This window comes from Modestobacter marinus (assembly GCF_011758655.1).
Classification (GTDB): Bacteria; Actinomycetota; Actinomycetes; order Mycobacteriales; family Geodermatophilaceae; genus Modestobacter; species Modestobacter marinus.
This window is the reverse complement of sequence record NZ_JAAMPA010000001.1, coordinates 2,903,320-2,960,990: the sequence shown is the minus strand read 5'-3', so window position 1 is coordinate 2,960,990 and position 57,671 is coordinate 2,903,320. Positions and strand designations below refer to the sequence as shown.

The window sequence follows — 57,671 nt, the reverse complement described above, 5'->3', positions numbered from 1 at the left end:
GCTGCACGCGGAGAACCCGGCGGGCCTGTCGCTGTACTCAGCCCGCACCGCCGAGCTGGGCGCCGCCCCCGACGTCGACCCGCTCCCGGTGACCGCCCGCTTCGCCGCCCGCGCCACCGCCGAGGTGGTGACCGAGGTGCACCACGCGCTGGCGCTGCTGCCCGACATCGCCGGCCTGGCGCACCCCTCGGCCGGGCACGCGTGGGCCTTCATCGACACCATCGACCTCGACATCACCGAGGTGCAGCAGGCCGCGGTCGCCGTCGACGCCGCGATCCGGGAGCTGCCGGGCGAGGGAGGTCTGGCCGCCGTCCTGCGCGCCGCCGGCACCCCGGAGGACCTGGACGCCCTCGTGCACCTGCTCGGCGGGCCCCGGATCGGGCTGGCCGTGCTGGACGAGGTGCGCACGGCGCGCTGGCAGGCCGCCACCGACGACCTGCTCGGTGAGATCGCCGAGCTCACCGCCGCGCCGCACCCCGGCCTGGACATACTCACCCCGGCGGCGCTCGACCTGCCGCTGGCCGACCTGTTCGTGCAGGCGCAGGAGGCCGCGGCGGCGAGCTGGGTGGCGCGGCGCGGCAAGCTGGCCACCGTCCGGGACCAGCTGGCCCCGGCGCTGCGCCCGGGCGCCTCGATCCGGCCCGGCGACGTCCCCGAGCTGACCGCCGACCTCCGGCGGGTGCAGACCGCCGTCCGGGCCCTGGCCTCGCGGGCGGCCGGCATCCCGGGGCTGCAGGTGCCGCCCGGGTGGAACCCCTTCACCGAACCGGGCCGGTCGGTGTTCGACGCCGAGGTGCGCTGGCTGCGCCGTGCCGCTGCCACGGTCGACGGCAGCGCCGGCTTCGCCACCGCCGTCCGCCGGTTCCTCGCCGCCGGCCCGGTGACCGACGTGTCCGGGGCGCGCACCGTCGCCCGGCTGCGCGACGCGCTCCGCCAGCTGCTGACGGTCTGCTCCAGCAGCTCGGCGCAGCTGGGCGCGTGGAGCGGCGAGGACGGGCTGGTGCTGCGCTGGACGCTGACCCGGCCGGAGCGCGGCGTGGAGTACGTGCACCCGATGTCGCTGCGCCGCTGGGTCAGCCTGCTGGACACCCTGGAACCGCTGCGGCTGGCCGGGCTGACCGAGGCCCGGCTCCTGCTGCTGCACGGCAGGGTGCCCGCCGACGACGCGGTGCGCGCCTTCGACCGGGGGCTCGCGGAGGCCTCGGTCGCCGAGCGGCAGCAGGCCACCGGGCTGGACGCCTTCGACGCCGGGCGGCAGGAGCGGGCCCTCGCCCGCTTCGCCGCGGCGTCCCGCGCCGTGCGCTCGCACCTGGTCGACGCCGTCCCCGCCGGGGTGCTGGCGGCCCGGCCGTTCGACGCGTCCACGGCCGAGGGCCCGGTCGGCGCCCTGCGGCGGGAGCTGGCCGAGCAGCGCGAGGGGCACTCCGAGCCCGGGCTGGGCGTGCGCGGGCTGCTGGCGGCCCACGGCGAGCTGATCACCGCCGTCCTGCCGTGCGTGCTGGCCACCCCCGAGTCGGTGGCGCGGTTCCTCCCCGCGGTCGCCGGCCAGTTCGACCTGGTCGTGTTCGACGAGGCCTCGCAGCTCCGGGTCGCCGACGCCGTCGGCGCACTGGGCCGGGCCCGGGCCGCGGTGGTGGTCGGGGACAGCGCGCAGCTGCCGCCGCTCCCTCCCGGCCTCGACGACGTGGACCCGGCCGCCGATGCCGCCCCGACCGCGCCGAGCCTCCTCGCCGAGTGCGTGCAGGCCGGGGTGCCGCAGCAGCGGTTGTCCTGGCACTACCGCAGCCAGGACGAGTCGCTGATCGCCTTCAGCAACGCCCGGTACTACGACGGCCGGCTCTCCTCCTTCCCGGCACCGCTGCACGGGGGCGCCTCCCCCGCCCCGGCCGGCCACGGGGTGTCCCTGGTGCGCGTCGAGGGCACCTTCGTGCGCTCGGGCCCCGGCATGCGCACGAACCCGGTGGAGGCCCACGCGGTCGTCGGCGAGGTGCTGCGCCGGTTCTCCTCCGCCGCCCCCGCGGTCCCGTCGATCGCGGTGATCGCCTCGACCGCGCCGCAGCGGGCACTGATCGAGGAGCTGCTGCGCGACTCCGGGGACGAGCGCGTGGTCGACGCGCTGGACCGCTCCGACGGCGAGGGGCTGCTCGTCAAGGACCTGGACACCGTCCAGGGAGACGAGCGGGACGCCGTGTTCCTCTCCCTCGGCTTCAGCGCCGACGCGCGCGGCCGGCTGTCCCTGGACCTCGGGCCGCTGAGCCGGGTCGGCGGGGAACGGCGGCTGAACGTGGCCGTCACCCGCGCTCGCCGGCAGGTCGTCGTCTTCAGCTCCTTCGCCCCCGAGCAGCTGCACGCCGAGCAGACCACGTCGGTGGGGGTCCGGGACCTGCGCGCCTACCTCGACCGGGCCGCCTCCGGCACCGTCGCCCCCACCCACCCCGGGACGTCGCCCGACCGGCACCGCGACGAGGTGGCCGACGAGCTCCGCGCCCGGGGACTGGTGGTGCGCACGGACGTCGGCCTGTCGGACTTCCGCCTCGACCTCACCGTCGCCCCCGCGTCGGCACCGGACACCCCGGTGCTGGCCGTGCTGCTCGACGGCCCGGCCTGGGCGCGGCGTCGCACCGTCGGGGACCGCGACGGCCTGCCGGCCGAGGTGCTCGGCGAGCTGCTGCGCTGGCCGGCCGTCGAGCGGGTGTGGCTGCCGAGCTGGCTGGCCGACCGCGAGGCCGTGCTGACCACGCTGGAGGCGGCCGTCGCAGCAGCGACCCCCACTCCGGCCCCGGCCGCGGTCGAGCCCGAACCGGAGCCCGAGGTCGAGGAGCCCTACGACGGCCCGCTGGCCGACGTCATCCCGCTCCGCCCGCTGGCGACCCGGGTGGCTCCGGCCCGCGAGCCCGAGCCCGTGGTCGTGCCCGAGCCCCTGGTCGTGCCCGAGCCCGTGGTCGAGCCTGAGCCCCTCCTGACCGAGCCCGTGGTGAGCGAGCCCGTCGCGGTCGAGCCCGTCGCGGTCGAGCCCGTCGCGGTCGAGCCCGTGGCCGTCGCCGAGCCGGCCGCTGTCGCCGAGCCGGCTGCCCCGCGACCGCCGGCGGCACCGAAGCGCACCGCCGGGACGTCGCCGAAGGCGCCGGCCAGGGCCGCCCGCGCTCAGGCGCCGCTGGACGAGGAGCAGCCGTTCATCGCCTGGACGCCGAAGCCCGCGGGCGACAAGAGGCAGCTGGACCAGCTGAGCGACCCCGCCGTCGCGCGGCAGGTCCGCCGGGTGCTCACCGCCGGCCTCAAGGCGGAGGGGCCGGTGCACCGCGACCGGCTGACCCGGCTCACCGCCGGGGCGTTCGGGCTGTCCCGGGTGACCGAGGCGCGGCGGGACGCCCTGGTGGCACTGCTGCCGGCCGGCGCCGTCGACGGCGAGTTCCTGTGGCCGGCCTCGATCGACCGGGCGACGTGGCGCTGGTTCCGCCGTCAGGCCAGCAGCACCGCGCGGCCGCTGGAGCACGTGGCGCCGCAGGAGATCGCGAACGCGATGGTGGCACTGTGCCGGGCCGGCAGCGGCCTGACCCGCGACGAGCTGCAGGTCCGGACGCTCGAGGTCTTCGGCCACCGCCGGCGCACCGCGGCCCTGCTGCCGCTGCTGGACGCGCCCCTGGCCGCCGCCCTGGCCGCCGGCCGGCTCACCGCGCAGCCGTCCGGCCGGCTCACCGTCTGACCCCGTCCAGCGGGTTGGCCCGCACGCGATCGGCGAAGCCCTCGGCGACGAACTGCCCGGCCAGGGACGTGGGCTTGCGGCGCGCCTGCTCGGTGAAGCAGCCGAGGAACTCCTCGGCCAGCCCGAGCCGCGGGAAGGCGTCGAGCACCTCGGCCCGGAAGCCGGCCGGCCAGTCGTCGGGACGGCGACCGGAGACGTCCAGCCCGGTGGCCAGTTCGAGCAGGTGGCCCTCCGGGTCGACGTCCACGTCCACCTCCGGGGCCATGTGGGCGACGATGACCTCGGCGGTTCGCCGGCGGCGATCGGCGTCCCATCCGGCGCCCGCGCCGAACACCCAGGCCACCGCCCCGCCGGCCTCCTCGAACGGCACGGTGGCGCTGTCGAACACCGGCACCAGCCCGATGTCGTGCAGCATCGCCGCGACGTAGAGCAGCTCGGCGTCGAAGGCGATCCCGCGCTCCCGGCCGTACGCAGCGGCCCAGAGGTGGGCCCGCCGGCAGTGGTTGAGCAGCGCCGGCGAGTGGAAGGCCCGGGCCACCTCGAGCGCGGAGGCGGGGGTGTCGGGGACGAGGTCGTCGAGGGGCACGGACGGCAGTCTGGCGGCCCTCCGTGCCCCACGGACGGCATTCGACCCGACTCGGCAGGAACCCCGCGAACGGCGGCCGGATCGCCCCCGTCGGCTCAGCCGGCCGGCGTCCAGCCGGTGCTCCGCAGCCACCCGGGCAGGTCGTGCAGGTCGGGCACCAGCGTCCGGCTGGTGGCGAGGTGACCCTGGTAGGCGGGGAGCTCGGCGAACCAGCGGAACATCCTCGTCATGTCCTCATCCCCGCCGAGCACCGACAGCGGCAGCGCCTCGTAGCGGCCGGGCAACCCCGCCGCAGCTCCGAACGCCTCGGCGATCTGCGCACCGGTCCGCTCGTCGCCGACGAGCTCCACCGCACCGCCGGGCACCCGGCCGGGCTCCCGCAGCAGCGCCGCGGCGGCGACGCCGATGTCCTGGACGGCGACCATCTGCAGCGGGACGTCGGCCGGCAGGGGCAACCGCACGACGACCACGCCGTCCTCCACCGCCGGGCCCTGGGCGGTCAGGTTCTCCAGGAAGAAGACCGGCCGCAGGAAGGTGGCCGGCAGCCCCAGCGCCGTGATGTGCTCCTCGACCCGCCGCTTGCTCTCGAAGTGCGGGACGCGGGTCTCTCGTTCCGCGCCACCGACCGAGCTGTACACCAGGTGCTCGACGCCCACGTCGGCCGCGGCATCGGCGAGGGCCCGGCCGTCCACCACCTCACCGTCGACGCCGCGTCCGTCGGCGAAGGTGGTCATCGCGAACACCTGGTCGGCCCCGCGGAACGCGGTGCGCAGCGACTCCGGGTCGCGGAGATCGGCCCGGACCAGGTCCGCGCCCCGTGCGGCCAGCGCCTGGGCGGCGGCCTTCCCCGGGTCACGGACCAGGGCGCGGACCCGCACGCCGGCGTCGAGCAGTGCCCGCGCGGCCGCCCCACCCTGCTGACCGGTCGCGCCGACGACGGCGACGACCGGGCTGACGCTGCTGCTGTCCATGCTGTACTCCCTCGGACCAGGGACCACCTCGTGCGGTTCCTGTAGTCGGCTAACCGATAGCCGGCTCTCGTTCATCCCGGAGGTGGGCACGCTGGAGCAGGACCAACCGCTCGACGCGCCGTCGGTCGCGGCGGCCGGGCCGGTGAGCGCGCTAATCCCGGTGGTCGCCCGGGCACATCGCACGCTGGCGGGGAGCCTGCTGCGGGAGGTCGGCCTCTACCCGGGCCAGGAGCTCCTGCTGATGCAGCTGTGGGAGCACGAGCCCCGCTCCCCCGGCGAACTCGCCCGGGCCCTGCAGGTCGAGCCGCCGACGGCGGTCAAGGCGGTCTCCCGACTGGAGGAGGCGGGCTTCGTGCAGCGGGAACGGTCCACCGATGACCGCCGGGTGGTGCTGGTGTCGCTGACCGCGAGCGGCCGGGAGCTGCGGGCGCGGGTCGAGCAGATCTGGGCCGAGCTCGAGCGGCGCACGGTCGGGGACCTGAACCAGGCCGACCGCGCGCGGCTGATCGAGCTGTTGAGCTCGATCAGCCGCAACGTCGGTGACGTCGGCCCGGACCCGTACGGGCCCTGACCGCGCCCCGGCGGGTCAGCCGCGGCGGCGGGTGGTGCCGGTGGTGCCGCCGCTCTTCTTGCCGCGCATCGAGGAGATCGCGCTCTTGATCTTGCGCTGGTTCTCCGGCTTCTGCGCGGCCGAGATGGCCTTCTTCGCCGCCGCGCCCTTGGCCAGCTTGCTGAACATGCCCATGGTCTTCTCCTTCGTCTCGTCGACCGGTCCTGCTCCTGTCGGTGCCCGCCCAGCCCGGACTCAACCGGCACGGGCGGGTCTCGTTCAGCCGGCGGCCGGCCGGTCCTGCTCGGCGTCCTCGTCCTCGTCCTCGTCGTCGGCCTGGGCCTCGTCCTCGTCCGGCGCGTCCCCCAGGCCGCTGTCCCGGGCCAGCAGGTAGGTCGCCCCGCCCAGCAGCGCCCCGGCGATCACCGAGAGCACCACGACCACCGGTGGGCTGACCGACCCCAGCGCCCAGGTGAGCAGCGACCGGGAGCGGGAGGTCGGGTCCGCCAGGACCACCCCCACGAAGACGGCGGCGAGCACCCCGGCGCCGGCCGCGAAGACGGCGGAGGCCCGGCCGGTCCACCCGAGGCGGTCGGCGAGCTCCCGGGCGGCGCGCACGATCCGGCCGGCCCGCAGCACCCGGAGCGCGCCGACCGCCCGCACCAGCCGCAGCAGCTGCACCGGACCGACCGCCAGCACGATGGCCACCAGCACGGCGACGCTGAGCAGCAGCAGTCCGGCGTGCCCCTTGATCCAGGCGCGTTTGTCCTGCGCCACGACCAGCAGCACGACCGCCTCGCCGACGAGGACGACGCCGCTGGCGATGTCCACCCAGCGCCCGGCCGTGCCCAGGGGGCCGCCGGCGAAGGTGAGGAACATCGCCGGGACCGAGGCGAGGGCGGCGACCAGCACCGGGAGCGCCAGCCGACGCTCCCACCGCTCCTCCCGGCTCACCCCGGCCTCGGCACGGCGCTCGGACGGGCTCAGGACGACGGGGTCAGGGCACGCACCCGCTCGATGAGCTCGCTCTTGCAGACCTGGAGGAAGCCGTCGGGGTCCGGGCCGGCGTTCTGGAAGACGAGGTGGTCGAAGCCGGCGTCCACGTAGGGCTGCGCCTGCTGCACGTGCCGGTCGAGGTCGGGGCCGCAGGAGAACTGGCCCTTGACGTCCTCGGCGGTCACCGTGCTGCTGGCGGCGTCGAAGTTGACCGGGTTGGGCAGCTCGCTCATCACCTTCCAACCGGACAGTGCCCAGCGGCTGGTCTTCAGCGCCTCCTGGGCGGCGGCGTCCTCGTCGGTCGCCCAGGCCATCGGCACCTCGGCGTACTTCGGCCCGCTGCCCCCGTGCTCGGCGTAGGCCTGCACCAGCTCGGGCTTGGGCTCGGTGGCGAACAGCCCGCTGCCGTACTGGGCCGCGAGCTTGGAGGCACCCGGCCCGCCGCTGGCGACGGCGATCACCGGCAGCTGGTCGGGCAGGTCGAAGACCCGGGCGTCCTCCAGCGTGAGGTACTTCCCCTCGTAGGACTGGTAGCCGCCCTGCCAGAGCAGGTTGATGATCTCCAGGGCCTCGCGGAGCATGTGGTGCCGGATCCGGACGGCCGGCCAGCCCCCGCCGACCACGTGCTCGTTGAGCCGCTCGCCGGCGCCGATGCCGAGGGTGAACCGGTTGCCGGAGAGGATCTGCACGGTCGCCGCGGCCTGGGCGATGATCGCCGGGTGGTACCGCACCGTCGGGCAGGTGACCCCGGTGGCCAGGCCGATCCGTTCGGTCCGCGCCGCCATGCTGCCCAGCATCGACCAGGTGAACCCGCTGTGGCCCTGCTCCTCCAGCCACGGGTGGTAGTGGTCGCTGAGCTCGACGAAGTCGAAGCCGGCCTCCTCGGCGGCCACCGTCTGCTCGACGATCTCCGTCGGGCTGAATGCCTCCGTGGCGAGCTTGTAGCCGACCTGCATGGGGTGTCCCTCCGTCGTGCGCTGCGGTGTCCTCCTGCCGGTGCCCGGGCTGCCGGGCGAGGAAACGGGCCGCTGCGCACAGCGGCCGGGGCTGGCTAGGGTCCGCGCATGACGACGAGGTCACTGACCACCCTGTTCACCGGCGGCGCGTTCTTCGAAGGCCCGCGCTGGCACGACGGCACCTGGTGGGTGTCGGACTTCTACCGCAGGACGATCAGCCGGATCGGCGCCGACGGCGCCGAGCAGGTGGTGGCCGAGGTGGCCGGGCAGCCCTCGGGGCTGGGCTGGCTGCCCGACGGCACGCTGATCGCGGTCTCGATGACCGACCACCGGCTGCTCCGGGTCAGCGACGGGCGGACGACCGAGCTGGCCGACCTCAGCGAGCACTGCGGCGGTCACCTCAACGACCTGGTGGTCGACGAGGCCGGCCGCGTGTACGTCGGTGACTTCGGCTTCGACCTGATGGGTGGCGGGGCGGCGCGCACCGCGTCGCTGAAGCGGGTCGACCCGAACGGCACGGTCACCGTGGTCGCCGAGGGGCTGCAGTTCCCGAACGGCATGGTGATCACGCCCGACGGCGGCACGCTCCTGGTCGACGAGACGCTGGGCAACCGGGTCACCGCCTTCGACCTCGCCCCGGACGGCTCGCTGACCGACCGGCGGGTGTTCGCCCAGCTCGGCCCGGAGGTCACCGGCACCACCACCGAGGAGGTGCTCGGCCAGCTGGTGGTCGCCCCCGACGGCTGCACGCTGGACGCCGAGGGCCACCTCTGGATCGCCGATGCGGTCGGCGGCCGGGCGGCCCGGCTCGCCCCCGGCGGCGAGGTGGTCGACGAGGTGCGGGCCCCGGAGGGGCTGGGTGTGTTCGCCTGCGCCCTCGGCGGGGACGACGGCCGGACCCTGCTGCTGTGCAGCGCGCCGGACTTCTACGCGCACAACCGCGCGCCGGTCCGCGAGGCGGTCCTGCTGACCACCACGGTCGACGTCCCGCACGCCGGCCGCCCCTGACCCGCCGGAGGTCGCCCCGGCCCCGCGCGGGGGCCGGGGCGGGCCTCAGGACGGCGCGATCCGGGCCAGCAGCCGGTCCAGGAACGGCACCTGCCCGCGCACCAGCGCGACCCGGGCCTGCTCGATCGTGAGCCAGGCCGCCCGGTCGATCTCCGGGAACTGCTGCACCCGGCCCGACCGGGGCGGCCACTCGAGGTCGAAGGTGTTGCTGACGCACGCCGTGGCGTCCAGGTCGCCCCGCGCGGCGAACACGGTCAGCAGCTTGCCGCTGGTCACCCGCAGCTCGCCGAGGTCGAGGAGCTCCTGGGCAGGCACCGGCGAGCCGAGCTCCTCGGCGAACTCCCGGCGGGCCACCTCCAGCGGCTCCTCCCCCGGCCCGTGCTCCCCCTTGGGGACCGACCATGCGCCCTGGTCCTTGCGCGCCCAGAACGGGCCGCCCATGTGGCCGAGCAGCACCTCGACACCACCCTCGGCGGTCACCCGGTAGAGCAGCACCCCGGCGCTGCGAACAGCTGGCACCCCGGGAGCTTCGCACGGGGTCGGCCGGGGAATGCGGGTGCGCGTCGACCCGGCGTCGCGTTGACTGCCCCGGCCGGGAGGCACCGGCCCCCTCTGCGGAGGACGGGCCGACGAGACAGGGAGGGACCATGGAGACGATCACCGGGCGCCTGCTCAGCTGGGCGTCCGTGCTCGAGCCCAGCACCCGGGAGCAGGCCGAGCGCACCGCCGCCCTGCCGTTCATCCACCCGCACCTGGCGCTGATGCCCGACGCCCACCTGGGCAAGGGCGCGACCGTCGGCTCGGTCATCCCCACCGAGGGCGCGATCATCCCGGCGGCGGTCGGCGTCGACATCGGCTGCGGCATGACCGCGGTGCGCACCCAGTTCGACGCAGCCGCGCTCACCGGCCGGGACCTGTCCGTGCTGCACGGGCAGATCTCCCGCGCGGTGCCGCTGTCCGCCGGGCGGTACAACAAGGCCGTGCGGCCCACCGCCGAGCCGCGGGTCGCCGAGCTCCGCGCGCTGCCCGGCATCGCCCAGGCCGACGGCGCCGCCGGCAGCTGGCCGCTGCAGCTGGGCTCGCTCGGCTCGGGCAACCACTTCATCGAGGTGTCGCTGGACGAGCAGGACCGGGTGTGGCTGTTCCTGCACTCCGGCTCCCGCGGGGTCGGCAACAAGCTGGCGTCGGTGCACATCCGCCGGGCGCAGGAGTGGTGCCGGGCGCAGGGCGTCGAGCTGGCCGACCGCGACCTGGCGTACCTGCAGGAGGGGACGCCGGAGTTCGACGCCTACCTGGAGGCGCTGCGCTGGGCGCAGCGGTTCGCCCTCCTCAACCGCGAGGAGATGATGGACCGGGTCGTCGAGCAGCTGGGCCGCTTCCTCCGCGCCGACGTCCAGCGGCTGGAGACGATCGACTGCCACCACAACTACACCGAACGCGAGCGGCACGACGGGCGCGAGGTGTGGTTGTCCCGCAAGGGGGCGATCTCCGCCCGCCGGGGGCAGGCCGGGCTGATCCCCGGCTCCATGGGGACGGCGTCCTACGTCGTCTCCGGGCTGGGCAACGCCACCGCGCTGATGTCGGCGCCGCACGGAGCCGGCCGCAGCCACTCGCGGAACGCCGCCCGCCGGCTGTTCAGCCGGGCCGACCTCGAGCGGCGGATGACCGGCATCGCCTGGGGGCACTCCGACGCGTTCCTGGACGAGCACCCGGACGCCTACAAGGACATCGACCAGGTGATGGCCGACGCGGCCGACCTGGTGACGATCCGGCACACGCTGCGCCAGGTCGTCAACGTCAAGGGCGACTGACGAGAGCCCAGTCGTCGGCGGCGATCTCGGCGGCCTCGTCGCTGCCCAGCACGCCCTCGTCGACCAGCCGGCCCAGCACGTGCCCCTGCCGCTGGGCGGCGAGCGCCGGGTGCACCAGGGGGTCGTAGGCGGTGGGTGCGGCGAAGAGGCCGGCGAGCAGGGTCGCCTGCGCCCAGCTCAGCTGGTCCGGCGGCACCCCGAAGTAGCCCTCGGTGGCCTCGGTCAGCCCGACGAAGCCGTGGCCGTAGTACCCGTTGTCCAGGTACATCCGCAGCAGGTCGTCCTTGCTGTAGGCGGCGTCCAGCTTGAGCGCGAGGACGACGGCCTCGGCCTTCTGCACCGGGCCGTTCTCCCCGTCCAGGTACACGTTCTTGGCCAGCTGCTGCACGAGCGTCGACCCGCCCTGGTCGGTGCCCGACGCCAGCCCCCAGAACGCCCGGACCGCCCCGGTCGCGCTCACCCCGAGGTGGTCGGCGAAGCCGGTGTCCTCGGTCGCGAGCAGGGCCTGCACGAGCGCCGGCGCCGGCTCCACCTGCAGCGGGGGCGCGCCGTTCTCGGCCAGCTGGGCCGCGACCCGGGCCGCGGCGTCCTCGACCGACGGCGTCCGTGCCCAGCCGACGCCGACCACGACCACCCCCAGGAACGCCGGCAGCAGGGCCAGCGCGCCGAGGCGGCGCAGCAGCCGGCGGGGCCGCGACCGCCGGGTCGGTGCGGGTCCACCGGTCGCCCGGGCCCGCTGCAGGGTGCCTGCGGACACCGATCGACCACCTCCCGTCCGGCCGCACCGGGACCGGGACGGCACCGGTCATGATCGGTGCCGTCCGGGCCGGCGGGGAGCCCGGAGGACGGCCGGAGTGGCCCAGGGCGCTGGACTCCACCCTTCCGGGGGACGAGCGGGGCGGCTCCCGCTCAGCGGCCGGTCACTCCGGCAGCGGCCAGGGGCGCTGCTCACCGATGCCGAGCTGCGTGCCGCAGACCCGGTCGGGCGCGATGTCCTGGGGCCGGAAGTAGACCGTCGAGGCGGTGACGTCGTCGCCGAAGTCCTGCGGCGAGTCCGCCGTGGGCGGGGGGACCAGCGCGGGCTGCGTCGACTCGATCGAGAAGCGGATGACCCGGGTGAACTGGCAGTCGGTGGCGACGGACACGATGCTGAACTCGATCGGCGGCCGGCCCGTGCCGCGCGCGATGTTGTCCAGCCCGCCGGCCCCGGTCGATCCCTCGACGAGGTCGATCGCGCCGTCCTCGTCCTGGATCTCGGAGCTGTCGTTCTGGGCGTGGACGTGGCCGGAGATCGTCTGCCGGATCCGCCCGGGCAGCACCTCGCGCAGCTCCTCGGCGGCCACCGGCTCGTGGACGGCGAAGACGTCGATCGTCTCCAGGTCCTCCGCGGGGTCCTCCGCCGCGGCCTCGACGCCGTCCAGCGCCGACCCGTCCTCGCCGGCGACCGGGCCGTCCCCCACGGCAGCGCCCTCCCCGGCTGCGGACGCGTCGTCGGCGGGGTCGGACTCGCGACCCCAGAGGAGCGGCCCGTCGTCGGTGCCCGCCCCGTCCGCGGCGATCTCCTCGTCCTCCTCGATCTCCTCGTCCTCCAGCACGCCGAGGGCCTCGCGGACCGCCTCGCGCTGCAGCGGTTCCACCACGTCGGGCGCGTCGGCGCCGTACCGGCCCGGCCCGCCGTAGACCCGGGGGTCGGACAGGCCGGCCACGGTGAGCCCGTAGGCGTCCACGACGCCGGCGGACACGTCGTAGCCGCCCTCGGTGGCGACCTTGTCGCCCAGGACGGTGACGCCGGGGACGGTGCGCATGACCTCCACCGTGGCCGGCGAGTCGTGGTTGCCCGCCACCCAGAGCATCGGGGCGATGTCGGTGAGGGCCGCGATCGCCTCCAGGTAGGCCGGGGTCAGCTCTTGGCGGGTGCCGAACGCGCTCTCGTCGCCGGTGTTGACGATCAGGTCGACGTCGTAGTTGTCCGCGTACCGCGCCGCGAGCGGGTAGTTCGCCGACAGGTGCATGTCGGAGATGGTCATGACCTGCAGCGCGGTCTCCGGCGTCTGGGCGTCCTCGATCTGGGCCTGCAGCGCCGCCTGGATGCCGACCACGGAGCCGAGCACGTCCAGCGCCTTGTTCGACTGGTCGTAGTAGGCGCTCAGCTCGCTGGGGAACAGCTGCGCCGCGGCCAGCGTGCCGGTCAGCTGCGAGTCCCGGACCCAGTTCGGGTTGTAGCTGAGCACCCCGTACCCGGCGACGGCCACCGTGACGGCGGCGGCGCCCGCGGCCTGCAGCGACCGGTGCCGCAGCTCGTCCGGGCGGCGCGGCCGGCCCCGCAGGTAGCGGATCGACATGTTGATCGCGGCGGCGATGAGCAGGCCGGCGACGAGGCCCAGCACGAGCTCGGCGACCAGCCAGGTGGCGATCCGGGGCAGCTGGGCGGTGAAGTCGGCCTGCATCCGCTCCACGAAGCCGGGCAGGTCCCCGCCGGCCAGCTTCGTCAGCTGCAGGACGTCGACGTCGACCGGGCTGATGTGCACCCCGAACGGAACCCCGCTGACCTCCGGGAACTCCCAGCTGCCCAGCGTCGTGTCGGCGCTGAGCCCCGGCCGGGTGAACAGCGTGCCGCGCACCTCGAACGGCACGCCCTGCACGGTCGCCTCGTAGGGGAACGCGCGCAGCGCCGCAGCGGCGCAGGCCAACGGCAGGACGAGCCGCAGCGCCCACCGCAGCAGCACCTGGACGACGCGGGCGACGACCGACCCGGCGCGCCGGGCGATGAGCTGGGCCTCCTGGCGGCGGGTGAACGGGAGCGGGAGAGGGAGCTGGTCGCCACCCCGGGTGCTGGACATCGTGACTCATCTTCCCGCGTCGTGCGACGCGCCGCCGCGCTGCCCTGCCTCCCGGCGCGTCCGGCGGCCCGTGGAAGGGGCCGGAGGTGACACGCCGTCGGCCCGGCGTGGGACGCTGGGGCCTGACCGACGACGACGCTCTCGCTGACTCGCCGCCGACGAACGGGGCTCCCTTGGCACTGATCACCTGCCCCACCTGCGCTTCCGAGGAGATCTCGGGCAAGCCACAGCCGGACGGCCGGCTGCTGATCCACTGCGACGACTGCGGCGCCGAGTGGCTGCGCGGGGAGACCCGCCGCGACCCGGCCCGGCCCGCCGTCCAGTCCTTCGACTCCCTGCAGGCGTCCTTCCCCACCCCGGCCGACGTCCGTCCCGACGTGCGGGAGCGGGTGATGCTGCTGCAGTCGGAGTTCGCCATGGACCGGCCCGAACCGGACCCGGACGTCGAGCCCTACCGCGCGCGGTACGCCGCGCTGTTCAGCCGCGAGAACCTGCCGTCGGCGACGCCGGACCAGCTGCTGTACTTCGCCAACTCCACGACCGTCGCCGACCCGGGCAACGTGTCCGGCTTCAACCGGGCGTGGAAGACCGCCGGCCCGGACAAGGCGGCCGGTCAGGTGCGCGCGACGATCGAGCACCTGCTGTACGGGCCGGAGAGCATGCGGCTCGAGGACCGGATGACCCAGCTGATCGAGGGCAGCAAGAAGGGCCTGGGCTTCCCGTCGTTCAAGGAGGCGCTGCTGACCAAGGTCCTCTGCGTCGTGGAGCCCGAGCGCTTCCTGCCCGTGGTGCGGTACACCGCCGCGAACGGCGGGAAGAAGGAGCTGGCCCGGACGGTCTTCGAGCTGGACCTCCCGCCGGTGGAGAAGACGGCGTGGACCAGCGGCCGGCTGGCGGTCTGGAGCAACGACCTGCTCCGCTCGCTGGTCGGCAACGACCTCCCCGACCTGCAGCAGGCCGCGCGCTTCCTGCAGTGGGCCAAGGACCGCCCGGTGCTGTCCCGCGGCTGATCCCCCTGCGACGCCCGAACGCCCCGCCCCGGTTCACCCGGGCGCGGGGCGTTCGTCGTCCGGGGTTCAGCTGACGGCGACCGCGCCACCGGAGTTGGGCACCAGCTCGACCCAGGTGTTCCCCGGGGCCAGCCGGACCGGGTTGCCGTCGGCCCCGCGCAGGACCACGCGCTCCCCGACGCCGGTCTTGACCCAGGTGGCGGCCACCGTCTGCCCACCGGTGGCGACGAGGGCCTCGCCCTCGCCGACCAGCACGGTCTCCGGCACCGCGTTGCCGGCCGGGTCGCGGGCGGCGGTCGCCCGGACGTCCACCCGCAGGACGACGACGTTGGTGGCACCCAGCCGCGCGCCGTCGGCCCCGACGGCGGGGGTGCTGCCCTCGCTCCGCAGCCACCGGGCATCCGGCGGGCTCCAGGTCCACTGCGGGCGGCTGACCCCGGACAGCGTGAGCGCCAGGTTCGTCGCCGGGGTGCCGGCGGTCACCGCGGTGGCCTGGTCGGCCGCGGCCGCGAGGTCGAACTGCGGCGGCGGCGCCGCCTGGTGGGCGGGGTCGGCCTGGGCGAGGAGGAGCAGGGGGTCGGCGTGCACGTTGTGCGGGGCCGGCCGGTCGCTGGTGCGGGAGAAGCCGCCGGCGCCGGCGTCGTTGCTGAGCACCTGCATCCCGGCCGCGGCCACCGCGTCGACGTAGCCGGCCTGGCCACCGGAGAAGGCGAACAGGCCGTGCAGCGGGGCGGCGATCGCCGGGTCCATCGGGCGCACGGAGCGGATCGGCCCGATCCCGGCCGGCAGGTTCGAGTGGTAGACCGCGACGTAGCGGGAGATGCCGCCCTCGACGACCTGCTCCCACACCAGGTCGGCGGCGCCCAGGCCGGTCTGCGGCCGGGCGTCGGTGGAGTTCTCGACCTTGACGGCCAGCGCCGGGCGCGGGTCGACCGGGCCGCTCTCCAGCCCGGTGAGCGGCCAGAGCACCGGCGGGGGCGGAGGCGGCGGCGGTGGCGGCGGCGGGGTCGTCGCCGGCGTGCGCTCAGCCACGGGCGTCGTCCCCGTCGAGCTGCCGCACGCCACCACCCCGGTGAGCGCGACCCCCACCAGCAGGGCTGCGGCGAACCGGCGCCGGGGTGCCGGTCCGGCGCCGGCGGGGAGACGGGGACGGGTCACGGCGGGCGCTCCTCCGGCGACGATCTGTCCAGGCCGCCCGGCGGGCGGCGGGACCACCGTAGGTCCGCGGGGCCGCCTGGTCGGGCTGCCGCACCGCCGACGTCTCCCGGACCCGTCCGCCGGTGTGTCGTCACGCGGCGTGTCCGCCCCGCCAGGTGAGGGTGGCCCGGGCGGACCCGCTGTCCTCACCAGCAGGTTCCCCGCGGGCGAGGCGCCGGCATGCGGAACCGGCCGGGACCGGGATCGTCCCCGGGCTCTCGACGGAGCCCGGGGACCGTGCCTAGGTTGCCGTCACCGGCCGCCGAACGGGAGCTGCGGCCGCTTCCCCGAGAGGACGTCGATGTCGCTCCGCACCCGCCGGTCAGCGCTCACCCTGACCACCGCCGCGGCCACGGTCGCCGGTTCGGTCCTGATCGCCGCACCGGCCAGCGCCGGGGGCAACCCGCACCCGAACGGCTTCGCCCAGCGCGTGTCGACCGAGGAGGTCACCGCGCACCTCACCGCGTTCCAGGAGATCGCCGACGCCCACGGCGGGAACCGCGCCAGCGGCACGCCCGGCTACGACGCCTCCGCCGACTACGTGCAGGGGCTGCTGGAGGAGGCCGGCTACCAGGTCCAGCGGCAGTACTTCGACTTCGTCTCCTCCACCACCCTGACCGAGGAGCTGACCGTGGCCGGCGCGCCGGTCGACGTCATCGCGATGGAGTACTCGCCCTCCGGCGCGGTCACCGCACCGCTGTCGGCGCTGGCCGCCGACGACGCGACGCCGGGCTGCGAGGCCGCCGACTACCCGGCGACGGTGACCGGCACCGTCGTCCTCGTCTCCCGCGGCGCCTGCTCCTTCACCGTCAAGCAGCAGCTGGCCACCGCGGCCGGCGCGGTGGGCGTCCTGGTCTACAACAACGTCGCCGACGAGCCACTGAACGGCACCCTGGGCGAGGCCGTCCCCGGCGCCCCGGCCGGCGGGCTCACCCAGGCGGCCGGGCAGGCGCTGCTCGGCCAGGTGGGGCAGCCGGTCACCCTCGACATCCAGGTCGAGGTCACCGAGACCACCACCTCCAACGTCATCGCCCAGACCCCCTACGGCGACACCGACCAGGTGATCATGCTCGGCGCGCACCTGGACTCGGTGCCCGACGGCCCGGGCATCAACGACAACGGCACCGGCTCGGCCGGCATCCTGCAGACGGCGCTCGAGCTCGCCGAGCTGAAGCCGACCACCAACGCCGTGCGGTTCGCCTGGTGGGGTGCCGAGGAGTCCGGCCTGGTCGGCTCCTGGGAGTACGTCGAGTCGCTGACCGACGCCGAGCGCGCCCAGATCGCCGGCTACCTGAACTTCGACATGATCGGCTCGCCGAACCACATCATCGGGGTCTACGACGCCGACCAGTCGACCTACACCGCACCGGTCGCGGTGCCGGAGGGGTCGGCGTCGCTCGAGCAGGTCTTCACCGGGTACTTCGACCGCACCCGCCAGCCCTGGGTCGACACCGAGTTCTCCGGCCGGTCGGACTACCAGGGCTTCATCGAGTACGGCATCCCGGCCACCGGGCTCTTCACCGGCGCCGACGACATCAAGACCCCCGAGGAGGTCGCGCTCTTCGGCGGCACCGCCGGGATCCCGCACGACCCGAACTACCACTCCCCCGCCGACGACCTCAGCAACGTCGACCTGACCGCGCTGGGGATCAACAGCAAGGCGATCGCCTTCGCCACGCTGTCGCTCGCCCAGGACCCGACCCCGCTCGACCGGACCGACGACCACCCGGGCAAGGGCAAGGGCAAGGGCAAGGGCAAGGGCAAGGGCCAGGACCGCGGGCAGGTCGACCCCGGCAACCGGAGCACCGGCGTGGCGGCCTGACCTCCCACCGCTCCACCTGCGGGGCCGGACACCAGCTGGTGTCCGGCCCCGCAGCCGTGTCCGGCCCGGCCCCGCCCGGCCCCGCCCGGTGGTGGCAGCCACGGGGAGATAGCGTGCGGGAGCCGCCGCCCCCGGACGGCCGGAGGAGGACACCCCGCATGACGATCACCCGGTCCGACGTCCGGCAGGCGGCCGCCCGGATCGCACCCTTCGTCCGGCGGACACCGGTCGTGGTCCTGGCCGGCTCGGGCCTGGGGCTGCCGCACGACGTCGTCGTCAAGCTCGAGCAGCTGCAGCACTCCGGGTCGTTCAAGGCGCGCGGGGCGTTCAACACGCTGCTGTCCGCCGACGTCCCGGCGACGGGGGTCATCGCCGCCTCCGGTGGCAACCACGGCGCCGCCGTCGCGTACGCCGCCCAGCGGCTCGGGCACCGGGCGACGATCTTCGTCCCGGCCGCCGCGCCGGCGGCCAAGCTGGAACGGATCCGGCGCTACGACGCCGAGGTGGTGGCCGTCGGCCGTGACTACGCCGAGGCACACCGGGCGAGCGTCGAGGAGGAGACCCGCACCGGCGCGCTGCGCGTGCACGCCTACGACCAGCCCGAGGTGGTCGCCGGGCAGGGCACCGTCGCCGCCGAGCTGAGCGAGCAGGCCCCCGACCTGGACACGGTGCTCATCGCCGTCGGCGGCGGCGGGCTGATCGCCGGCTGCGCCAGCTGGTACACCGACAGCCTGCGGGTGGTCGGGGTCGAGCCGGAGCGGGCACCGACGCTGCACGCCGCCCGGGCGGCCGGGCACCCGGTGGACGTCGAGGTGGGTGGGCGGGCCGCCGACGCGCTGGGCGCCCGCCGGCTCGGCGGGATCGCCGCCGAGGTCGCCGCCCGGTACGTCGACGACGCCGTGCTGGTGCCCGACGACGCGATCCGGGAGGCGCAGCGGCTGCTCTGGGAGGAGCTGCGGGTGCTCGCCGAACCCGGCGGGGCCACCGCGCTGGCCGCCCTGCTGTCCGGCGCGCACGTCGCGGCCGCCGGGGACCGGGTGGGCGTCGTGGTGTGCGGCGCGAACCTCGACCCGGCGTCCTGGTCGGTGCTGCCCGAGACGGGGGTCTGACGTGCCGGTACTGCTGCGCGGCCTGGTCCTGCCCGTCCTCGGCGACCCCGTCCCGCGCGGCGCGGTGGTCGTGGAGGACGGCGTCATCTCCTACGTCGGTCCGGCCTCGCGCGCCCCGCACCTGACCGGGGAGGTCACCGAGGTCGACGCCGGCGACGGCGCGGTGGTCCCGGGGATGGTCGACGCCCACGTGCACCTGGTCGCCGACGGCGCCGCCGACTTCGCCGGTTCGGTGGTGGGGTCGAGCGCGGCGCAGCTGGCCGCCACCGCCGCGGACAACGCCCGGCGCTCCCTGGCCGCCGGCACCGTCGCGGTGCGCGACCTGGGCGCTCCCGGCGGGATCGCGATCGCCGTCGCCGCGCGGATCGCCGCCGGCCGCGCCGCCGGCCCGGAGGTCGCCGCGGCCGGCCGGGCGCTGACCGTCCCCGGCGGGCACATCCCCTACCTGGGGGTGGAGGTCCAGGGGGTTCCCGAGCTGGCCGCGGCGGCCCGCGCCGAGCTCGCCGTCGGGGCCGACGGGATCAAACTGGTCGCCACCGGTGGGGTGCTCACCCCGGGGTCCGCGCTCGGCAACGCCCCCTTCGCCGAGGACGAGCTGGCCGCCGCGGCCGCCGTCGCGCGTGCGCAGGGCCGGTGGGTCGCCGCGCACGCCATCGGCCACGAGGGCACCCGCCGGGCGCTGCGCGCCGGGGCGACCAGCGTCGAGCACGGCTACCTCCTCGACGACGAGACCGTCGAGCTGATGGCCACCACCGGCGCGGTGCTGGTGACCACCCAGGTCGCGGTGGCCCGGATGCTGCGCCACCGCGACCAGGTCGACCCGGCCGTGGTGGCCCGGGCCGAGGAGGTGCAGGCCGTGGCGATCGAGTCGCTGCGGCGCGCGGCGCGGGCCGGCATCCCGATCGCCGGGGCCACCGACGCCGGCACGCCGTTCAACGCCCACGGCGGGGTCGCCGAGGAGGCGGCGCTGCTGGTGGCCGACATCGGGCTGACGACGGCGCAGGCGCTGCGGGCGGTCACCGCCACCGCCGCCTCCTGCCTGCTCCGGCCCGACCTGGGGCACCTGTCCGTCGGCGCCCCCGGACACGTGGTGGTCACCGGCGGGAACCCGCTGGACGACGTGACCGCCCTGAGCGACGTGCGCACCGTCGTCCACCGCGGGCGGCTGGTCGAACCGATCCGGAGGACGCCGTGACCGACACCCCCACGATCTCCCTGCCGACCCCACCGCCGCCGGGGGCGAACTACGTCCCGGCCCGCCGGCACGGCGACCTGCTGTTCATCGCCGGGCAGCTCCCCTTCGTCGACGGCCGGCTGCCGCGCACCGGCAAGGTCGGCGACACCGTCGACGTGCCCGGCGGCGCCGAGCTGGCCCGGCTGGCCGCGCTGAACGGCCTCGCCGTCGCGAACGCCACCCTCGGCTCGCTGGCCGACGTGTCGGTCGTGCAGCTCACCGTCTTCGTGGCCAGCACCCCCGACTTCACCGAGCAGCACCTGGTGGCCAACGGCGCCAGCGACGTGCTGATCGAGGCGCTCGGCGAGCGGGGGCGGCACGCCCGCACCGCCGTCGCCACCCCGGTGCTGCCGCTGGACACCCCGGTCGAGGTCCAGCTCGTGCTCGGGGTCGGTGCCCCGTGACCGCCGTGCACGTCGACGAGGCGCTGCTGACCCGGTACGTCACCGAGCTCGGCGCCCTCGGCGACACCCCCGACGGCATGTACCGCTTCATGTACGACGAGGCCTGGCAGCGGGCCCGGGACGCGCTGCTGCGCTGGATCGACGAGGCCGGGCTGGAGGGCCGGGTCGACGCGGTGGGCAACGTCTTCGGGCGGCTCCCGGGCACCGGGGACGGCGTCGTCCTCACCGGTTCCCACGTGGACACCGTGCCCTCCGGCGGCAAGTACGACGGTGCCCTCGGCGTCGTCGGCGGGCTGGCCGCGCTGGCCGCGCTGCGCGCCCAGCACGGCACCCCGGTGCGCACGCTGGAGGTGGTCGCGCTGTGCGAGGAGGAGAGCAGCCGCTTCCCGGCCAACTTCTTCGGCACCCGCGGGATGCTCGGCCTGATCGCCCCGGACGAGCCCGACCGGCTCCGCGACCGGGACGGCGTGCTGCTCGCCGACGCCATGCGGGAGGCCGGCCTGGACCCGGCGGCGGTGGCGGACGCGGAGCGGCACGACCTGCACGCCTTCCTGGAGCTGCACATCGAGCAGGGCCGGGTGCTGGCCGACGAGGGCGTCGACGTGGGCCTGGTCGAGGTCATCCCGGGCATCGCCTGGGAGACGGTCACCGTGCGCGGCCGGCAGGACCACGCCGGTGCCACGCCGATGGACCTGCGCCGCGACGCCCTGCAGGCGGCCGCGCAGATGGCCCGGGAGATCACCACCGCGGTCGAGCAGGAGGGCCGCCCGGCCGTCGTCACCACCGGGCGCTGGACGGTCGAGCCCGGTCAGCCGAGCATCGTGCCCGGGCTGGCCCGCTTCTCCGTCGACCTGCGGCACCCCGACCTCGGCGTCCGCGACCGGCTGCTGGACGAGGTGCACCGGATCTGCACGACGGTGGCCGAGCGGCACGGGGTCGAGGTGGACGTCGTGCGGGACAAGGACGAGGAGCCCGCGACCATGGACGCCGGCCTGCTGGAGGTGCTCCGCGGCTCGGCCGAGGCGTGCGGCGCCAGCTGGCGGCGGATGCCGAGCGGCGCCGGGCACGACAGCCAGCTGATGGCCTCCCGGGTGCCGACGGCGATGGTGTTCGTGCCCAGCGTCGAGGGCCGCTCGCACACCCCGGCGGAGTACACCTCCCCGGCCGACTGCGCCCGCGGCGCCTCGGTCCTGGCCACCGCCCTGCACCAGCTCGCCTGGTGAGCGCCCCCGCGTTCCACCAAAATGGCCATTTTGGTGGAACGCGGGTGGGTCAGGCGGTGGGGACGGCGGGGCCGGTGCCGGCGAGCTCGTCGCGGTGGACGACGCCGTCCTTGACCACCAGCACCACCCGGCCGGTCACGGTGATGTCGGCGACCGGGTCACCGTCGACCACGATCAGGTCGGCCAGCTTGCCGACCTCCAGGGTGCCCAGCTCGTGCGCCAGCCCGAGGTTCTCCGCCGCGCCACGGGTGGCCGCCACGAGGGTCTGCATCGGGGTCAGCCCGTAGTGCACCATCAGCGCCAGCTCGCGGGCGAGGTCGCCGTGCGGGTTGAACGGCGTCCCCGCGTCGGTGCCCGCGGCGATCTTCATGCCGGAGGCGACGGCGGCGGCGAAGCTCTCCCGCTGCTTGGCCGCCTCCTTCTCCGCCTTCTCCACGACCCAGCCGGGGATCCCGGCGGCCGTGCCGTTCCGGGTGATCCCGTCGACGGCGAGGATCGTCGGCACCAGGAACGTGCCCTGCGCGACGGCGATGTCCAGCAGCTCGTCGTCGAGGTAGAAGCCGTGCTCGATGGAGTCGATGCCGGAGATCAGCGCATTGTGGATGCCGGACCGCCCGATCGCGTGGGTGGTCACCCGGCGGCCGGAGTTGTGCGCCTCCTGGGCGACGACCGCCAGCTCCTCGGGCAGCAGCGCGGTCTGGGTCGGTGAGACACCCGCGGTGAGCACGCCGCCGGTGGCCATCACCTTGATCACCGCCGCGCCCGCCTTGATCTCCGCGCGGGTGGCCTTGCGCACCTCGTCCGGGCCGTCGGCCTCGCGGCCGATGAAGTGCCCGTGCCCGCCGGTCATGGTGATCACCCGGCCGGCGGCCTGCACCCGCGGCCCGGGCACCAGACCCCGGTCGATCGCCTTGGCCAGCTCGATCACCACGTCGTCGGCGGCACCGCAGTCGCGCACGGTGGTGACGCCGGACATCAGCGTCTCCACCGCCCCGGCGGCCGCCCGCAGGGTCGCCAGCGGCACGGTGTCGCCGGCGGTCTGCGCCATCAGGTCCGGGGCACCGTCGGCGGTCAGGTGCACGTGGCAGTTGATCATCCCGGGTAGCACCGTGCGGCCGCCGCCGTCCACCACGTTCTCCGGCGCGGTGCTCAGCGCGTCGCCGACCGGGCCGATCCAGACGATCCGGCGGCCCTCGACCACCAGCGCCTGCCCGGGGACGGGCGGGGCGCCGGTGCCGTCGACGACGGTGACGTTGCGGAGCAGGAAGCTGGCGGGGGTCATGCGGTGCCTTCCGGTCAGGGGGTGGGTCGCCCGAGCAGGGCTCAGCTGGTCAGTCGCCCGAGGAGGGTGAGGTCGACGTTGCCGCCGCTGGCGACGGAGACGACCCGGGTGCCCGGGGCCAGGTCCAGCGCCCCGGTCATCAGCGCGGCCAGCGGAGCGGCGGCCGAGGGCTCCAGCAGCAGCTTGGTGCGGGAGACCGCCAGCGGCAGCGCCCGCAGGATGTCCTCGTCGCTGACCGTCACCACCCGCTCGACGAAGGCCTGCACGTGGTCGACGGTGACCTGCCCGCTCATCGGCGCGGCCAGCCCGTCGGCCACGCTGCGGGCGCCGGGGTGCCGCACCGGTCCGCCGGCGGCCAGGCTGCGGGTCATCACGTCGGCGGCCTCCGGTTCCACCCCGATCACCCGCACCTCCGGTGCCAGCCGGGCCAGCGCCGCGGCGACCCCGGAGATCAGCCCGCCCCCGCCGACCGGCACCAGCACCACCTCGGCGTCGGGCACGTCCTCGGCGATCTCCAGCCCGACGGTGCCGGTGCCGGCGACGACCGCGGGGTCGTCGAACGGGTGCACCGGCACCCGGCCGGTCTCGGCGACCGTGGCGGTGTAGACGTCCAGCAGGTCGCCGTCGGTGAGGACGACGTCGGCCCCGTAGGCGCGGCAGGCGGCGATCTTCGCCGGCACCGCGGTCGCCGGCATGACCACCGTGCCGGGCACCCCTACGGCGGCGGCCGCGTAGGCGACCGCTGCCCCCGCGTTGCCGGCGGACAGCGTGATCACCCCGCGGGCGCGGTCCTCGGGAGGCAGCGACAACACCTTGTTCAGCGCACCGCGGGCCTTGAAGCTGCCGGTCCGCTGGAACACCTCGGCCTTGAGGTCCAGCCGCACCCCCCACAGCTCGCCGAGGGTGGTGGAGCGGAGCACCGGGGTGCGGTGCACGCGGCCGGCCAGCCGGTCGGCCGCGGCCCGCACGTCGGCGAGGGAGACCAGGCCGGCCTCGATCACGGCGCTCACCCGGCCGGCCCGTCGACGGTCCGCATCCGCGGGTCCAGGGCGTCGCGCAGGCCGTCGCCGAGCAGGTTGAAGGCGAGGATGGCCAGGAAGATCGCGATGCCGGGGAACGTGGTGAGGTGCGGGGCGCTGAAGATGAACTGCCGCCCCTCCCCCAGCATCGTGCCCCACTCGGCGGTGGGTGACTGCACGCCGAGGCCGAGGAAGCCCAGGCCCGCGGCGAGCAGGATGCTCACCCCGATGCTCAGCGTGCCGTGCACCAGCACCGGCGTCAGCGAGTTGCGGAAGACGTGCCGGGTGATGATCCGCAGGTTGCTGGCGCCCAGCGCCCGGGCCGCCTCCACGTAGGGCTCCTCGCGCAGGCTGAGCACCGAGGAGCGGACCAGCCGGATGATCACCGGGATCACGCTGATCCCGACCGCGATGATCACGTTCTGCAGGCTCACGCCCAGGACGGCGACCAGCGTGAGCGCCAGCAGGATCGAGGTGAAGGCGAACATCATGTCCGCGAACCGGGAGATCGCCAGGTCGGCCCAGCCGCCGTAGTAACCGGCGACCATCCCCAGCGGCACCCCGATGACCAGGCCGATCGAGACGGCCAGGACGCCGATCAGCAGCGAGATCCGGGCGCCGTACATCAGCCGGGTGGCGATGTCCCGGCCCAGCTGGTCGGTGCCCAGCCAGTGCGACGCGGACGGTCCCTCGATCGCCTCCGCCAGGTTCTGCGCGTTCGGGTCGTACGGCGAGATCAGCGGCGCGAAGATCGCCAGCACGACGAACGTGACGATGATGCCCAGCCCGATCATCGCGGGGGTGTGGTGCCGGAACCGGCCCCAAGCTCTCATCGGACCCTCTCCATCATCAGTACCGGATCCGCGGGTCGACGACGACGTAGAGCACGTCGACGATCACGTTGAGCAGGATGAACGCCGCCGCGTAGACCAGGACGATCCCCTGGACGACGGCGAAGTCGCGGGCGCCGATCGAGTCGACCAGCAGCCGCCCGATGCCGGGCCAACCGAACACCGTCTCGGTCAGCACCGCGCCGCCGAGCAGGGCGCCGAACTGCAGGCTGATGACCGTCAGGATCGGGATGAACGCGTTGCGCAGCCCGTGCCGGATGATCACCGTGGTCGGCGGGGCGCCCTTGGCCTCGGCGGTGCGGACGTAGTCCTGGCCGAGCACCTCCAGCATGCTGGCCCGGGTCATCCGGGAGATCAGCGCGGTGGAGAAGGCCGCCAGCGTCACCGCCGGCAGCACGATGCTCAGCGGCTCGCCGCTGCCCGCGGCCGGCAGCCAGCCGAGGGTGACGGCGAACAGCAGGATGAGCAGCAGGCCCAGCCAGTAGACCGGCATCGACACGCCCATCATGGCCACGCTGGAGATCACGTGGTCGACGATCGAGTTGCGGCGGACCGCGGCGACCACGCCGGCCGTGACCCCGGCGATGGTGCCGATGATCGTGGCGACGACCGCCAGGATCAGCGTCGCCGGCAGCCGGACGCCGATCTCGCTGGCCACCGGCGCCGAGGTGCGCGCCGAGGTGCCGAGGTCACCGGTCAGCACGCCGGTGATGAACGACCAGTACTGCGCCAGCAGCGACTCGTCCAGCCCCAGCTCGGCGCGGAGCCGGGCCACCTGCTCCTCGCTGGCGTTCAGCCCGGCGAGCACCCGTGCGGGGTCACCGGGCAGCACGCGCAGCATCAGGAAGATCAGGATCGACACCCCGAACAGGGTGATCAACGACAGCAGCAGGGTGCGCACGATGTGCGCGGCGGTGCCCTTCATCCCCGTCCTCTCCCGTACCCGGACCAGCGGCCACCGCGGGTCGCCGGTCGAGGGCCGCCCCTGCCCGCAGGCAGGGGCGGCCGCCCGATGGTGGTCAGTTCGCCGGCCGCGCGTACATGGCGTCGAACTTCTCGACCGGGGTCGCGCCCACCCCGGTGATGTCCGCGTCGTAGACGATCGGGAACGACTGGGTCCACAGGAAGATCCAGGGGGCGTCGTCCCAGATGATCTGCGAGGCGTCGCAGTACAGCTGCTCACGGGTGTCGGGGTCGGTCTCCACGTCCGCCTGGGCGAGCAGCGCCTCGACCTCGGGGTTGGTGTAGAACGACGTCCCCAGGCCGGCCGGCGGGTGGGTGGCCTGGCGGAACATCTGCATCTGGAAGTCCGCGTCCAGGTAGGCAGGGGCCCAGCCGAGCAGGTGCGCCTCCGGCGTGTTCTCCGTGACCGGTGCGTTCACCCGGGCCAGGAAGGACGGGAAGTCACTGGTGGAGACGGTGACGTCCAGCCCGGCCTCCCGCAGGTAGCCGGCGATGGCCTCGGCCGCCTGGGCGTCCTGCACGTACCGGCCGCTGGGGGTGAGCAGCTCGATGCTCGCGCCGACCGCGCCGGCCTCCTCCAGCAGCTGCCGGGCCCGCTCGGGGTCGTAGTCGTAGGTGCCGGTCTCGCAGTAGCCGAACAGGCTGGGGGCCATCGGCGCGTCGAGCTCCTGGGCGGCGCCGAAGAGCACGTTGTCGATGATCGCCTGCTTGTCGACCGCGTAGTTCAGCGCCTGGCGGACCCGCGGGTCCTGCATCACCGGGTCGGTGTTGTCCAGCGCGATGAAGATGGTGCGGTCGCTCTCGGCGAGCAGCACCTCGACGTCGTCGTTGGCCTGCAGTGCCTCGATGTCGGAGACCGGCGGCAGGATGATCATGTCGACCTGGCCGGCGAGCAGCAGGCTCTCCCGGGTGGCCGCCTCGGGGACGACGCGGAAGACGACCGTCTCGTAGTACGGCTCCTCGCCCCAGTAGTCGTCGTACTTGGTGACGGTGACGCTCTCCCCGGCGGTGTACTCGCCGAACTCGTACGGCCCGGTGCCGACCGGCCGGGTGTACTCCTGGTAGCTGTTGCCCTCCGCGTCGACCGAGGTCGGGGAGATCATCCCGGCCACGGTCGCCGACAGCGCGCTCACGAAGCCGGGTGAGGGCTGGCTGAGGGAGATCTCGACGGTGTTCTCGTCGACCGCGGTGGCCGACTCGAAGGCCGTGAACGCCGCGCCCTGCGGGACCGTGAGCTCCGGGTCGGTGATCCGCTCGAAGTTGTAGACGACCGCCTCGGCGTCGAACGGCGTCCCGTCGTGGAAGGTCACGCCCTCCCGCAGCTCGAAGGTGATCGTCAGGCCGTCCTCGGACACCTCGTAGGAGTCGGCGAGCACGCCCTCGATCTCGCCCTCGTCGTTGATCCGCACCAGCGTCTCGACCACGTAGTCGACGATGTTGGACACGGTCGTGGTGGTCTGCCCGGCCGGGTCGAACGTGTCCGGGTCGATGCCCACGGCGATGGAGAAGGTGGCGTCGCCCCCACCCTCGCCGTCGGCCGCGGGGGCTTCCGGGTCGCTGACGCTGCAGGCGCTGAGCAGCAGGCCCAGCGCCACGGCGGCGGCCATGGACCTGATCCGGGAGGGGCTGCGTCGTGCTCGGGTCGTGTTCATCGGCTTCCGCTCTGACGAGGTGACACGCAAGGGGACGGACGGTGGGACGGTGTCGTCGGCGACGACGGGGCTGGGGAGGAGGCGGGGCCGGTCACGCGATCACCGGCTTGACCTCGGCGAAGTGGCAGGCGCTGGGGTGGCCGGAACCGGCGCGGTCGATCAGCGCCGGCTCCTCCTCGGCGCAGATCTGCTGGGCCTTGGGGCACCGGGTCCGGAAGTTGCAGCCCGACGGCGGGTTGGCCGGGCTCGGCACGTCGCCGGTGAGGATCATCCGTTCCCGGCTGCCCCGCTTGGTCGGGTCCGGGATCGGCACCGCCGACAGCAGCGCCTGCGTGTACGGGTGCGTGGGGCGGGCGTAGATGTCGGCCCGGTCGCCGATCTCGACGACCTTGCCCAGGTACATCACCGCGACCCGGGTGGAGATGTGCCGCACCACCGACAGGTCGTGGGCGATGAACACGTAGGCCAGGCCGAGCCGGTCCTGCAGCTCCTGGAGCAGGTTGACCACCTGGGCCTGGATCGAGACGTCGAGGGCCGACACCGGCTCGTCGAGCACCAGCACCTGCGGGTCCAGCGCCAGCGCCCGGGCGATGCCGATCCGCTGCCGCTGCCCGCCGGAGAACTCGTGCGGGTACCGGCTGGCCTGCTCGGAGCTGAGCCCCACCGACTCCAGCAGCTCGTCGACCCGGGCCCGCAGCTCGCTGCCGGAGGCCAGGCCGTGGATCTGCAGCGGTTCGGCGACGATGCCGCGCACCGTCATCCGCGGGTTCAGCGAGGTGTACGGGTCCTGGAAGACGAACTGCATCTCCCGGCGGACGGCCTTCATCTGCGACCGGCCGAAGCCGGTGATGTCCACGCCCTTGAAGTGCACCGAGCCCGACGTCGGCTCCAGCAGCTTGACCAGGGTGCGGCCGGTGGTGGTCTTCCCGCAGCCGGACTCCCCGACCAGGCCGAGGGTCTCGCCCGCGGTCAGCGTGAAGCTCACCCCGTCGACGGCGTAGACCGTGCCGACCTGGCGCCGGGTGACCCCACCGCGGATCGGGAAGTGGGTCTTGAGGTCGGTGACGCGGAGGATCTCCTCGCCGTGCGCGGCGCGGGTGTGCAGGTCCGCCGGCGCGCCGGTCGGGGTGGCGACGGTGCTCATGCCCCGCTGCTCCCCAGCCGGGCGCCCATCTCGCGGTACACGACGGCCATCTCGGCGGGGACCTCCTCGGTGAAGTGGCACGCGGCGCGGGTGCCCTGGCCGGTGTCGTAGAGCGGCGGCACCTCGGTGCGGCAGATCTCGCGGCCCTTGGACACCCGGCAGCGCGGGTGGAAGGAGCAGCCGGGCGGCAGGTCGATGAGGTTGGGCGGGGACCCGGGGATCGGGTCCAGCCGCGCCAGGTCGACGTCCAGCCGGGGCAGGCTGCTCATCAGGCCCAGCGTGTAGGGGTGCCGGGGCGCCGCGAAGATCGAGAAGACGTCGGCGACCTCGACCACCTTGCCGCCGTACATGACCACGACCCGGTCGGCGTGCTCGGCGATCAGCCCGAGGTCGTGGGTGATGAGGATGGTGGCGGCGTTGGTGCGCTCCTTCGCCGTCTTCAGCACGTCGAGCACCTGCGCCTGGATCGTCACGTCCAGGGCGGTGGTCGGCTCGTCGGCGATGAGCACCTTCGGGTCGTTGGCGATCGCCATCGCGATCATCGCCCGCTGGCGCATCCCGCCGGAGTGCTCGTGCGGGTACTGGTCGAAGCGGCCCTCGGGGTTGGGGACGCCGACCATCGTCAGCAGCTCGACCGCACGGGTGCGCGCGGCGTCCTTGCTGAGCTTCTTGTCGTGCAGCCGGAGCGCCTCGGAGATCTGCGCCCCGACGGTCAGCACCGGGTTCAGGCTGGTCATCGGGTCCTGGAAGATCATCCCGATCTGGCTGCCGCGGAGCCGCCGCAGCTCCTTGTCCGGCATGGTCAGCAGGTCGCGGCCCTCGAAGAGGATCTCCCCGCCGGTGATCCGCCCCGGGGGGCTCTGGATCAGGCCGAGGATCGACATCGCGGTGACGCTCTTGCCGGAGCCGGACTCACCGACCACGCCGAGGGTCTCGCCGGGGTACAGGTCCCAGCTCACGTCGTTGACGGCCTTCACGACGCCAGCGGGGGTGACGAATTCCGTCGTCAGGCCCCGGATGGAGAGAACAGGACTGCTCACAAACAGCGCCTCCTCGACCGATCAGTGGCTGAAAGCTAGGCCACTGTGACGGACTTTGGGTGACAGACATGTCACGACGGTGAGTCCATGCGTTCCGTGTGACTGGCCTCACACTCTGTGTGTCGAAGGGCGCAGCCTACTGCGCACCGGGCACCGGATCGGACCAGACGTCCATCCGGACCGTGCCGGTCGCGCGCCCCTCCACGTCGAGCAGGTGACCCATCCGCTTGACCGCCCGCAGCACCACCAGCCGGTCGACCACCACGACGTCGGGCACCACGTGGGCCAGCTCCTGCTCGAAGCGGTGCACCTCCTCCAGGGAGGCCAGCCACGCGACCACGAGCAGGCTCGGCGTGCCGGCCAGCGTCGTGGACAACCGCACCTGGCGCAGCCGGCCGAGCCGCGCGGCGGCGTCGTCCAGCCGCCCGGCCGGGGCGTCGGCCGACAGCACGACCATCACCGGCAGCCCGGCCAGCGGTGCGGCGACCTCGGTGCGCAGCAGCACCGCGCCGGAGCTGATCAGCCGGTCGACCCGGCGGCGCGCGGTCGGCTGGCTGATCCCGGTCGCCGTGGCGAGCGCGGCGTAGGACGCGCGGCCGTCCTCCCCCAGCGCCGACATCAGCTCCCGGTCGACCTCGTCGAGCACGGTCGGGCGGATGAGCTGCGGCGGCCCGCCACTGGCGCCGGTCGAGGGCAGCACGCCCAGCCGCCAGGTGCTGCCCTCGGCGTAGAGCCGGGTGGCGATCCGCGCCCGGGTGCCGGTGACCCCGGGCACCCGGTCCAGCCGCTCGAGCAGGTAGCGCCCCAGGGTGGGCAGGTCGACGGCGGCCACGGTCAGCATCAGGTCCCGGCCGCCGGCGGTGATGTCGACGGAGAGCGCGTGGGCGTCACCGGCCAGCTCGTTGGCGACCCGGGTCTTCTCGCTCGGCAGGCAGGTCACGTCGACGTAGGCGAGCACCTGCGCGTGGTGCGACCCCGGGCCGGGGGTGCCGGTGACCCAGGCGGCGCCCGCGGCGCGCAGCCGCTCCCACCGCCGGGACGCGGTGACCGCGTTGGTGCCGACCATCGCCGCCACCTCGGTCCACGGGGCGCGCGGGTCGCGCTGCAACGCCTCGACAAGGGCGAGGTCGTCCTCGTCCAGCACAACTGATCGAGTCACTTCAGGCGCCTCTCGTGACGGATGACTGCAAATCCTGTCGGAGAACCGGCCGAACTCCTAACGTCCCGCCCACCGATCCCCAGGGAGGTCACGTGATCCGGTCAGGCGCACTGCGCGAGGACGCCGAGGCGATGCAGGACGAGCTGGTCCAGTTGCGGCACGCGCTGCACCGGCGACCCGAGGTGGGGCTGCAGCTGCCCTGGACGCAGGAGACGGTGCTGAGCGCCCTCGACGGCCTGGGCCTGGAGGTCAGCACGGGCACCGAGCTGACCTCGGTGACGGCGGTGCTGCGCGGCGGCCGGCCCGGCCCGGCGGTGCTGTTGCGCGGTGACATGGACGCCCTGCCCGTGCAGGAGCAGACCGGGGTGGACTACACCAGCCAGGTCGACGGCACGATGCACGCCTGCGGGCACGACCTGCACACCGCGATGCTGGTCGGCGCGGCCCGGCTGCTGAGCGCGCACCGGGAGTCCCTCGCCGGCGACGTCGTCCTGATGTTCCAGCCGGGCGAGGAGGGCTGGGACGGCGCCGGGTACATGCTGCGCGAGGGCGTGCTCGACGCCGCCGGGTCGCGGGTCACCTCGGCGTACGGGATGCACGTGATGTCGGCGATGAGCCCCCGCGGGGAGTTCACCACCCGCCCGGGCACGCTGATGGCGGCCAGCGACGAGCTGCGGGTGACCGTGCGCGGCAGCGGCGGGCACGGCTCGGCCCCGCACCTGGCGCGCGACCCGATCTCGGTGGCCGCCCAGCTGATCGGGGACCTGCAGACGATGGTCACCCGCCAGTTCGACGTCTTCGACCCGGTGGTGCTCACCGTCGGCCTGTTCTCCGGCGGCACCAAGCGCAACATCATCCCGGACGAGGCGACGTTCCAGGCGACCGTGCGCACGTTCTCGGCCGAGGCCCGGGAGCGGATGCGGGTGGCCTCGGTGCGGCTGTGCGAGTCGGTCGCGGCCGGCTACGGGCTGGAGGCCGAGGCGCTGTACCTGGAGGAGTACCCGGTGACGGTCAACGACCCGACCCACACGGCGTTCGCGGCCGGGGTGGCGCAGGAGGTCTTCGGCGAGGAGCGCTACGCGCCGAAGGTGTACCCGCAGTCGGGGTCCGAGGACTTCTCCCGGGTGCTGGCGGAGGTGCCGGGCTGCTACCTGTTCCTGGGCGCCGCCGTGGGCGAGGACCACGCCACCGCCCCGAACAACCACAGCCCGCGGGCGGAGTTCAGCGACGCGGTGCTCTCCGACGGCGCGCTGCTGCACGCCGAGCTGGCGGTGCGGGCACTGGAGCGCGACGCGGCCGCCTGACCGCCCGGGGGCGACCCTCCCGTCCCAGTTGTCACATCTCCGCCGGGGCTCCCCGATCCGGGGCCCCGGCGGAGGTAGAACGACCCCATGGGCGTCTCCCCGTGCCCGCAGCACACCGCGGCAGCCGATCCGCGGGTCTCCGTGGAACTCGACTGCGTGCCGGTCGTCGGCGAGGCGCTGGCCCGTGCCGGGGTGCCCCTCGTCGCCGTCCTCACGCTGACCGGGGCCGCCGAGCCGGTGCGCGGCGCACGGGTGGTCGTCTCGATCACCACCCCCGACGGCCCGCTCGGCTCCCCCGTCGAGCTCACCGTCGACGTCGACCCCGGCCGGACGACGGTGCTCACCGACCTCGACCTGCGCCTGGACCCCGCCGTCCTCGCCGCCGTCGCCGAGCCGGGCACGGCCACCGTCGAGGCCCGGGTCGAACGCGACGGGGAGCTGCTGGGCTGCACCCGGACGGCGGTGCGGGTGCTCGCTGCCGGGCAGTGGCTGGCGGCGCCGGCGCCGCTGGCCCTGGAGCTGCTGGCCGCCCACGTGCAGCCGGCTTCGCCCGCGGTGGCCGGGCTGGTCGGCGCCGCGGCCGACCTGCTGCGCCAGCGCACCGGTGACCCCACGGTCGGCGGGCACCCGACCGGTGCGGCGCGCATCGACGAGACCGCCGCGGCGATCGTGGAGGCCATGCGGCGGCGGGCCATCCGCCCCCGTCCGCCGGTCGCGAGCTGGGCCGACGTCCCGCAGCGGGTGCGCACCCCCGACCAGGTGCTCGACGACCGGGCCGGCACCAGCCTGGACACGGTGCTCACCCTCGCCGCCGCGCTCGAGCACGCCGGGATCCGCCCGCTGCTGTGGATCGCCGCCGACGGCGCGACCTGCCCGGGACACGCCTTCCTCGGCTACTGGCGGGTCGACCGCTGCGCCGGGAGCACGGCCACCACCGAGGTGTCCGGGCTCGCCGAGCTGGTCGACCAGGGCGCGATCGCGCTGGTGGAGACCACGATGCTGGGGATCGCCGCGGAGCCGGCGACCTTCGGCGACCTGCACCGCACGGCCGCCGCCGCCTGGCTCGCCGGCGACCTGCACCGGGTGCTCGGGGTCACCGACGTGCACCGCGCCCGGCTGGACGGCGTCGCCCCGCTCCCGCTGCCGGGGCTGCCCGACCGCAGCCCGGCCCGCGCCGGAGACCGGCCGGCGGGGACCGTGGCCCCGCTGCTGGACCTGGACCTGGACCGGGCCGACGGCGGGGTCGTGCCGCTCACCGTGCCCCCCGGACGGCTCGCCGTCCTCGCCGAGCGGCTCGCCGCGGACGCCGCGCTCACCCTGGTGCCCACCGACCAGCTCGGCGCCGCGGCCCGCCGGCGTGGCATCCGCTCGGCGCGGGACCTGCCCCCGCACCAGCTGGGTGAGCTGCTCGTCGAGCACGGCGGGCTCTACGCCGATCTTGGCTCGGTGCACTACTCGCGCCGGCTGGCCGCGCTCGCCGAGCGGGCGGCCGCGCTGGTGGAGGAGACCGGCACCGGCGACCTGTACCTGACGCTGGGGTCGGTGACCTGGGAGCTCGACGGGCAGCCGGTGCGCTCACCGCTGGCGCTGGTCCCGGTCCTGCTCTCCCGGGTGGCGAGCACGGGCGCCTACCGGCTGACCGCCGACCCGGCGGGGGCCATCGGCCCGAACGGGCACCTGCTGGCCGAGCTGCGCCGCCGCACCGGCGTGGCCGTGCCGGCACTCGACGGCGGGGGCGACGGCGAGGGCGGCCTCGACCTGGCCGTCGCTCTCCCGGCGCTGCGGCAGGAGCTGGCCCAGCGTGGGCTGCCGCACCGGGTCGAGCCGACCGCCGACCTCGCGGTGCTGCCCGCGGCGTCCTCCCGGATCCGGCAGGACGCCGACCAGCTCGGCGCGGCCGCGCTGCGCAACCCGCTGGTGCCGGTGCTGCTGCGCCCCGGCCAGCCCTTCGTCGACCCCGTGCCCGCCCCCGGCAGCGCGCTCGCCACCGACCTGGCCGAGCTCGCCGCGACGCTGCCGCTGCCCGCCGACACCGACCAGCTGCGGGCGATCACCGACGCCGTCGCCGGGCGGACCCTCGTGCTCGAGGGCGCACCGGGCACCGGCAAGTCGCAGACGGTCGCCAACCTGGTCGCCGCGGCCGCGGCCGGCGGTCAGCGGGTGCTGGTGCTCGCCGCCCAGCAGTCCGCGCTGGACGCGGTGTCCCGGCGCCTGGCGGGTGTGGGGCTCGGCGGGCTGGTCACCGACCTCCGCCGTCCCGCCGCCGCCCCGTCCGATGCCGTCCCACCCGCCGCCGGGGACCTCCCGGAGGTCGCCGGCCTCGCGGCCGTCCCCGACGAGCTGCGGACGGCGCGGCGCGAGCTGGCCGGCTACGCCGAGCGGCTGCACGCCCCCAACTCCGCCGGGCTGTCGCTGTACGCCGCGCGCGCCGGCGTGCTCGCCGCGGCGCCCGGCACGCCGGCCCTGCCGCTGGCGACCGCGTACGTCGCCACCGCGTCGGCCCGCACCACCGCGAAGGTGCACGAGCTGCTGACCACGCTGCCCGAGGTCGCCGCCCGCACCCGGCCGCGGCCGCGGCACCCGTGGGGGTTCCTCGACTCGGCCGACGCCGACCCGGTCGCGGTGCACACCGCGGTGCTCGCCGTCGACACCGCGCTGCGGGCGCTGCCGCCCGCCGGGCCACTGGCGCGGGTGGTCGCCGCGGCGCGGACCCCGGAGGACCTGGACGCCGTCGCCACCGTGCTGGTCGGCCCGGACGTGCCGCTCGCCGCGGTGGACGCCGTCCGCACCCCGGAGTGGGCGGAGGACGCCGCCGCGCTGCTCGACGAGGTGTCCGCGTTCGTCACCGCGACGCACCCCGGGCTGGACGTCGCCCTGCCCGAGGCGCTGGACCTGCCGCTGGCCGGGATCGCCGAGGACGCCGAGCAGGCGGCCGTCTCCGGGCGGTTCGGCCGGGCGAAGCGGCTGGCGGCGGTGCTCACCGAGCTGGCCCCCTCGCTGCGGCCGGGTGTGCACGTGGAGCCGACCGACGTCCCGGTGCTGACCGCGGAACTGCTCCAGGTGCAGGGCGCGGCCCGCGAGCTGACCCTGCGCTGCTCCACGGTGGCCGGGCTGGCGGTGCCGTGGAACTGGAACCTGCTGACCGACCCGCACCTGGTCGAGCGGCAGGTCGCCGCGTTGCGCCGGCTCGGCTCCGCGCTGGACGGCGACCCGGCCTTCACTCCCCCGCTGCGCCGCTTCCTGGACACCGCGCCGGCGCCGGACCCGGCCCGGGCGGTGGCCGTCCGGAAGCTGCGGGCCGCGCTGACCGCCCTGCCGGTGGCCTGTCTGGGTTCGCTGGACCAGCTGCTGGGGTGGGCCGGGGACACCGGGTTGGTTCGGGTGTGGGAGACGACGCAGGACGAGCGGGCGGTCGAGGAGTTCGGCGTCCCCTCTCTCGGGCACTGGCTGGACCTGCTGCGCCACCTGCACCTGCTGGAGGCCGCCGGGCTGGCCGAGGCGCGGGCCGCGCTGCTGTCCGGAGCGGTGCCGGCCGACGACGCCGTCGCGGCGTTCGACCGCGGGGTGGCCGAGGCGTCGTTCGCCGAGCGCTCGGCGGCCGGCGGGCTCGCCGTCCCCGACGCGCGGGCCGCGGAGGAGGCGGTCCAGCGGGCGCTCGCGGTCTCCACGGCGACCCGCGCGCAGGCGGCTGCCGCCCTCGCCGAGGGCGACCGGACCCGTGCGGTGCTGGCCACCCCGGACGCCGTCGCCCGGTTCCTGCCCCCGACCGCCGGCTCGTTCGACCTGGTGGTGATCGAGGACGCGTCGTCACTGCGGGTCGCCGATGCGCTGGGTGCCCTGGGCCGGGCGCGCGCGGCGGTGGTGGTCGGCGACCGCCAGCAGCTGCCGCCGCGCGCCGCGGTCGACGAGGCCCCCGACGAGGGGCTGCTCGCCGCGTGCCTGCGCGCCGGGGTCCCGCGGCGGGAGCTGACCTGGCACCACCGCAGCGCCGACGAGTCGCTGGTCGCGTTCGTCAACGCCCTGGCGTTCGACTCCCGGCTGACGACGGTGCCGGGCCCGCCGGCCGGGCCGGCCATCTCGCTGGTGCAGGTGGACGGCGTCTTCCTGCGGGCGGGCGAGCAGCGCGGGACGAACCCGGCCGAGGCGGAGGCGGTGGTCGCCGAGCTGCGGCAGCGGTTCGCGGCCTCGGCGGACGCGGTGCCCTCGGTGGCCGTGGTGACGCTGCACGGACCGCAGCGCCGGCTGATCGAGGGCCTGCTGCGGGCGGGGCGGGACCGGGCGGCCGAGGCGCTGGACCGCGGCGCGCTGCGGGTGCGGGAGGTCGAGGCGGCCCAGGGCGAGGAGGCCGACGTCGTCCTGCTGTCGCTGGGGTGCGCGGCCGACGAGCGCGGCTGCCTGCCGCTGGACCTCGGGCCGCTGAACCGGGCCGGCGGTGAGCGCCGGCTGACCGTGGCGGTGAGCCGGGCCCGCCGTCAGGTGGTGGTCTTCGCGTCGTTCGCGCCGTCGCTGCTGCGGCCGGCGACGACGACGCAACCGGGGGTGCGCCGGCTGCGGACCTACCTGGAGCTGGCGCGGCGCGGCCCGGACGCCGTCCCGCGGACGTCGAGAGCGGTGCGGGACCCGCACCGGGAGGACGTCGCCGCGGCGCTGCGCGGCCGCGGACTCGTGGTGCGCACCGACGTCGGGCTCTCCCCGTTCCGGGTCGACCTGACCGTCGCCCGGCCGGAGGCGCCGGAGCGTCCGGTGCTGGCGGTGCTGCTGGACGGGCCGGGCTGGGCGGGGCGTGCGCCGGTGGACCGGGAGCTGGCGTACCTGGAGCTGGCGGAGCTGCGGGGGTGGCCGGCGGTGGAGCGGGTGTGGCTGCCGGAGTGGCTGGCCGAGTGCGAGGCGGTGGTCGACCGACTGGTCGCCGCGGTGGCGGGTGCTGCTCCAGTGGAGCCACTGCTGCCCCCGCTGCCGGCCCCGGTCGCCGACGTCGCCGAGCCGCAGGAGGAGATCGACCCCTTCGACCCGGACGCGCCGGACGTGGAGGACGAGGTGTCGACGGCGGAGCCGGTGCGCTGCGCGGCGCACCCGGTGGTGACGCCGGCGTTGCTGGCCGGTGAGGTGCCGTTCCGGCCGTGGACGCCGAAGCCGGTGGGCGAGCCGCAGATGCTGCGGCAGCTGGCGAACCCGGAGGCGGCCCGGCTGGTGCGGCGGGTGCTGGCGGCGGGGATCCGGGCGGAGGGTCCGATCCACCGGGAGCGGCTGGCCCGGCGGACGGCGGCGGCGTTCGGGGTGCCGCGGGTGAACGCGGCGCGGATGGAGTCGATCCTGGCGCTGCTGCCCGAGCCGGGTGCGGAGTTCCTGTGGCCGCCGACCACGGACCGGACTCCCCTGGACCCGGCCACGTGGACGACGTTCCGGCGGCAGGCGACGAGCACCGACCGGGCGCTGGAGCACGTCCCGCCGGAGGAGATCGGCAACGCGATGGTGGCGCTGTGCCGGTCGGTGGCCGGGATGACCCGCGACGACCTGTTCCAGCAGACGCTCGCCGTCTTCGGCCACCGCCGGCGGCACCCGGTGTTGATGCCGCCGCTGGAGCTGGCGCTCGCCCAGGCGGTGCGGGCCGGCCGGATCGCCCGGCAGAGCGCCGGCCAGTGGCTGACCGCGGTGGCCGACGGCGATGCGGACCTGCTCGCGGTCGCCACTCCTCCCGTCCCCCCGAGCGCCGTGGTGCAGGAGGCTCTGGAGCAGCCCGCCGCCGGGTGACCTGCCCAAGCGCGGACGCCTTCTCTGGCACTGCTCCGCCCCCACCAGGGCTGCTCCGGCGCGCTCGTCCCCGAGCTGCGCCGGGCCGACGTCCCGCAGCTGCTCCCGCCCGCTCTCCCCCGGTCCCTGCTCCAGCTCTCGTCCCGGTCGGCGCAACAGCTGCCCAGCCCCGCGCAGCCCGCTGGACCCTCCGTCGGTCGGACGGCGGGCCAGCGGCATGCCACACCCACAGCCCTACAGCGGTGGGCCGATGAGGATCTCGGTGTCGTCGGGACGCCAGGTCCGCCACCGGCCGTCGGGATCTCGTTCGACCCGGAACCCGTGGTGGACCTTGGTGTGGTGCCGTTCGCACAACAGGGCCGAGTTGCTCAACGACGTCTCACCGCCGTGCAGCCAGTGGATCAGGTGGTGCACATCGCACCAGTGGGTCGGTGCACCACAGCCGGCGAACACGCAGCTCTTGTCCCGGCGTTCCACGGCCCTGCGCAGCCCCGGGGTGACCACCCGGTGGTCCCGGCCCAGGTCCAGCGGGATGCCGTCGGGACCCATCACGATCCGGGAGATGCTCCCGTCACACGCCAGGTAGCGGGCGCGGGCGGCGGAGATCGTCGCCCCGAACCCCAGCTCCGCCGCCCCGGCGCCGGTGGCCGGGTCGACCAGGTCCTCGATGTCGATGCCGACCACGACGTGCGGCTTGACGGTGCGCAGCGTGGGCAGGCTCCCCGCGGCGAGCTGGTTGTCCGCCAACTGCACCAGCGCGTCGGCGTTCTGCTGCGCCCGGGTCCGCTCATCACCCTGCGGGCGGTTGGCCTGCACGATCGACTCGATCGCGGCCTTGACCTTCTCCCCGCCGGTCGCGTCCAGGTCGAACCGGCCGGTGATCGAACCATCGGCGTGCGTGGCGATCGTGAGCCGCCGCTCCTCGGTGGGGTCTGGCTCCGGCCCGTCGGGGTCCAAGGCGTCCTCGAAGGCCTGCACCGCGGCGACCAGCGACTGGTGCGGTGAGCCCATCGCCACCTGAGTCCACACCTCATCGAACGCCGCCAGGTCGATGCCCTGCTCCCCGGCGCGGGCGGCCTCGACCGGGCCGACCTTCTTGGCCACCACGTCGACCTGCTCGGGGGTCACCTGACCCTCGGCGAACCCGGCCGCCAGCGTCGGGAAGTGCTCCAGGGCCCGCCCGGATCGCAGGATCCGCGAGGCCTCGGCCGGCGCGAGCCGTGCGTGCCCGATCAGCCAGGACCGCATGGACTTCAGCCCGTCGTGCTCGGCGGCCTGCGTGGCGTCCGCACACCGCACGGTGCGGGTCAACTCCGCCGACGCGCGGTTCACCACCTGCACCAACATGGCCGTCCGGTCCAGCACCTGGCCGTCGGTCAGGGCGTGCAGGTCATCGGCGCCTAGGGCATCCAGCGCGGAGATCAACTCGCTCACCGAACACCTCCCGACCCGTTCGAACGTGTGTACGAATCTTATCGCCTCTGAGGGGTCCGCACAACGCGAATCCGCAGGTCAGGCGCCCGTCCACAGATGTTGGGATGTTCTTGACTCCCTCGGGTGGACGTGACTGAAGCAGGTCGAGACGGCCAACGACAGACGCCCAACGACCACACGCGATGTACCGACACCCTCACCGGCGCCGGGTTGGGCGGAAGGGCCCAGCCAGGCCGGAGCGAGCCGTCGACAGGCGGCTCGGCTGCCATGCGGGACATGGCAACGCGCGCTCCACGCTCCGAGTGGACGTGGTGAAAGCCAGCCAGCGACGAACACCTGCCGCAGCCGCCGGCGAGGCGCCACCAGCCGCGGCCGGTGGTAGCGCGGCGGACACGCACCGTGCGCACCCGCCGCACCGCCGGAATTCGGTGCACCGGCGGGAATCAGCCGATCACGGTGATCGAGCTCCTACCCCGCTCCGACGTTGCCCGACGTCACGTCGGCGAGTCGCCGATCCCGGCCGGGCGTGTTGCAGCTCCACGGGGTGTCGGAACTCCGACGCGCAGCACTTTGTGACAGTTCCATGACGCCCCTACCGTCAACCGCGCCCGCCGGCCCCTGAGTCGCCACACACGGTGACACCGGCGAGCACCGCCGAACCGGGCAACCGCCGCAACGTCGCCGCGGACACCCGGACCGGGGACCCACCGCAGTTCTGGGGTGAAGCGCGACGGCACGCGAGTGCCGGAGCGCCGGGCGAGTTCCCCGCCCGAACCCGTCAGCTAACTCGGTAGGCGGTTGAGGAGAACAAGGAGAACCCGTCGTCCATGACGACCACTCGCACGTCCCCTGCCCGCCGTCCCTCCCGTTCCGGTCGCCGGGCACTGGTCGCGCTGTTCGCCAGCGCGGGCGTCGCCCTCACCCCGATGGCCGCCCAGGCCTCGGTCGGCGGCGGCGGAGCGCCCATCGCAGCACCCGCCCCGGCACCGGTGGCCCCGGTCGCCGCTCCCAACGCCGCCGCCCAGATCGTCGTCGACACGGCGCTCGCCCAGCAGGGCAAGCCCTACGTCTGGGCCGGGGCCGGCCCGAACGTCTACGACTGCTCGGGGCTGACGCAGTACTCCTTCGCGGCGGCCGGCATCGCGCTGCCGCACTCCTCCCGCATGCAGTCGACGATGGGCGTGCCCGTGGCCCGCGCCGACCTGCAGCCCGGTGACCTGGTCTTCTTCTACGACCCGGTGGGCCACGTCGGCATCTACATCGGCAACGGCCTGATGGTGCACGCGCCGACCGCAGGGGACGTCGTCCGCACCATCGCCGTCGACTCCATGTGGGGCTACAACTCCGCGCGTCGTCTGGTCTGACCCGCTCGCGACGTCCGCCCCGCGCCGGTCCGCGGGAGCGGGGCGGACGTCGTCCGGCACGCCGGGAACACGAGAACGCCCCGCCCCCCATCCGGGGAGCGGGGCGTTCGTCGGTCGAGGAGGGTCAGCCGAGCAGCGGCTCGCCGTCGCGGACGAGCTGCCAGTTCTCCACGTAGAAGTCGGCCGGGTCGATGACGCCGCGCTCCTGCGCCCACTCGATGAGCAGCTGGCGGATCTCCAGCTGCTCGTTGTAGACCACCGGCGCCGTGGAGATGTGCGGGAACCCGCCACCGCCGGAGCGCCGGTAGTTGTTCACCGCGACGACGAACCGGGCGTCGTCGGCCACCGGCTCACCGTCGATCTCCAGCCGGGTGACCCGCTCGCCGACCTGCCGGGAGACGTCCAGGTCGTAGTCGACGCCGGAGAGCACGTCGTAGTTGTAGTCCGGCGTCCCGTCGGCGTTGGTGATCGTCTCGGGGTCGACGTCGCCGGTGGCCGGCACCTGGGTGAAGTAGCTCGCCGACTCCTCCAGGTAGTCGCGCACCTGGGCGCCGGTGAGCTCGACCGCCTCGAGGGTGTTGTCGAAGACGTAGAGCCCGGCGATGTCCCGGATGGTGACCTCGCCCTGCGGGAAGACCGCCTCCCGGCTGAACGGGGCGGCGATCGACAGCACCGGCAGGTCAGCCCGGTCGGTGCCCTCGAGCGCGGCGTCCACGGTCTCGGTCTGCACCTGCTGGATGAAGTCGAGGATCGGCGTGTCCTCGTACCGGCTGGTCAGCGTGGTCAGCTCCTCGGTGGAGGTGGCCACGACCTGGTTGACGTAGTCGACCGTCGCCTGGTGCGCCTCGTCGGTGACGGCGAGGACCTCGGGGTCCTCCGGGTAGTCCTTGGTGCGCAGCGCGGTGGCCGTGGCATTGGTGACGTCCCACTGGCCGCGGGTCTTGGTCAGCTCGAAGTCGACCTGGCTGACCGTGCCGCCCCAGCGGTAGGGCTGGGTGAGCAGCACCTCCTCGCCGGTGACCTCGTTGACCACGATCTGGGACGGGGCGTCGCGGTGCGTGTGGCCGACGACCATGGCGTCGATGCCGGGCACCGTCCGGGCGATGACGTCGGAGGGGTTCTCCGTGCCCACGGCCGGGTCGTCGTAGGACGACGTCCCGCCGACCCCGGCGTGCGCGAGGACGACGACGACGTCGGCCTGCTCCGCGACGACCGGCACCCACTGCTGCGCCGTCTCGACCATGTCGCGGAACTCGACCTGGCCCTCGACGTTGTTGCGGTCCCAGATCGCGGAGCCGGGCGTGGTCAGGCCGATGATGCCGACGGTGACCGGCTTCGCGCCGCGCACCTTCATCTCCTGCAGCGTGTACGGCGGCAGGTACGGCTCACCGGTGGCGACGTCGATGACGTTGGCACCGAGCACCGGGTGGTCGACGTCGTCGACGTAGCCGGCCAGGGTGTCCAGGCCGTAGTTGAACTCGTGGTTGCCGACGACCTGGGCGTCGTAGCCGATGACGTCGTAGGCCGCCGCCATCGGGTGCTCGGCCTCCGGCGACTGCTGGGCGGCCAGGTAGGTGAGCGGCGTGCCCTGCAGGAAGTCGCCGTTGTCGACGACGAAGACGCTGTCCGCGCCCTTCTCCGCGCGCACCGAGTCGACCACCGACGACACCCGGGCCAGGCCCGTCGCGTCCCCGGAGCGCTCGGTGTACGGCGCGTCGCGGAAGTAGTCCCAGTCCTGCACGCGGCCGTGCAGGTCGGTGGTGGCGAGCATGGTCAGCTCGAGGCTCTTCCCCTTGCCGTGCCCGTTGCCGTGCCCGTTGCCGTGCCCGTTGCCGGGCCCGTGGCCCCACCCGCCACCGTGGCCGTCGTCGTGGCCCCCCTGGCCGGCCGCCGCGGGGGTCACCGCCCCGAAGGTCATCGCCAGCACCGCTGCCGCGACCGTCACCGTCGTCCGTCTGCGCACTCTGTTCTCCCCCAGCTCGTCAGCCACCCCGGACGGGGCGGCTGTGCGGATGCTGAGCCAACGTAACGAGCGATGCCGACAGGTCGACGTCGGTCGCGAGCTGTTCACCGGAGCGCTGCACGCCTGACCGGCGGCAGGCGGTGCACGGTCGTCAGGAGCAGACCAGCGCGCCGCCCTCCAGGTCGGCTGCCGGCAGCAGCTCCCGTTCGACTGCGTGGTCGTGCCGGCGGGTCCGGGGCTCCCGGTCGCCCTGCCGGCACCGCCGGGTGCAGCTCACGTCACCGTCCATCGCGCCGGGCCTCCCGACCGTCGCCGGCATGTGGTGTGCTCCAGGTCACCCCTCGACCCGAGCACGGGAGTCCCGTTGAGCACACCGACGACCCACCCGCCACGCACCGTGCAGGTCGGCGACATCGCCGTCGCCGTCCAGGAGTACGGCGACGGCGAGCCACTGCTGGTGGTCAACGGCACCAGCCAGTCCCTCGGCTTCTGGGCCGACCTCGCCCAGGGCTGGGCCGGCGACCACCGGGTGATCACCTACGACCTGCGCGGGATGGGCGGATCGGAACGGGGGTCCGGGCCGTTCAGCGTCGCCTCCCTGGCCACCGATGCGCTGGGGCTGCTCGACGCCCTGGAGATCGAGCGCGCGCACGTGCTCGGCTACTCGCTGGGCAGCGCCATCGCGCAGGAGCTCGTGCTGGCCGCGCCGGACCGGGTCGTCTCGCTCGTCCTCTACTGCACGTGGGCCCGGACCGACGGGTTCCAGCGGGCGATGATGACCGGCCTCGCGCACCCGTGGCGGACCGGCGACCTGGCGGCGGCGCTCGGCGCGCTCGGGGTCGCGTTCTCGCCGCAGCTGCTGGACAGCCCCGAGTTCGGTGCGCTGATCGAGGAGCTGCTGCCGCTGTTCCCCAGCACCGAGCAACAGATCCGCACCACCGCCGAGCAGTGGGACGCCGACCTGGCGCACGACACCCTCGACCGGCTCGGCCGGATCACCGCGCCGACGCTGGTGATCGCCGGTGAGCAGGACCTGCTGACACCCCCGTGGCACGGCCAGCAGGTGGCCGCCGCCATCCCCGGGGCGCGGCTGGAGATGTTCACCGGCCCGGGTTCCAGCCACGCCCTCGGCGTCGAGCGGGCCGCGGAGTTCGTGCCGCTGGTCAGCGGGTTCCTCGCCGAGCACCGGACGTCCTGAGACCGCCGCGGGCAGCACGGCGCCTCCGCCCGCCCGCCACCGGGGCGCCCGGGCAGCTCAGCGGGCGGCGGCGCGCGCGGCCAGCTGCTCCGGGGAGAAGGCGAGGTCCAGCGCCTCCCGGGCGGCGCCCAGGACGGCGGCCTGCTGGCCGACCCGGCTCACCGCGACCTCCAGGCCGTCGGTGATCATCGGCGGGCACTGCGCGTAGATCGCCGAGCGCACCCCGGCCACGAACGCCTCGGCGCTGCTCAGGTGCCCGCCGATCACCAGCCGCTCCGGGTTGAAGAAGTTGAGGATCGTCGACAGCACGGTGCCGGTGCTGCTGCCGGCCTCGCGCAGCAGCTGGGTGGTCAGCGGGTGCGCGTCCCGGGCCAGGTCGAGCATCCCCTCGGTGCCCGAGGAGGGCACGCCGCGCTCGGCGAGCTGCTCGACCAGGGCGGCGCCGCTGGCCACGGCGTCCAGGCAGCCGACCCGCCCGCAGGAGCACGGCACCGGCGGCGCCCCGGGCACCGTGGTGTGGCTGATGTCGCCGGCGAACCCACCGCTGCCCCGGTGCAGGGCGCCACCGGCGACGACGCCGCAGCCGATGCCGGAGCCGACCTTCACGAACACCATCTGCTCGGTCGCCGACCCGCCCGCGGCGTGCTCGCCGAGCGCCATCAGGTTCGCGTCGTTCTGCACGATCACCGGCACCGGCAGCCACTGCCGCACGAGGGCGGCGACGTCGGCGCCGTTCCAGCCGGGCATCCGGGCCGGGGAGACGACCAGGCCGGTGCGCGCGCTGACCGGCCCGGGCACGCCGACGCACAGCGCCAGCAGCGGCGGCGCGTCCGCCACACCGTCGTCGAGCCCGGCGACGGCCTCCTCGACGGTGGTGACCACGGTGCGCAGCACCACCTCCGGGCCGTCGGCGATGACGATCGGCAGATGCCGCTCGGCGACCTGCCGGCCGGCCGCGTCGAGGACGGCGATCGCCGCGTGCCGCTCCCCCAGGCTGACCGCGACCACCCGCCCGGCCTCCCCGCGCATCTCCAGCCGGCGGGGCGGCCGCCCGCCGGCCGAGGGCCCGGTGCCGGTCTCCACGAGCCAGCCGCGCCGGATCAGCATCTCCACCCGGGCGGCGGCGGTGGTCGCCGACAGTCCCGTCTCGCGCGCGACGTCGGCGCGTGAGGTGGCGCGGCCGAGCCGGACGAGGGAGAGGACCTCGCTCGGGGAGGTGGCCGACCGGTCACCGGCGGGGGTGGGCATGCCGATCAGTGAAGCAACGCCCGCCGCACGAAGCAACGTGCACTTACTCCGGAAGTCGAGGAACTTGATGGCTATCTGGTTGTAACGATCGCCACTTAGCCTTCCTCCAACGTTCAACGCCGACCCGGAGGAGCGCGACGATGACCACGCCGATGGTGAGCATGCGCGGCGTCGACAAGCGCTTCGGCGACCTGCGCGTCCTGCGGTCGATCGACCTGGAGGTCGCCCCCCGGGAGGTCGTCGTGGTCATCGGGCCGTCCGGGTCGGGCAAGTCGACGCTGTGCCGCACGATCAACCGGCTCGAGCCGATCGACGCCGGTGAGATCCGGGTCGACGGCCGGCCGCTGCCCGCGGAGGGCGCCGAGCTCGCCCAGCTGCGCGCCGACGTCGGGATGGTCTTCCAGTCCTTCAACCTGTTCGGCCACCTGAGCGTGCTGGACAACGTGATGCTGGCGCCGCTGCGGGTGCGCAAGGTCGCCAAGGCCACCGCCCGCACCGAGGCGATGGCGCTGCTGGAGCGGGTGGGCATCGCCGACAAGGCCGACCGCGTCCCCGCCCAGCTCTCCGGCGGCCAGCAGCAGCGCGCCGCGATCGCCCGCTCGCTGGCGATGCACCCGAAGCTGATGCTCTTCGACGAGCCGACCTCGGCCCTGGACCCGGAGATGGTCAACGAGGTCCTCGAGGTGATGACCGCACTGGCGGCCGACGGCATGACGATGGTCGTGGTCACCCACGAGATGGGCTTCGCCCGCCGCGCCGCCGACCGCGTCGTGTTCATGGACGCCGGTCAGATCGTTGAGGTGGCCCCGCCGGCGGAGTTCTTCGACGCCACCCGGAGCGAGCGTGCGCGCTCGTTCCTCTCCAACGTGCTGGCCCACTGACGGCCGAGCGCACCCCGGGCGGACCCGCCCACCCCACGCCCGGCGCCGCTCCCCCGGCAGGGCTGATCAGAAAGGCAAGGCATGAGTGACATCCGCCTTCCCAGGCGTCGCTTCCCGTTGATCACCGCCGTGCTGGCCACCGCCTCGGTGGCGGTGGCGGGGTGCGGCTCGTCCGACTCCTCCTCCGACGCCGTCCCGGGCGGCGGCGGTGACGACGCGGCCGCCTCCGGCCTGGACGCCGTCTACGAGGACGCGCCGGTCGCCGACGAGGACGCGATCCTCCCCGAGTCGACGATGGCCGAGATCAAGGAGCGGGGCGTGCTCCGCGTCGCCGCCGCCCTGGACGCGCCGCTGCTGTCGCAGCAGGACCCGAGCAGCCCCGAGGACGTCGAGGGCTTCGACATCGACCTGGCGAAGATGCTGGCCATCTACATCCTGGGCGAGCCGAACATCGAGATCGTGCCGCCGGCGTCGGAGACCCGGGAGGCGCTGCTGCAGAACGGCACCGTCGACGTCGTCTTCAACACCTACACGATCACCGAGGAGCGGGCCGAGCAGATCAGCTTCGCCGGTCCGTACTTCACCTCGGGCCTCGCGGTGGCGGTCGCCGCCGACAACGAGGACATCTCCAGCATCGAGGACCTCGACGGCAAGAACGTCATCGTCGGCGCCAACACCCCCGCGGTCACCGCGGTGCCCGAGGTGGCCCCCGGCGCCGAGGTGACCAGCTTCGCCACCGACCCGCAGGCGGTGCAGGCGCTGGTGCAGGGCCGCGGCGACGCCTACGTGCAGGACTACACCCTGCTGCTGGCCGCGGCGGACGCCAACGACGACATCAAGATCGCCGTCCAGCCGTTCACCGAGGAGCCCTACGGCATCGGCCTGCCCCCGGAGGACCCGGAGTTCAAGGACTTCGTGAACACCTGGCTGGAGGAGATCGAGGACGACGGCTCCTGGGCCGAGATCTGGGAGGCCACCCTCGGGACGGTCGTCGAGGGCGACGCCCCGACGCCGCCGGAGATCGGCTCGGTGCCGGGCTCCTGAACCGGCACATCTGAGGCAGCAGCAGCGCCAGCGGAGGACGACGACGTGACTGCAGTGATCGAGAACCTGGACCCCTTGCTGAGGGCGCTGGGGACCACCGTGCTGATCCTGGTGGTCTCCGCGGTCGGTTCCCTGGTGCTCGGGGTCCTGGTCACCGTGGCCCGGGTGAGCCCCATCCCGGTGCTGCGCGGGGCCGCCTGGGCCTACGTGCAGGTGTTCGTCAACATCCCCCTGCTGGCGCTGCTGCTGCTGGCCGTCTTCGCACTGCCCGACGCCGGGCTGCTCATGCCGCTGACCACCACCGTGATCGTCGTGCTCACCGTCTACGAGGCGGCGTACGTGGCCGAGGCGGTGCGCAGCGGGATCAACACCGTCGCGGCCGGGCAGGTCGAGGCCGCCCGGGCGCTGGGGCTGCGGCTGTCGCAGACGCTGCGGCACGTCGTCGTCCCGCAGGCGGTGCGCGCCGTCGTGCAGCCGCTGGGCAACGTGATGATCGCGCTGCTGATGAACACCGCGCTGGCCGCCACGGTCGGCGTGGTCGAGCTGACCTCGGCGGTGAACAAGGTGAACCTGGTCGCCGCCCAGCCGATCCCGATCTTCACCGCCGCCGGCCTCACCTACATGGCGCTCGCGCTGGCCATCGGGCTGGCCGCCGGGCGGATCGAGAAGAAGGTGGCGATCCACCGATGAGCCACAGCGGTGCGTTCCTCTACGACGCCCCCGGGCCCCGCGCCCGGCGGCGGATCCTGCTCGGCTCCGTGGTCAGCGCCCTGGTGCTGGCGGGTGTGTTCGCGCTCGCGCTGGTGCAGTTCGGCCGGACCGGGCAGCTGGACGCCGACCGGTGGACGCCGTTCCTGGACTGGCCGATCTGGTCCTACCTGCTGGTCGGACTGCGCGGCACCGCGCTGGCGGCCGCGCTGGTCGCCGTCCTGGCCGGGGCGTTCGGCGTGCTGCTGGCCATCGGCCGGCTGTCGCGGAACCGGCCGGTGCGCTGGCTGTCCACCGGCTACATCGAGGTGGCCCGGACCCTCCCGGTGCTGCTGCTGATCTACCTGATGCTGTTCGGGCTGCCGGCCTACGGGATCAACCTGCCGGTGCTCTGGAAGCTGGTCGTGCCGCTGACCATCGCCAACGCCGCGGTGGTCGCCGAGATCGTCCGGGCCGGGGTGCTCGCCCTGCCGCGCGGGCAGATGGAGGCGGCGCTGAGCCTCGGCATCCGGCGCGGCCAGGCGATGCGGTTCGTCGTCCTGCCCCAGGCGCTGCGGCACGTGACGCCGTCCCTGGTCACCCAGCTGGTCAGCCTGATCAAGGACACCTCGCTGGGCTACGTCGTCGCCTTCACCGAGCTGCTCTACCGGGCGCAGGTGCTCAGCGCCTACAACCGGCTGCTCATCCAGACCTTCCTGGTGGTGGCGCTGGTCTACCTGGTGTTCAACGGCGCCCTGTCCTACCTGGCCGCCCGGCTGCGCACCCGGGTCCGCCGCCAGGTGGCGCCGCCGTCCGACCCCGCCGAGCAGGCCGCCGACCGTGAACTGGAGACCCCCGTTGTCCGCTGAACTCGCCGTCGTCCGCCGCTCGGGGCTGGTGGAGAGCCGGCACCTGGGCTCGCTGCTCGCCCTGGACGCCGACGGGTCGGTCGCGCTGTCCCTCGGCGACCCGGACGCCACGGTCCTGCCCCGCTCCACCACCAAGCCGCTGCAGGCGCTGGCCTGCCTGACCGCCGGCGCGCCCTTGTCCGGGCCGGCGCTGGCGATCGCCGCCGGCAGCCACACCGGGGAGGACACGCACGTCGACGTGGTGCGCGGGCTCCTGACGCGGGCCGGGCTGGACGAGTCGGCGCTGCAGTGCCCGGTCGACTGGCCCGAGGACGAGCCGACCCGCGTCGCGCTCATCCGGGCCGGCGCGGAACGCAGCGCGGTGCGGATGAACTGCTCGGGCAAGCACGCCGCGATGCTGCTGGCCTGCGCGGTCAACGGCTGGCCCACCGACTCCTACCTGGACCCGGTGCACCCGCTGCAGCAGCACGTGCGCGCGGTGGCCGCGGAGTGGACCGGCGCGCCGGTGCGGCACGACGCGATCGACGGCTGCGGTGCCCCGCTGTTCGGGACGACGGTGCGCGGGCTGGCCACCGCCTTCCGTGCGCTCTCCCTCGCGGTCGACGGGCCGGCGGCCGAGGTGGCCACCGCCATGCGGACGCACCCCTTCTTCGTCGGCGGCACCGGGCACCAGAACTCCGCGGTGATGGAGCTGGTGCCGGGTGCGGTGGCCAAGGGCGGCGCGGAGGGCGTGATCGGCGTGGCCGGACCGGCCGGCCAGGCGGTGGCGATGAAGGTCGTCGACGGCAACCCGCGGGCGACGACGCTGCTGGCGCTGACCGTGCTCGGCGGGCTGGGCGTCGACGTCTCCGCTGCCGGGTCGCTGACCGATCTCCCGGTGCTCGGTGGCGGGGTGCCGGTGGGCGCGATCGAGCCGGGCGCCGACGTCCTCGCCTGGCTGGCCGACCGGTGACCGCCGTCGAGATCTGCATCGACGACGTCGCCGGCGCGACGATCGCCGAGGAGTGCGGCGCGGACCGGGTCGAGGTGTGCGCGGCGCTGTCCGAGGGCGGGACGACGCCGTCCCTCGGGCTGGTGTCGACGATCCTGGCCGAGGTGTCCCGGATCGGCGTCCAGGTGCTGATCCGGCCACGCGCCGGGGACTTCGTCTACTCCCCCGCCGAGGTCGACGTGATGCTCGCCGACATCGCGGCCGTCCGGGCGCTGCCCGCCTCGGCGCAGGTCGGGTTCGTGGTCGGGGCGCTGACCGCCGAGGGCGGGATCGACACCGCCGTGCTGTCCCGTCTCGTGACGGCCGCCGGGCGGTGCCCGGTGACGTTCCACCGGGCGTTCGACACCCTCCCCGACCTCCCCGCGGCGCTGCCCACGCTGGTCTCCGCGGGCGTGTCCCGGGTGCTGACCTCGGGTGGTGCACCCACGGCTGCGGAGGGCGCCGACGTGCTGCGCTCGCTGGTCCGGCTCGCGGGCGACCGGATCACCGTGCTCGCCGGTGGGTCGGTGCGGGCGGCGAACGTGGCCGCCCTCGTCGCGGGGACCGGGGTGCCGGAGGTGCACCTGCGGGCGGTCGCGCCGGTCGCCCCCTCCGCCGCCGGCTCGGCCACGGGCGTCGACTACTCCGTCCCGCGGCTGGCGACGTCGGCCGAGCCGATCCGGGCCGTGCTCGAGGCGCTCGCCTCGTGACGGCCACCCCAGCGGTGCTGGCGATCGACGTCGGCGGCACCTCGATGAAGGGCGCGGTCGTGCCCCGGGACGGCCGGCCGGTGGTGGTCGAGCGCTGGCCCACCGACCCCGCGACGGACACCGTCGGCGCGATCGCCGGGCACCTGCGCTCGCTCGCGGCGGTCGCCCGCGAGCACGACCTGGACGTCGTCGGCGCGGGCGTGGTGACCCCGGGGATGCTCGACGAGGCGAGCGGGACGGTGGTCTACGCCTCGAACCTCGACTGGCGGGACGTGCCGCTGCGGGCACTGCTGTCCCGGGCGACCGGGCTTCCGGTGGTGACCGGGCACGACGTGCGGACCGCGGGGCTGGCCGAGCAGCTGCTCGGCGCGGCGCGCGGCGTCGAGGACTTCGTGCTGGTGACCATCGGCACCGGCGTCGCCGCGGCGCTGGTGACCGGCGGGCGGCCGGTGACCGGGGACGGCGGAGCGGCCGGCGAGCTCGGCCACATCCCGATGGTGCCCGGCGGGGAGGCGTGCACGTGCGGGCAGCGCGGGTGCCTGGAGGTCTACGCGTCCGGGGCCGGGCTGGCCCGGCGCTACGCCGCCCTCTCCGGCGTCGCCCTCCCGGCGGAGGACGTCGTGGCACGCCTGGGCCGTGACCCGGATGCCGACCGGGTGTGGGCCGAGGCGATGGCCGTGCTCGCCCAGGGCCTGGTGACCGCGACCCTGCTGCTGGACCCGACCACGTTCGTCCTCGGCGGCGGGTTCACCGCGGCCGGCGACGCGCTGCTGGAGCCGGTGCGGGCCGGGCTGGCCGCCGGGCTGGCGTGGCGCCCGGCGCCACCGGTGCGAGTCGCCGAGCTGGGCAGCGAGGCCGGCTGGATCGGCGCCGCTGCCCTCGCCTTCCGCGCCGCGGACCTCCCCGACGCCCCGCACGCATGGACGCCGCCGACCCTCCTGGCCGCCCCGGCCCCCTGACGCCCACGGCGCCGGGTGCGGAACCGATCCGGTCGTCCGCAACGTGCTTCATAACGGTTTCGGCACTGTTCCCTCCAGGCCTGTACCGGCGCCGCTAGCGTCCCCTCGAACGTGGTCCCCATCACTCCGTGCGAATGCCGGCGGGACCACGGCGGGCGGCGCACCTGCCGCCGAGAGCCTGGAGGGAGAACACCCATGAACACGCGTGCCAGAGGGCTGCGCTCGGTGACGCTGGGCGGCGGCCTGGCCGCAGCGCTGGTGCTGACCGGTTGCGGCGCCAACGAGACCAGTGGCGGCGACAGCGGCGGGGGCGGCGGCGACACCGCGGACGCCGCCGACCTGGCGATCGACTGCGCGCCCTACGAGGAGTTCGGCGACCTGGAGGGCGAGACCGTCAGCGTCTACACCTCGATCGTCGACCCCGAGGACCAGCCGCAGATCGACTCGTACGTGCCCTTCGAGGAGTGCACGGGGGTCGACGTCCAGTACGAGGGCTCCCGCGAGTTCGAGGCGCAGCTGGTCGTGCGCATCCAGAGCGGCAACGCCCCCGACATCGCCTTCATCCCGCAGCCCGGGCTGCTGCAGACGCTCGTCGGCACCGGCGCCGTCTCCCCCGCCCCCGAGCAGGTCGCGGCGAACGTCGACGAGTACTGGGACGAGAGCTGGAAGGGGTACGGCAGCGTCGACGGCACCTTCTACGCCGCCCCGCTGGGCGCCAACGCCAAGTCCTTCGTCTGGTACTCACCGTCGGCCTTCGAGGACGCCGGCTACGAGGTGCCCGAGACCTGGGACGACATGATCGCGCTGTCGGACGAGATCGCCGCCACCGGCGCCAAGCCGTGGTGCGCCGGGATCGGCTCCGGTGAGGCCACCGGCTGGCCGGCCACCGACTGGCTGGAGGACGTCGTCCTGCGCACCGCCGGGCCCGAGGTCTACGACCAGTGGGTCAACCACGAGATCCCCTTCAACGACCCGCAGATCGTCGAGGCGCTGAACACCGTCGGGGAGATCCTCAAGAACCCCGAGTACGTCAACGGCGGGCTCGGCGAGGTCCAGTCCATCGCCTCCACCGAGTTCGGCGACGCCGGTCTGCCGATCCTCGACGGCAGCTGCTGGATGCACCGCCAGGCGTCCTTCTACCAGGCCAACTGGCCCGAGGGCACCGAGGTCGGCCCGGACGGCGACGTCTTCGCCTTCCCGCTGCCGCCCATCGGCGACGCCGGCGCCCCGCCGGTCCTCGGCGGCGGCGAGTTCACCACCGCGTTCAACGACGACCCGGCGACCCAGGCGTTCCAGACGTACCTGTCCTCGCCGGAGTGGGCCAACATCAAGGCCCAGGTCTCCGGCCCGGGCTGGGTCAGCGCCAACACCGGTCTGGACCCGGAGAACCTGGTGTCCCCGATCGACCAGCTGGCCGCGGAGCTGTTCCAGGACCCCGAGGCGGTGTTCCGCTTCGACGGTTCCGACCTCATGCCGGGTGAGATCGGCACCGGGGAGCTGTGGACCCAGCTGACCGAGTGGATCGCCAACGACAAGTCGTCCGAGGCCGCCCTCACCGACGTCGAGAACGCCTGGCCGACGTCCTGATCCACCCCGGCCCGGTCGCCGTCGGCTCTGCGCCGGCGGCGACCGGGCCGGGCACTTCCCGGGGGACCACAGCGGCGTGAGCCGTGGTCCCCGACGTCATGTTCGTCGAGAGGAGAGGTCGCAAGCGGTGGAGTGGTTCCTCGATGCGGACACCGTCGGGCACAAGCTGGCCCTGATGGTGTTCGCGATCCTGCTGTTCGCCGGCGTGATGGGCGCCATCCTGTTCGGCGTCGACCGACCGCGCCGGGTCCCCCTGTGGGTCGTCGTCGCCGGGTTCCTGGGGCCGACGTTCCTCCTGCTGCTGGTCGGCCTCGTGTACCCCGCGATCTCCACGATCCGGGGCTCGTTCTTCAACCGCGACGGCTCGGCGTTCGTGGGCCTGGACAACTACGCCACGGTCTTCACCGAGGACAACTTCCAGACCGTCCTGCTCAACACCGTGCTGTGGGTCGTGCTGGTCCCGCTGGTGACGACCACGTTCGGGCTGGTCTACGCCTACCTGGTCGACCGCACCCGCTTCGAGTCCCTCGCCAAGGCGCTGGTCTTCCTGCCGATGGCGATCTCCATGGTCGGCGCCGGGGTCATCTGGAAGTTCGTCTACGAGTTCCGCCCCGACCAGCCCGGGGTGAACCAGATCGGCCTGCTGAACCAGCTGCTCGTGCTCGTGGGGCTCGACCCGCAGCAGTTCCTGCTCGATGCGCCGGCGAACACGCTGTACCTGATCGTGGTGATGATCTGGATCCAGGCCGGCTTCGCCATGACCGTGCTCTCGGCGGCGATCAAGGCGATCCCGGACGACGTCGTGGAGGCCGCCCGGCTGGACGGCGTGGGCGGGGTCCAGATGTTCCGCTACGTCACCGTGCCGAGCATCCGGCCGGCGCTGGTCGTCGTGGTCACCACCGTCGCGATCGTGACGCTGAAGGTCTTCGACGTGGTGCGCACGATGACCGGCGGGAACTTCGGCACGAGCGTCGTGGCCAACGAGTTCTACACGCAGGCCTTCCGCCAGTTCAACTTCGGCCTGGGCGCCGCCCTGGCCGTGCTCCTCTTCGTGCTGGTCATCCCGATCATCGCCTACAACGTGCGCCAGCTGCGCCTGTCCGAGGACATCCGATGACCACCACGACCCCCGTCATGGCCCCGGTCCCGGCGGAGGACCGCGCGACCGGCCGGGCCGGGCGCCGGGCCGCATCGGCCAAGAAGAAGCTGAGCTCCCCGGCGGCGTCGATCATCGCGATCGTCATCGCCGTGCTGTGGACGCTGCCCACGCTCGGGCTGCTGATCACGTCGTTCCGCCCCGAGCTGGACATCCGCCGGTCGGGGTGGTGGACCTTCTTCACCGACCCGCAGGTCACCGTCTTCAACTACAACGAGGTGCTCTACGGCGGGCAGACGAACTTCGCCTCCCTGTTCATCAACTCGCTGGTGATCACCCTGCCGGCGGTGGTCATCCCGATCAGCCTCGCGCTGCTGGCCGCGTACGCCTTCGCGTGGATCAAGTTCCCCGGCCGGGACTTCCTGTTCGTCGCCGTCTTCTCGCTGCAGGTGGTGCCGATCCAGGTCACCCTCATCCCGCTGCTGACCCTCTACGTGGACGCCGGCCTCGCGGGTTCCTTCTGGACCATCTGGTTGTCGCACTCGATCTTCGCCCTGCCGCTGGCGATCTTCCTGCTGCACAACTTCATGAAGGACATCCCCGCCTCGCTGGTGGAGGCCGCCCGGATGGACGGCGCCGGCCACGTGAAGATCTTCTTCTCGGTGCTGCTGCCGTTGCTGACGCCGGCCATCGCCGCGTTCGGGGTGTTCCAGTTCCTGTGGGTGTGGAACGACCTGCTCGTGGCGTTGACGTTCGCCGGCGGCGCGCCCGACGTCGTCCCGCTGACCGTGCGGGTGGCCGAGCTGGCCGGCACCCGGGGCTCGGACTGGTACCTCCTGGCGCCCGGCGCTTTCATCTCGATGATCCTGCCGCTGATCGTCTTCCTGGCCCTGCAGCGGTACTTCGTCCGCGGCCTGCTGGCCGGCAGCGTCAAGGGCTGAGACCACGAACGCCGGCCCGGGACCGATCCGATCGGTCCCGGGCCGGCGTCCGTCCTCGCTCCCCCGGTCGTGCTCCGGCGCAGCTACTGCTTGGTGAAGTGGCTGACGCAGGCGCCCTGGTTGCGGAAGACCGGGTCGGTGCTGGTCGCCCACCCGCCGTCCTTGCAGTCGTCCTTGCCGGTCAGCCGGACGTCGGGCTGGAAGTCGTAGGTGACGTCGACGCCGGTGCTGGTGGCGATGTGCAGGGCGTCCGCGGCGCCGACCACGCCGGCGTTGCCCGAGCCCTGGTTGACGCCGAGGCTGCCGTTGAAGTCGGCGTCCGCCGGCGTGGAGCCGGCCCGGAGGCTGACCGGGTCCTCCTGGATCACGGCGTCCGGGTACAGCTCCAGCAGCCGGTCGATGGTGCAGGGCGTGGACTGCGGGCACTCGGCGATCTGGCCGCTCCACCACTGCGACTGGCCGTCGTGCCAGGCGTCCCAGGTCTGCCACTCCCCCGCGCGGACGGCGGCGTTGCCGTAGAAGGCGTCGTCCTGGTACGGCTCGTAGACCAGGTAGGCGTCGACGTCGCCGTCGTCGTCCCGGTCGAGCCGGATGTTCAGCGACGGGAGGGCCGGGCTGCCCGACGGGGCCACCGCCTGGAAGGTGGCGTAGCCGAGCTCGGTGATGTCGCGCAGGTGGGTGTCGTCGTGGGCATCGGTGAACAGCTGCACCTTCGCGCCACTGGTCGGCGTGCTCAGCACAGCGGCCCCGGTGCCGAGCGCACCGCCGTAGGTGGTGCTCCAGTCGAGCGACCCGTCGGGGCGGGTGTCGCCGGTGTGCCAGGCGCCGCCCAGGTCGGAGGGGTGCACCTGCTCGACGGTCGTGGCCGCGGAGGCCGTTGCGGTGGACAGCACCACGGCGGCGGCTGCCGCTGCGGTGACGGAGGTGATGCGTCTGGCGTTCATCGTCGAACTGGTCTCCCCGTGAGTGGACGGTGCATGGCCGGTGCAGCTCACCAGTCGGCGGTCACCCCGTCCAGCACCCGCGGCGCGCAGGTCGGCGTCCGGGGACTGCACCTCGGGCTCGGTGACCGGGCGATGACTTCGGGGCGCCGACGGGGTCTCGATCTCCGTCCGACCGTGCGCGTCGGGCGGAGGCAGGGGTGTCATGGACGAGACGACGACGGACACGGTCACGCGGGTCGCCACGACCACGGTGGTGGTCACGGACCTGCCGCGGGCGTTGGCCTTCTACGTGGACGACCTCGGGATGCGGGTCGGGCGCGACGCGGAGCTGGGCCCGGGCAGACGGTGGGTCGAGGTCGGACCCGCCGGTGGCGGGACGACGATCGCCCTGATCACGGCCGGCAGCGGCTTCCCACCGGGCATTCGGTTGGGCACGGCCGACGCCGACTCGGCGCACGACCGGTTGCGCGGGCGCTGCGTGGACGTCGACGAGCAGGTACTGCGGATGGGCGACGTCGCCCCACCGATGTTCACCGTGCGCGACCCGGACGGGAACGTCCTGGTGCTGGTGGAGGGAGCGTGAGGGCCGCCCTCGACGAGCGATTCACCGCGCCGCTGCGCCTGAGCCCGGCGGAGGGCGGGTGGACCTACGTGATGTGGGCGGACTCGGTCGGCGTCTTCGGCACGCGCGGCCTGGTGAAGGTCGGCGGGACGATCGACGGCCACCCGTTCCGCAGTTCGTTCATGGCGCTGGGCGACGGGACGCACGAGTTGCCGGTGAAGGTCGCGCTGCGCGCCGCCATCGGCAAGCAGGCCGGCGACACCGTCGAGGTGCATCTGACCGAGCGCATCACCACGGCCCACCCGGTCGGGGCCCGCTTGCGGGCGACGTCCGGCTAGCAGCCCGGTTGGTCGCCTGCCCCAGCAGCTCAGGCGGGCGGCAGGTGACCAGCCAGGTGCCGGAGCAACTGCCCTCGCGTCTCGGCATCCAAAGGACCTGGCTTGTTCAACCGCCGCGCAACGCCCTTCGGACTCAGGAGCGCAACGCCGGCCACGCGCTCAGTCGTCCATGGGAGGTCCGCGTCGACGAAGCACATCGACGCGTCTACCCGCACCAAGCCGCCGTCCGGAAGCTGATCCAGCAGCGACCGCACCACCCGTTCCTGCCTCCCGACGGACCCGAGCAGCTTCGAGTGGTTCCTCCCGCGGATCAGCAACTGTTCGTCCACCGGCCGGACCAGACCTCCGGTGCGCCGCACCCGAACCGCGGCACCCTTGTATCGCTTGACGTCGATGATGTGAACGCCGTTCTGCGCCACAGCCAGGACGTCGATGTCGCCGTCCCGCCCACGGGCACTCAGCCGTCGGTTGAACAGCAGATCGACTCCAGGACCACATCGCCTTGCCAGGTACCGCGCGACACGGATCTCCGCCACCGCGCGGGACTGCTGCACGACCAGGTGACAGGTTGGGTCAGGCAGCCTGAGCGGCCAGTGTGGGGACGATGGTCTCGTACTCGATGGGCGTGAGTCGACCGAGGGCGTCCTGACGCCGCCGGCGGTGGTAGGTGCGTTCGATCCAGGTGACGATCGCGATCCGCAGCTCTTGCTGGGTGCGCCAGTGGCGGCGGTCGAGCACGTTCTTCTGGAGCAGGGCGAAGAACGATTCCATGGCCGCGTTGTCGCCGGCCGCGCCGACTCTGCCCATCGAGCCGGACAGCTGATGCCGGTTGAGGGCGCGCACGAATTTCCGGCTGCGGAATTGGGATCCGCGGTCGGAATGCACGATGCAGCCGGCCACGTCAGCGCCGTCGGCATGGCGCCGGGCGACGGCGTTGTCCAGCGCGGTGACCGCGAGCCGGGACTTCATCCGGGAGTCGATGGAGTAGCCGACGATCCGGTTGGAGTGCACGTCCTTGATCGCGCACAGGTAGAGCTTGCCCTCGGCGGTGCGGTGTTCGGTGATGTCGGTCAACCACACGGCGTTGGGCGCCTCGGCGGTGAACACCCGGTTGACCCGGTCGTCGTGCACCGGCGGGCCGGGACGGCCGCCCTTGCCCCGGCGAGGCTTACCGAACGCGCTCCACCAGCCGTTGGTCGAGCAGATCGCCCAGGCGGTCCGGGCAGTCATCGGCTGACCGTTCGCGGCGGCCTCGTCGACGAGCAGGCGGTAGCCGAACTCCGGATCGTCC

General features: G+C 74.3%; 50 protein-coding genes and 1 riboswitch (2 of these 51 only partly in view). Of the genes, 26 read left to right on the top strand and 24 right to left on the bottom strand.

Features of this window, described 5'->3' with window-relative positions; genetic code table 11:
* A protein-coding gene (locus FB380_RS13950) for a DUF3320 domain-containing protein (RefSeq protein WP_166755555.1) crosses the window boundary here: on the top strand, positions 1 to 3,703 show its 3' portion. Its footprint begins 2,387 nt before the window's first position; only the last 3,703 of its 6,090 coding nucleotides appear in the window; its start codon lies beyond the left edge, outside the window; its stop codon occupies positions 3,701 to 3,703.
* Here the strand turns inward: FB380_RS13950 and FB380_RS13945 are convergent.
* Both FB380_RS13945 and FB380_RS13940 read right to left on the bottom strand, forming a co-directional pair.
* Positions 3,693 to 4,289, bottom strand: a complete 597-nt coding sequence (locus FB380_RS13945) for an HD domain-containing protein (RefSeq protein WP_166755554.1) — start codon at positions 4,287 to 4,289, stop codon at positions 3,693 to 3,695. The genes FB380_RS13950 and FB380_RS13945 overlap by 11 nt on opposite strands.
* A 95-nt stretch (positions 4,290 to 4,384) precedes the next feature.
* Complete coding sequence (locus FB380_RS13940; protein WP_166755552.1) at positions 4,385 to 5,260, bottom strand: NmrA/HSCARG family protein; 876 nt, start codon at positions 5,258 to 5,260, stop codon at positions 4,385 to 4,387.
* Between the two features lie 82 nt (positions 5,261 to 5,342).
* Between FB380_RS13940 and FB380_RS13935 the strand changes: the two genes are divergently transcribed.
* Positions 5,343 to 5,831, top strand: coding sequence for a MarR family winged helix-turn-helix transcriptional regulator (locus FB380_RS13935; RefSeq protein ID WP_166755550.1), 489 nt, complete (start codon positions 5,343 to 5,345; stop codon positions 5,829 to 5,831).
* Between the two features lie 15 nt (positions 5,832 to 5,846).
* Here FB380_RS13935 and FB380_RS13930 read toward each other — a convergent pair whose 3' ends face one another.
* The 3 genes from FB380_RS13930 to FB380_RS13920 form a co-directional block, all read right to left on the bottom strand.
* Positions 5,847 to 6,005, bottom strand: a complete 159-nt coding sequence (locus FB380_RS13930; protein WP_166755549.1) for a hypothetical protein — start codon at positions 6,003 to 6,005, stop codon at positions 5,847 to 5,849.
* Between the two features lie 84 nt (positions 6,006 to 6,089).
* A complete protein-coding gene (locus tag FB380_RS13925) occupies positions 6,090 to 6,764 on the bottom strand; it encodes a hypothetical protein (protein WP_188959517.1) in 675 nt (224 codons plus the stop codon).
* 29 nt (positions 6,765 to 6,793) lie between these two features.
* A complete protein-coding gene (locus FB380_RS13920; RefSeq protein WP_166755548.1) occupies positions 6,794 to 7,762 on the bottom strand; it encodes a TIGR03557 family F420-dependent LLM class oxidoreductase in 969 nt (322 codons plus the stop codon).
* A gap of 108 nt (positions 7,763 to 7,870) precedes the next feature.
* Between FB380_RS13920 and FB380_RS13915 the strand changes: the two genes are divergently transcribed.
* Positions 7,871 to 8,770, top strand: a complete 900-nt coding sequence (locus tag FB380_RS13915) for an SMP-30/gluconolactonase/LRE family protein (RefSeq protein WP_166755547.1) — start codon at positions 7,871 to 7,873, stop codon at positions 8,768 to 8,770.
* A gap of 45 nt (positions 8,771 to 8,815) precedes the next feature.
* Here FB380_RS13915 and FB380_RS13910 read toward each other — a convergent pair whose 3' ends face one another.
* A complete protein-coding gene (locus tag FB380_RS13910; RefSeq protein ID WP_166755545.1) occupies positions 8,816 to 9,289 on the bottom strand; it encodes an NUDIX hydrolase in 474 nt (157 codons plus the stop codon).
* A gap of 128 nt (positions 9,290 to 9,417) precedes the next feature.
* On the opposite strand from FB380_RS13910, the gene FB380_RS13905 reads away from it, so the two are divergent.
* Positions 9,418 to 10,581: an RtcB family protein gene (locus FB380_RS13905; protein ID WP_166755544.1), complete on the top strand. Its 1,164-nt coding sequence runs from the start codon at positions 9,418 to 9,420 to the stop codon at positions 10,579 to 10,581.
* Here FB380_RS13905 and FB380_RS13900 read toward each other — a convergent pair.
* Both FB380_RS13900 and FB380_RS24765 read right to left on the bottom strand, forming a co-directional pair.
* The gene (locus FB380_RS13900) at positions 10,568 to 11,338 is read right to left on the bottom strand and encodes a biosynthetic peptidoglycan transglycosylase (protein WP_166755543.1); all 771 of its coding nucleotides are present in this window, start codon (positions 11,336 to 11,338) and stop codon (positions 10,568 to 10,570) included. The two genes, FB380_RS13905 and FB380_RS13900, sit on opposite strands and share 14 nt — an antisense overlap.
* A 163-nt stretch (positions 11,339 to 11,501) precedes the next feature.
* Entirely contained in the window at positions 11,502 to 13,421 is a 1,920-nt protein-coding gene (locus FB380_RS24765; protein WP_166755542.1) for a metallophosphoesterase, read from the bottom strand.
* 173 nt (positions 13,422 to 13,594) lie between these two features.
* On the opposite strand from FB380_RS24765, the gene FB380_RS13890 reads away from it, so the two are divergent.
* A complete protein-coding gene (locus FB380_RS13890; RefSeq protein WP_166755541.1) occupies positions 13,595 to 14,431 on the top strand; it encodes a hypothetical protein in 837 nt (278 codons plus the stop codon).
* Positions 14,432 to 14,497: 66 nt separating this feature from the next.
* Here FB380_RS13890 and FB380_RS13885 read toward each other — a convergent pair whose 3' ends face one another.
* On the bottom strand, positions 14,498 to 15,589 hold the full coding sequence (locus tag FB380_RS13885; RefSeq protein ID WP_229681872.1) for a DUF3048 domain-containing protein: 1,092 nt from the start codon (positions 15,587 to 15,589) through the stop codon (positions 14,498 to 14,500).
* A gap of 340 nt (positions 15,590 to 15,929) precedes the next feature.
* Here FB380_RS13885 and FB380_RS13880 point away from each other — a divergent pair, with 340 nt between their 5' ends.
* The 5 genes from FB380_RS13880 (at position 15,930) to FB380_RS13860 (ending at position 21,420) form a co-directional block, all read left to right on the top strand.
* A complete protein-coding gene (locus FB380_RS13880; protein ID WP_166755540.1) occupies positions 15,930 to 17,450 on the top strand; it encodes a M20/M25/M40 family metallo-hydrolase in 1,521 nt (506 codons plus the stop codon).
* A 158-nt stretch (positions 17,451 to 17,608) separates the two neighbouring features.
* Positions 17,609 to 18,559: a threonine/serine dehydratase gene (locus FB380_RS13875; protein ID WP_166755539.1), complete on the top strand. Its 951-nt coding sequence runs from the start codon at positions 17,609 to 17,611 to the stop codon at positions 18,557 to 18,559.
* A 1-nt stretch (position 18,560) separates the two neighbouring features.
* Positions 18,561 to 19,754 (top strand): amidohydrolase family protein, encoded by a 1,194-nt coding sequence (locus FB380_RS13870; RefSeq protein WP_166755538.1) that lies wholly within the window; start codon positions 18,561 to 18,563, stop codon positions 19,752 to 19,754.
* On the top strand, positions 19,751 to 20,197 hold the full coding sequence (locus FB380_RS13865) for a RidA family protein (RefSeq protein WP_166755537.1): 447 nt from the start codon (positions 19,751 to 19,753) through the stop codon (positions 20,195 to 20,197). Before FB380_RS13870 ends, FB380_RS13865 begins: the two co-directional genes overlap by 4 nt.
* Entirely contained in the window at positions 20,194 to 21,420 is a 1,227-nt protein-coding gene (locus tag FB380_RS13860) for a M20 family metallo-hydrolase (RefSeq protein ID WP_166755536.1), read from the top strand. Before FB380_RS13865 ends, FB380_RS13860 begins: the two co-directional genes overlap by 4 nt.
* A gap of 49 nt (positions 21,421 to 21,469) precedes the next feature.
* Here FB380_RS13860 and FB380_RS13855 read toward each other — a convergent pair whose 3' ends face one another.
* The 8 genes from FB380_RS13855 to FB380_RS13820 all read right to left on the bottom strand — a co-directional run bounded on the left by FB380_RS13855 (position 21,470) and on the right by FB380_RS13820 (position 30,530).
* On the bottom strand, positions 21,470 to 22,702 hold the full coding sequence (locus FB380_RS13855; protein WP_166755535.1) for a metal-dependent hydrolase family protein: 1,233 nt from the start codon (positions 22,700 to 22,702) through the stop codon (positions 21,470 to 21,472).
* A 41-nt stretch (positions 22,703 to 22,743) separates the two neighbouring features.
* A complete protein-coding gene (locus FB380_RS13850; protein WP_208382853.1) occupies positions 22,744 to 23,712 on the bottom strand; it encodes a threonine/serine dehydratase family protein in 969 nt (322 codons plus the stop codon).
* Positions 23,709 to 24,554 (bottom strand): ABC transporter permease, encoded by an 846-nt coding sequence (locus tag FB380_RS13845; protein ID WP_166755534.1) that lies wholly within the window; start codon positions 24,552 to 24,554, stop codon positions 23,709 to 23,711. The genes FB380_RS13850 and FB380_RS13845 overlap by 4 nt, the downstream gene beginning before the upstream one ends.
* Positions 24,555 to 24,570: 16 nt before the next feature.
* Positions 24,571 to 25,497: an ABC transporter permease gene (locus tag FB380_RS13840; RefSeq protein WP_166755533.1), complete on the bottom strand. Its 927-nt coding sequence runs from the start codon at positions 25,495 to 25,497 to the stop codon at positions 24,571 to 24,573.
* 94 nt (positions 25,498 to 25,591) lie between these two features.
* Positions 25,592 to 27,142 (bottom strand): ABC transporter substrate-binding protein, encoded by a 1,551-nt coding sequence (locus tag FB380_RS13835; RefSeq protein ID WP_208382852.1) that lies wholly within the window; start codon positions 27,140 to 27,142, stop codon positions 25,592 to 25,594.
* Between the two features lie 136 nt (positions 27,143 to 27,278).
* Positions 27,279 to 28,331 (bottom strand): ABC transporter ATP-binding protein, encoded by a 1,053-nt coding sequence (locus FB380_RS13830; protein ID WP_166755531.1) that lies wholly within the window; start codon positions 28,329 to 28,331, stop codon positions 27,279 to 27,281.
* Positions 28,328 to 29,371: an ABC transporter ATP-binding protein gene (locus FB380_RS13825; RefSeq protein ID WP_166755530.1), complete on the bottom strand. Its 1,044-nt coding sequence runs from the start codon at positions 29,369 to 29,371 to the stop codon at positions 28,328 to 28,330. Before FB380_RS13825 ends, FB380_RS13830 begins: the two co-directional genes overlap by 4 nt.
* A 136-nt stretch (positions 29,372 to 29,507) precedes the next feature.
* The gene (locus tag FB380_RS13820; protein ID WP_166755529.1) at positions 29,508 to 30,530 is read right to left on the bottom strand and encodes an Lrp/AsnC family transcriptional regulator; all 1,023 of its coding nucleotides are present in this window, start codon (positions 30,528 to 30,530) and stop codon (positions 29,508 to 29,510) included.
* A gap of 92 nt (positions 30,531 to 30,622) precedes the next feature.
* Here FB380_RS13820 and FB380_RS13815 point away from each other — a divergent pair, with 92 nt between their 5' ends.
* Both FB380_RS13815 and FB380_RS13810 read left to right on the top strand, forming a co-directional pair.
* Entirely contained in the window at positions 30,623 to 31,834 is a 1,212-nt protein-coding gene (locus FB380_RS13815; RefSeq protein ID WP_229681871.1) for a M20 metallopeptidase family protein, read from the top strand.
* 87 nt (positions 31,835 to 31,921) lie between these two features.
* Positions 31,922 to 37,585: a DUF3320 domain-containing protein gene (locus tag FB380_RS13810; RefSeq protein ID WP_166755528.1), complete on the top strand. Its 5,664-nt coding sequence runs from the start codon at positions 31,922 to 31,924 to the stop codon at positions 37,583 to 37,585.
* A 234-nt stretch (positions 37,586 to 37,819) separates the two neighbouring features.
* Here FB380_RS13810 and FB380_RS13805 read toward each other — a convergent pair whose 3' ends face one another.
* Positions 37,820 to 39,019: an HNH endonuclease signature motif containing protein gene (locus tag FB380_RS13805; RefSeq protein ID WP_166755527.1), complete on the bottom strand. Its 1,200-nt coding sequence runs from the start codon at positions 39,017 to 39,019 to the stop codon at positions 37,820 to 37,822.
* A gap of 658 nt (positions 39,020 to 39,677) precedes the next feature.
* A riboswitch (cyclic di-AMP (ydaO/yuaA leader) is annotated at positions 39,678 to 39,830 on the top strand.
* A gap of 16 nt (positions 39,831 to 39,846) precedes the next feature.
* Between FB380_RS13805 and FB380_RS13800 the strand changes: the two genes are divergently transcribed.
* Positions 39,847 to 40,383 (top strand): C40 family peptidase, encoded by a 537-nt coding sequence (locus FB380_RS13800; RefSeq protein WP_166755526.1) that lies wholly within the window; start codon positions 39,847 to 39,849, stop codon positions 40,381 to 40,383.
* Between the two features lie 124 nt (positions 40,384 to 40,507).
* On the opposite strand, the gene FB380_RS13795 is transcribed toward FB380_RS13800, so the two are convergent.
* Together FB380_RS13795 and FB380_RS25510 are read right to left on the bottom strand one after the other, a co-directional pair.
* Positions 40,508 to 42,346: a bifunctional metallophosphatase/5'-nucleotidase gene (locus FB380_RS13795; RefSeq protein ID WP_208382851.1), complete on the bottom strand. Its 1,839-nt coding sequence runs from the start codon at positions 42,344 to 42,346 to the stop codon at positions 40,508 to 40,510.
* Positions 42,347 to 42,497: 151 nt separating this feature from the next.
* Positions 42,498 to 42,623, bottom strand: coding sequence for a hypothetical protein (locus FB380_RS25510; protein WP_268237708.1), 126 nt, complete (start codon positions 42,621 to 42,623; stop codon positions 42,498 to 42,500).
* Positions 42,624 to 42,710: 87 nt separating this feature from the next.
* On the opposite strand from FB380_RS25510, the gene FB380_RS13790 reads away from it, so the two are divergent.
* Entirely contained in the window at positions 42,711 to 43,544 is an 834-nt protein-coding gene (locus FB380_RS13790) for an alpha/beta fold hydrolase (protein WP_166755525.1), read from the top strand.
* Positions 43,545 to 43,601: 57 nt separating this feature from the next.
* Here the strand turns inward: FB380_RS13790 and FB380_RS13785 are convergent, their stop codons facing one another.
* Positions 43,602 to 44,792, bottom strand: a complete 1,191-nt coding sequence (locus tag FB380_RS13785) for an ROK family transcriptional regulator (protein WP_166755524.1) — start codon at positions 44,790 to 44,792, stop codon at positions 43,602 to 43,604.
* Positions 44,793 to 44,932: 140 nt separating this feature from the next.
* Between FB380_RS13785 and FB380_RS13780 the strand changes: the two genes are divergently transcribed.
* The 10 genes from FB380_RS13780 to FB380_RS13735 all read left to right on the top strand — a co-directional run bounded on the left by FB380_RS13780 (position 44,933) and on the right by FB380_RS13735 (position 54,536).
* Entirely contained in the window at positions 44,933 to 45,673 is a 741-nt protein-coding gene (locus FB380_RS13780; protein ID WP_308423009.1) for an amino acid ABC transporter ATP-binding protein, read from the top strand.
* 81 nt (positions 45,674 to 45,754) lie between these two features.
* A complete protein-coding gene (locus FB380_RS13775; protein ID WP_166755523.1) occupies positions 45,755 to 46,717 on the top strand; it encodes a glutamate ABC transporter substrate-binding protein in 963 nt (320 codons plus the stop codon).
* A gap of 45 nt (positions 46,718 to 46,762) precedes the next feature.
* Positions 46,763 to 47,407 (top strand): amino acid ABC transporter permease, encoded by a 645-nt coding sequence (locus tag FB380_RS13770; protein ID WP_166755522.1) that lies wholly within the window; start codon positions 46,763 to 46,765, stop codon positions 47,405 to 47,407.
* Positions 47,404 to 48,273, top strand: coding sequence for an amino acid ABC transporter permease (locus tag FB380_RS13765; RefSeq protein ID WP_166755521.1), 870 nt, complete (start codon positions 47,404 to 47,406; stop codon positions 48,271 to 48,273). The genes FB380_RS13770 and FB380_RS13765 overlap by 4 nt, the downstream gene beginning before the upstream one ends.
* On the top strand, positions 48,263 to 49,225 hold the full coding sequence (locus tag FB380_RS13760) for an asparaginase (protein WP_208382850.1): 963 nt from the start codon (positions 48,263 to 48,265) through the stop codon (positions 49,223 to 49,225). The genes FB380_RS13765 and FB380_RS13760 overlap by 11 nt, the downstream gene beginning before the upstream one ends.
* Positions 49,222 to 49,953: a copper homeostasis protein CutC gene (locus FB380_RS13755; RefSeq protein WP_166755519.1), complete on the top strand. Its 732-nt coding sequence runs from the start codon at positions 49,222 to 49,224 to the stop codon at positions 49,951 to 49,953. Before FB380_RS13760 ends, FB380_RS13755 begins: the two co-directional genes overlap by 4 nt.
* Complete coding sequence (locus FB380_RS13750) at positions 49,950 to 50,912, top strand: ROK family protein (protein ID WP_166755518.1); 963 nt, start codon at positions 49,950 to 49,952, stop codon at positions 50,910 to 50,912. Before FB380_RS13755 ends, FB380_RS13750 begins: the two co-directional genes overlap by 4 nt.
* A gap of 195 nt (positions 50,913 to 51,107) precedes the next feature.
* Positions 51,108 to 52,499, top strand: a complete 1,392-nt coding sequence (locus FB380_RS13745) for an ABC transporter substrate-binding protein (RefSeq protein WP_166755517.1) — start codon at positions 51,108 to 51,110, stop codon at positions 52,497 to 52,499.
* Positions 52,500 to 52,626: 127 nt separating this feature from the next.
* Entirely contained in the window at positions 52,627 to 53,616 is a 990-nt protein-coding gene (locus FB380_RS13740; RefSeq protein ID WP_166755516.1) for a carbohydrate ABC transporter permease, read from the top strand.
* Positions 53,613 to 54,536 carry a carbohydrate ABC transporter permease gene (locus FB380_RS13735; RefSeq protein ID WP_166755515.1) on the top strand — a complete coding sequence of 308 codons (924 nt, stop codon included), beginning with the start codon at positions 53,613 to 53,615 and terminating at the stop codon, positions 54,534 to 54,536. Before FB380_RS13740 ends, FB380_RS13735 begins: the two co-directional genes overlap by 4 nt.
* 83 nt (positions 54,537 to 54,619) lie before the next feature.
* Here the strand turns inward: FB380_RS13735 and FB380_RS13730 are convergent, their stop codons facing one another.
* On the bottom strand, positions 54,620 to 55,480 hold the full coding sequence (locus FB380_RS13730; protein WP_166755514.1) for a hypothetical protein: 861 nt from the start codon (positions 55,478 to 55,480) through the stop codon (positions 54,620 to 54,622).
* A 202-nt stretch (positions 55,481 to 55,682) separates the two neighbouring features.
* On the opposite strand from FB380_RS13730, the gene FB380_RS13725 reads away from it, so the two are divergent.
* Both FB380_RS13725 and FB380_RS13720 read left to right on the top strand, forming a co-directional pair.
* Positions 55,683 to 56,063, top strand: a complete 381-nt coding sequence (locus FB380_RS13725) for a VOC family protein (protein WP_166755513.1) — start codon at positions 55,683 to 55,685, stop codon at positions 56,061 to 56,063.
* Positions 56,060 to 56,380, top strand: coding sequence for a DUF1905 domain-containing protein (locus FB380_RS13720; protein ID WP_166755512.1), 321 nt, complete (start codon positions 56,060 to 56,062; stop codon positions 56,378 to 56,380). Before FB380_RS13725 ends, FB380_RS13720 begins: the two co-directional genes overlap by 4 nt.
* A gap of 29 nt (positions 56,381 to 56,409) precedes the next feature.
* On the opposite strand, the gene FB380_RS13715 is transcribed toward FB380_RS13720, so the two are convergent.
* Entirely contained in the window at positions 56,410 to 56,934 is a 525-nt protein-coding gene (locus FB380_RS13715; protein ID WP_166755511.1) for a nuclease-related domain-containing protein, read from the bottom strand.
* Positions 56,935 to 56,953: 19 nt separating this feature from the next.
* The gene (locus FB380_RS13710; protein WP_249523877.1) for an IS3 family transposase occupies positions 56,954 to 57,671 on the bottom strand; it runs 460 nt beyond the window's last position. Within the gene, positions 56,954 to 57,671 belong to an annotated coding region that runs on past the window's edge; the region does not span the whole gene.

Bases quoted from the DNA above. Each gene is read 5' to 3' on its own strand.
- FB380_RS13940 (WP_166755552.1), bottom strand. From the start codon at position 5,260: ATGGACAGCAGCAGCGTCAGCCCGGTCGTCGCCGTCGTCGGCGCGACC.
- FB380_RS13880 (WP_166755540.1), top strand. From the start codon at position 15,930: ATGTCGCTCCGCACCCGCCGGTCAGCGCTCACCCTGACCACCGCCGCG.
- FB380_RS13725 (WP_166755513.1), top strand. From the start codon at position 55,683: ATGGACGAGACGACGACGGACACGGTCACGCGGGTCGCCACGACCACG.
- FB380_RS24765 (WP_166755542.1), bottom strand. From the start codon at position 13,421: ATGTCCAGCACCCGGGGTGGCGACCAGCTCCCTCTCCCGCTCCCGTTC.
- FB380_RS13875 (WP_166755539.1), top strand. From the start codon at position 17,609: ATGACGATCACCCGGTCCGACGTCCGGCAGGCGGCCGCCCGGATCGCA.
- FB380_RS13735 (WP_166755515.1), top strand. From the start codon at position 53,613: ATGACCACCACGACCCCCGTCATGGCCCCGGTCCCGGCGGAGGACCGC.
- FB380_RS13915 (WP_166755547.1), top strand. From the start codon at position 7,871: ATGACGACGAGGTCACTGACCACCCTGTTCACCGGCGGCGCGTTCTTC.
- FB380_RS13905 (WP_166755544.1), top strand. From the start codon at position 9,418: ATGGAGACGATCACCGGGCGCCTGCTCAGCTGGGCGTCCGTGCTCGAG.
- FB380_RS13800 (WP_166755526.1), top strand. From the start codon at position 39,847: ATGACGACCACTCGCACGTCCCCTGCCCGCCGTCCCTCCCGTTCCGGT.
- FB380_RS13730 (WP_166755514.1), bottom strand. From the start codon at position 55,480: ATGAACGCCAGACGCATCACCTCCGTCACCGCAGCGGCAGCCGCCGCC.
- FB380_RS13930 (WP_166755549.1), bottom strand. From the start codon at position 6,005: ATGGGCATGTTCAGCAAGCTGGCCAAGGGCGCGGCGGCGAAGAAGGCC.
- FB380_RS13840 (WP_166755533.1), bottom strand. From the start codon at position 25,497: ATGAAGGGCACCGCCGCGCACATCGTGCGCACCCTGCTGCTGTCGTTG.
- FB380_RS13780 (WP_308423009.1), top strand. From the start codon at position 44,933: ATGACCACGCCGATGGTGAGCATGCGCGGCGTCGACAAGCGCTTCGGC.
- FB380_RS13845 (WP_166755534.1), bottom strand. From the start codon at position 24,554: ATGAGAGCTTGGGGCCGGTTCCGGCACCACACCCCCGCGATGATCGGG.
- FB380_RS13810 (WP_166755528.1), top strand. From the start codon at position 31,922: ATGGGCGTCTCCCCGTGCCCGCAGCACACCGCGGCAGCCGATCCGCGG.
- FB380_RS13835 (WP_208382852.1), bottom strand. From the start codon at position 27,142: ATGGCCGCCGCCGTGGCGCTGGGCCTGCTGCTCAGCGCCTGCAGCGTC.
- FB380_RS13785 (WP_166755524.1), bottom strand. From the start codon at position 44,792: ATGCCCACCCCCGCCGGTGACCGGTCGGCCACCTCCCCGAGCGAGGTC.
- FB380_RS13775 (WP_166755523.1), top strand. From the start codon at position 45,755: ATGAGTGACATCCGCCTTCCCAGGCGTCGCTTCCCGTTGATCACCGCC.
- FB380_RS13745 (WP_166755517.1), top strand. From the start codon at position 51,108: ATGAACACGCGTGCCAGAGGGCTGCGCTCGGTGACGCTGGGCGGCGGC.
- FB380_RS13855 (WP_166755535.1), bottom strand. From the start codon at position 22,702: ATGACCCCCGCCAGCTTCCTGCTCCGCAACGTCACCGTCGTCGACGGC.
- FB380_RS13920 (WP_166755548.1), bottom strand. From the start codon at position 7,762: ATGCAGGTCGGCTACAAGCTCGCCACGGAGGCATTCAGCCCGACGGAG.
- FB380_RS13830 (WP_166755531.1), bottom strand. From the start codon at position 28,331: ATGAGCACCGTCGCCACCCCGACCGGCGCGCCGGCGGACCTGCACACC.
- FB380_RS13765 (WP_166755521.1), top strand. From the start codon at position 47,404: ATGAGCCACAGCGGTGCGTTCCTCTACGACGCCCCCGGGCCCCGCGCC.